Origin of the sequence: Paenibacillus terreus (assembly GCF_042138595.1) — a bacterium.
Taxonomy (GTDB): Bacteria; Bacillota; Bacilli; order Paenibacillales; family Paenibacillaceae; genus Paenibacillus; species Paenibacillus terreus.
On sequence record NZ_JBHIRX010000020.1, the window covers coordinates 57,672 to 115,342 of the forward strand.

The 57,671-nt window shown below is 49.9% G+C and carries 50 protein-coding genes and 1 pseudogene (2 of these 51 cut by a window edge); 37 read left to right on the forward strand and 14 right to left on the reverse strand.

From position 1 onward, the window contains the following. The 3 genes from ACE5KN_RS26145 to ilvD form a co-directional block, all read left to right on the forward strand. Positions 1 to 504: the 3' portion of an AraC family transcriptional regulator gene (locus ACE5KN_RS26145; protein WP_375527499.1), read on the forward strand. 468 nt of this gene lie to the left of the window's left edge; 504 of the gene's 972 nt are visible here — the last part of the coding sequence; its start codon lies beyond the left edge, outside the window; it ends in the stop codon at positions 502 to 504. 147 nt (positions 505 to 651) lie between these two features. Then, a complete protein-coding gene (locus ACE5KN_RS26150; RefSeq protein ID WP_375527500.1) occupies positions 652 to 1,317 on the forward strand; it encodes a GntR family transcriptional regulator in 666 nt (221 codons plus the stop codon). A gap of 22 nt (positions 1,318 to 1,339) precedes the next feature. Continuing rightward, positions 1,340 to 3,031 (forward strand): dihydroxy-acid dehydratase, encoded by a 1,692-nt coding sequence (gene ilvD, locus ACE5KN_RS26155; protein ID WP_375527501.1) that lies wholly within the window; start codon positions 1,340 to 1,342, stop codon positions 3,029 to 3,031. 25 nt (positions 3,032 to 3,056) lie between these two features. Here ilvD and ACE5KN_RS26160 read toward each other — a convergent pair whose 3' ends face one another. Beyond that, entirely contained in the window at positions 3,057 to 3,926 is an 870-nt protein-coding gene (locus tag ACE5KN_RS26160) for an arylamine N-acetyltransferase family protein (RefSeq protein ID WP_375527502.1), read from the reverse strand. A 261-nt stretch (positions 3,927 to 4,187) separates the two neighbouring features. On the opposite strand from ACE5KN_RS26160, the gene ACE5KN_RS26165 reads away from it, so the two are divergent. From ACE5KN_RS26165 to ACE5KN_RS26175, 3 genes are read left to right on the forward strand one after another with little or no spacing between them, the layout of a single operon-like run. Next, complete coding sequence (locus ACE5KN_RS26165) at positions 4,188 to 5,768, forward strand: spore germination protein (protein WP_375527503.1); 1,581 nt, start codon at positions 4,188 to 4,190, stop codon at positions 5,766 to 5,768. Positions 5,769 to 5,780: 12 nt separating this feature from the next. Then, positions 5,781 to 6,992, forward strand: a complete 1,212-nt coding sequence (locus ACE5KN_RS26170; RefSeq protein WP_375527504.1) for a Ger(x)C family spore germination protein — start codon at positions 5,781 to 5,783, stop codon at positions 6,990 to 6,992. 54 nt (positions 6,993 to 7,046) lie between these two features. After that, on the forward strand, positions 7,047 to 8,135 hold the full coding sequence (locus ACE5KN_RS26175; protein ID WP_375527505.1) for a GerAB/ArcD/ProY family transporter: 1,089 nt from the start codon (positions 7,047 to 7,049) through the stop codon (positions 8,133 to 8,135). Positions 8,136 to 8,212: 77 nt separating this feature from the next. Here ACE5KN_RS26175 and ACE5KN_RS26180 read toward each other — a convergent pair whose 3' ends face one another. Then, on the reverse strand, positions 8,213 to 9,613 hold the full coding sequence (locus tag ACE5KN_RS26180) for a family 43 glycosylhydrolase (protein WP_375527506.1): 1,401 nt from the start codon (positions 9,611 to 9,613) through the stop codon (positions 8,213 to 8,215). Between the two features lie 207 nt (positions 9,614 to 9,820). On the opposite strand from ACE5KN_RS26180, the gene ACE5KN_RS26185 reads away from it, so the two are divergent. From ACE5KN_RS26185 to ACE5KN_RS26215, 7 genes are all read left to right on the forward strand, one after another. Next, on the forward strand, positions 9,821 to 11,128 hold the full coding sequence (locus ACE5KN_RS26185) for an extracellular solute-binding protein (protein ID WP_375527507.1): 1,308 nt from the start codon (positions 9,821 to 9,823) through the stop codon (positions 11,126 to 11,128). 31 nt (positions 11,129 to 11,159) lie between these two features. Then, positions 11,160 to 12,932, forward strand: coding sequence for a cache domain-containing sensor histidine kinase (locus ACE5KN_RS26190; RefSeq protein ID WP_375533188.1), 1,773 nt, complete (start codon positions 11,160 to 11,162; stop codon positions 12,930 to 12,932). Between the two features lie 3 nt (positions 12,933 to 12,935). After that, a complete protein-coding gene (locus tag ACE5KN_RS26195) occupies positions 12,936 to 14,528 on the forward strand; it encodes a response regulator (RefSeq protein WP_375527509.1) in 1,593 nt (530 codons plus the stop codon). A 95-nt stretch (positions 14,529 to 14,623) separates the two neighbouring features. Beyond that, positions 14,624 to 15,907: an ABC transporter substrate-binding protein gene (locus ACE5KN_RS26200; protein ID WP_375527510.1), complete on the forward strand. Its 1,284-nt coding sequence runs from the start codon at positions 14,624 to 14,626 to the stop codon at positions 15,905 to 15,907. Between the two features lie 88 nt (positions 15,908 to 15,995). Next, complete coding sequence (locus ACE5KN_RS26205; protein ID WP_375527511.1) at positions 15,996 to 16,880, forward strand: carbohydrate ABC transporter permease; 885 nt, start codon at positions 15,996 to 15,998, stop codon at positions 16,878 to 16,880. A gap of 16 nt (positions 16,881 to 16,896) precedes the next feature. Next, positions 16,897 to 17,712: a carbohydrate ABC transporter permease gene (locus ACE5KN_RS26210; RefSeq protein ID WP_375527512.1), complete on the forward strand. Its 816-nt coding sequence runs from the start codon at positions 16,897 to 16,899 to the stop codon at positions 17,710 to 17,712. Positions 17,713 to 17,744: 32 nt separating this feature from the next. After that, positions 17,745 to 19,508, forward strand: coding sequence for a glycoside hydrolase family 2 protein (locus ACE5KN_RS26215; RefSeq protein ID WP_375527513.1), 1,764 nt, complete (start codon positions 17,745 to 17,747; stop codon positions 19,506 to 19,508). Between the two features lie 80 nt (positions 19,509 to 19,588). Here the strand turns inward: ACE5KN_RS26215 and ACE5KN_RS26220 are convergent, their stop codons facing one another. Together ACE5KN_RS26220 and ACE5KN_RS26225 are read right to left on the reverse strand one after the other, a co-directional pair. Further along, positions 19,589 to 21,004 carry an MDR family MFS transporter gene (locus ACE5KN_RS26220; protein WP_375527514.1) on the reverse strand — a complete coding sequence of 472 codons (1,416 nt, stop codon included), beginning with the start codon at positions 21,002 to 21,004 and terminating at the stop codon, positions 19,589 to 19,591. Between the two features lie 131 nt (positions 21,005 to 21,135). Then, positions 21,136 to 21,603: a MarR family transcriptional regulator gene (locus ACE5KN_RS26225; RefSeq protein WP_375527515.1), complete on the reverse strand. Its 468-nt coding sequence runs from the start codon at positions 21,601 to 21,603 to the stop codon at positions 21,136 to 21,138. Positions 21,604 to 21,739: 136 nt separating this feature from the next. Here ACE5KN_RS26225 and ACE5KN_RS26230 point away from each other — a divergent pair, with 136 nt between their 5' ends. From ACE5KN_RS26230 to ACE5KN_RS26275, 10 genes and pseudogenes are all read left to right on the forward strand, one after another. Continuing rightward, positions 21,740 to 22,852, forward strand: coding sequence for a S66 family peptidase (locus ACE5KN_RS26230; protein WP_375527516.1), 1,113 nt, complete (start codon positions 21,740 to 21,742; stop codon positions 22,850 to 22,852). A gap of 191 nt (positions 22,853 to 23,043) precedes the next feature. Continuing rightward, a complete protein-coding gene (licT, locus tag ACE5KN_RS26235) occupies positions 23,044 to 23,877 on the forward strand; it encodes a BglG family transcription antiterminator LicT (RefSeq protein ID WP_375527517.1) in 834 nt (277 codons plus the stop codon). Positions 23,878 to 24,030: 153 nt separating this feature from the next. After that, the gene (locus ACE5KN_RS26240) at positions 24,031 to 25,926 is read left to right on the forward strand and encodes a beta-glucoside-specific PTS transporter subunit IIABC (RefSeq protein WP_375527518.1); all 1,896 of its coding nucleotides are present in this window, start codon (positions 24,031 to 24,033) and stop codon (positions 25,924 to 25,926) included. A 188-nt stretch (positions 25,927 to 26,114) separates the two neighbouring features. Continuing rightward, positions 26,115 to 26,372: a hypothetical protein gene (locus ACE5KN_RS26245; protein WP_375527519.1), complete on the forward strand. Its 258-nt coding sequence runs from the start codon at positions 26,115 to 26,117 to the stop codon at positions 26,370 to 26,372. Between the two features lie 157 nt (positions 26,373 to 26,529). Then, a pseudogene (gene tnpA / locus ACE5KN_RS26250) lies at positions 26,530 to 26,767 on the forward strand (IS200/IS605 family transposase); the annotation flags it as partial. Continuing rightward, positions 26,764 to 27,933 (forward strand): RNA-guided endonuclease InsQ/TnpB family protein, encoded by a 1,170-nt coding sequence (locus ACE5KN_RS26255; protein ID WP_375528489.1) that lies wholly within the window; start codon positions 26,764 to 26,766, stop codon positions 27,931 to 27,933. The pseudogene tnpA and the gene ACE5KN_RS26255, both read left to right, overlap by 4 nt. Before the next feature lie 257 nt (positions 27,934 to 28,190). Beyond that, positions 28,191 to 28,754 carry a DUF5643 domain-containing protein gene (locus ACE5KN_RS26260; protein ID WP_375528490.1) on the forward strand — a complete coding sequence of 188 codons (564 nt, stop codon included), beginning with the start codon at positions 28,191 to 28,193 and terminating at the stop codon, positions 28,752 to 28,754. A 41-nt stretch (positions 28,755 to 28,795) separates the two neighbouring features. Next, positions 28,796 to 29,854, forward strand: coding sequence for a DUF1835 domain-containing protein (locus tag ACE5KN_RS26265; RefSeq protein ID WP_375528491.1), 1,059 nt, complete (start codon positions 28,796 to 28,798; stop codon positions 29,852 to 29,854). A 174-nt stretch (positions 29,855 to 30,028) separates the two neighbouring features. Further along, positions 30,029 to 30,361 carry a PadR family transcriptional regulator gene (locus ACE5KN_RS26270; protein WP_375528492.1) on the forward strand — a complete coding sequence of 111 codons (333 nt, stop codon included), beginning with the start codon at positions 30,029 to 30,031 and terminating at the stop codon, positions 30,359 to 30,361. After that, positions 30,358 to 31,668, forward strand: coding sequence for an FtsW/RodA/SpoVE family cell cycle protein (locus ACE5KN_RS26275; protein ID WP_375528493.1), 1,311 nt, complete (start codon positions 30,358 to 30,360; stop codon positions 31,666 to 31,668). Before ACE5KN_RS26270 ends, ACE5KN_RS26275 begins: the two co-directional genes overlap by 4 nt. Before the next feature lie 46 nt (positions 31,669 to 31,714). Here ACE5KN_RS26275 and ACE5KN_RS26280 read toward each other — a convergent pair whose 3' ends face one another. Further along, positions 31,715 to 31,900, reverse strand: coding sequence for a hypothetical protein (locus tag ACE5KN_RS26280; RefSeq protein ID WP_375528494.1), 186 nt, complete (start codon positions 31,898 to 31,900; stop codon positions 31,715 to 31,717). On the opposite strand from ACE5KN_RS26280, the gene ACE5KN_RS26285 reads away from it, so the two are divergent. The 12 genes from ACE5KN_RS26285 (at position 31,865) to hydF (ending at position 43,344) form a co-directional block, all read left to right on the forward strand. Then, the gene (locus tag ACE5KN_RS26285; protein WP_375528528.1) at positions 31,865 to 32,059 is read left to right on the forward strand and encodes a hypothetical protein; all 195 of its coding nucleotides are present in this window, start codon (positions 31,865 to 31,867) and stop codon (positions 32,057 to 32,059) included. The genes ACE5KN_RS26280 and ACE5KN_RS26285 overlap by 36 nt on opposite strands. A gap of 352 nt (positions 32,060 to 32,411) precedes the next feature. Then, complete coding sequence (locus ACE5KN_RS26290; RefSeq protein ID WP_375528495.1) at positions 32,412 to 33,299, forward strand: alpha/beta fold hydrolase; 888 nt, start codon at positions 32,412 to 32,414, stop codon at positions 33,297 to 33,299. 257 nt (positions 33,300 to 33,556) lie between these two features. Next, positions 33,557 to 34,027, forward strand: coding sequence for a MarR family winged helix-turn-helix transcriptional regulator (locus ACE5KN_RS26295; protein ID WP_375528496.1), 471 nt, complete (start codon positions 33,557 to 33,559; stop codon positions 34,025 to 34,027). A 335-nt stretch (positions 34,028 to 34,362) separates the two neighbouring features. After that, a complete protein-coding gene (locus ACE5KN_RS26300; protein ID WP_375528497.1) occupies positions 34,363 to 34,743 on the forward strand; it encodes a GntR family transcriptional regulator in 381 nt (126 codons plus the stop codon). 27 nt (positions 34,744 to 34,770) lie between these two features. Further along, a complete protein-coding gene (locus ACE5KN_RS26305) occupies positions 34,771 to 35,871 on the forward strand; it encodes a DUF1648 domain-containing protein (RefSeq protein ID WP_375528498.1) in 1,101 nt (366 codons plus the stop codon). Positions 35,872 to 36,118: 247 nt separating this feature from the next. After that, on the forward strand, positions 36,119 to 36,568 hold the full coding sequence (locus tag ACE5KN_RS26310; protein ID WP_375528499.1) for a GNAT family N-acetyltransferase: 450 nt from the start codon (positions 36,119 to 36,121) through the stop codon (positions 36,566 to 36,568). A 95-nt stretch (positions 36,569 to 36,663) separates the two neighbouring features. Next, complete coding sequence (locus ACE5KN_RS26315; protein ID WP_375528500.1) at positions 36,664 to 37,014, forward strand: Na-translocating system protein MpsC family protein; 351 nt, start codon at positions 36,664 to 36,666, stop codon at positions 37,012 to 37,014. 130 nt (positions 37,015 to 37,144) lie between these two features. After that, positions 37,145 to 39,289: a formate dehydrogenase subunit alpha gene (gene fdhF / locus ACE5KN_RS26320; protein ID WP_375528501.1), complete on the forward strand. Its 2,145-nt coding sequence runs from the start codon at positions 37,145 to 37,147 to the stop codon at positions 39,287 to 39,289. After that, on the forward strand, positions 39,286 to 39,951 hold the full coding sequence (locus ACE5KN_RS26325; RefSeq protein WP_375528502.1) for a 4Fe-4S dicluster domain-containing protein: 666 nt from the start codon (positions 39,286 to 39,288) through the stop codon (positions 39,949 to 39,951). Before fdhF ends, ACE5KN_RS26325 begins: the two co-directional genes overlap by 4 nt. A 51-nt stretch (positions 39,952 to 40,002) precedes the next feature. Then, positions 40,003 to 41,421, forward strand: coding sequence for a [FeFe] hydrogenase, group A (locus ACE5KN_RS26330; protein ID WP_375528503.1), 1,419 nt, complete (start codon positions 40,003 to 40,005; stop codon positions 41,419 to 41,421). 1 nt (position 41,422) lies between these two features. After that, positions 41,423 to 42,013 (forward strand): 4Fe-4S dicluster domain-containing protein, encoded by a 591-nt coding sequence (locus ACE5KN_RS26335; RefSeq protein ID WP_375528504.1) that lies wholly within the window; start codon positions 41,423 to 41,425, stop codon positions 42,011 to 42,013. A gap of 41 nt (positions 42,014 to 42,054) precedes the next feature. Beyond that, the gene (hydF, locus tag ACE5KN_RS26340) at positions 42,055 to 43,344 is read left to right on the forward strand and encodes a [FeFe] hydrogenase H-cluster maturation GTPase HydF (RefSeq protein WP_375528505.1); all 1,290 of its coding nucleotides are present in this window, start codon (positions 42,055 to 42,057) and stop codon (positions 43,342 to 43,344) included. A 149-nt stretch (positions 43,345 to 43,493) separates the two neighbouring features. Here the strand turns inward: hydF and ACE5KN_RS26345 are convergent, their stop codons facing one another. The 5 genes from ACE5KN_RS26345 to ACE5KN_RS26365 form a co-directional block, all read right to left on the reverse strand. Continuing rightward, the gene (locus ACE5KN_RS26345) at positions 43,494 to 47,252 is read right to left on the reverse strand and encodes a cadherin-like beta sandwich domain-containing protein (protein WP_375528506.1); all 3,759 of its coding nucleotides are present in this window, start codon (positions 47,250 to 47,252) and stop codon (positions 43,494 to 43,496) included. 183 nt (positions 47,253 to 47,435) lie between these two features. Continuing rightward, on the reverse strand, positions 47,436 to 48,851 hold the full coding sequence (gene hydG, locus ACE5KN_RS26350; protein ID WP_375528507.1) for a [FeFe] hydrogenase H-cluster radical SAM maturase HydG: 1,416 nt from the start codon (positions 48,849 to 48,851) through the stop codon (positions 47,436 to 47,438). Positions 48,852 to 48,890: 39 nt separating this feature from the next. Further along, the gene (gene hydE / locus ACE5KN_RS26355; RefSeq protein ID WP_375528508.1) at positions 48,891 to 49,940 is read right to left on the reverse strand and encodes a [FeFe] hydrogenase H-cluster radical SAM maturase HydE; all 1,050 of its coding nucleotides are present in this window, start codon (positions 49,938 to 49,940) and stop codon (positions 48,891 to 48,893) included. 102 nt (positions 49,941 to 50,042) lie between these two features. Continuing rightward, positions 50,043 to 50,849, reverse strand: coding sequence for a formate dehydrogenase accessory sulfurtransferase FdhD (fdhD, locus tag ACE5KN_RS26360; RefSeq protein ID WP_375528509.1), 807 nt, complete (start codon positions 50,847 to 50,849; stop codon positions 50,043 to 50,045). Positions 50,850 to 51,011: 162 nt separating this feature from the next. Further along, positions 51,012 to 51,719 carry a MerR family DNA-binding transcriptional regulator gene (locus ACE5KN_RS26365; RefSeq protein WP_375528529.1) on the reverse strand — a complete coding sequence of 236 codons (708 nt, stop codon included), beginning with the start codon at positions 51,717 to 51,719 and terminating at the stop codon, positions 51,012 to 51,014. A 154-nt stretch (positions 51,720 to 51,873) separates the two neighbouring features. Between ACE5KN_RS26365 and ACE5KN_RS26370 the strand changes: the two genes are divergently transcribed. After that, a complete protein-coding gene (locus ACE5KN_RS26370) occupies positions 51,874 to 52,377 on the forward strand; it encodes a DUF6022 family protein (protein ID WP_375528510.1) in 504 nt (167 codons plus the stop codon). Positions 52,378 to 52,474: 97 nt separating this feature from the next. Here ACE5KN_RS26370 and ACE5KN_RS26375 read toward each other — a convergent pair whose 3' ends face one another. From ACE5KN_RS26375 to ACE5KN_RS26385, 3 genes are all read right to left on the reverse strand, one after another. Further along, entirely contained in the window at positions 52,475 to 54,646 is a 2,172-nt protein-coding gene (locus ACE5KN_RS26375) for an anthranilate synthase component I (RefSeq protein ID WP_375528511.1), read from the reverse strand. 181 nt (positions 54,647 to 54,827) lie between these two features. After that, the gene (locus ACE5KN_RS26380; RefSeq protein ID WP_375528512.1) at positions 54,828 to 55,364 is read right to left on the reverse strand and encodes a chromate transporter; all 537 of its coding nucleotides are present in this window, start codon (positions 55,362 to 55,364) and stop codon (positions 54,828 to 54,830) included. 11 nt (positions 55,365 to 55,375) lie between these two features. Beyond that, complete coding sequence (locus tag ACE5KN_RS26385) at positions 55,376 to 56,002, reverse strand: chromate transporter (RefSeq protein WP_375528513.1); 627 nt, start codon at positions 56,000 to 56,002, stop codon at positions 55,376 to 55,378. A gap of 304 nt (positions 56,003 to 56,306) precedes the next feature. Here ACE5KN_RS26385 and ACE5KN_RS26390 point away from each other — a divergent pair, with 304 nt between their 5' ends. Continuing rightward, positions 56,307 to 57,506: an ROK family protein gene (locus tag ACE5KN_RS26390; RefSeq protein ID WP_375528514.1), complete on the forward strand. Its 1,200-nt coding sequence runs from the start codon at positions 56,307 to 56,309 to the stop codon at positions 57,504 to 57,506. Positions 57,507 to 57,512: 6 nt separating this feature from the next. Here the strand turns inward: ACE5KN_RS26390 and ACE5KN_RS26395 are convergent, their stop codons facing one another. Next, a protein-coding gene (locus tag ACE5KN_RS26395; RefSeq protein WP_375528515.1) for a PRD domain-containing protein crosses the window boundary here: on the reverse strand, positions 57,513 to 57,671 show its 3' end. It continues 669 nt past the right edge of the window; only the last 159 of its 828 coding nucleotides appear in the window; its start codon lies off the right edge, out of view; it ends in the stop codon at positions 57,513 to 57,515.

Below are 57,671 nucleotides of genomic sequence, written 5' to 3' on the forward strand. Positions count from 1 at the left end.
ATTCGGTTATTGGAGACACCTGAGGATATAAACGCTTTGGCACCCATGTACACTCGGGAAATCTTGTACAGGATTTTAAAAGGACAGCAGGGGGAAATGCTGAAGCAGATTGCGGTAGAGGGGAGCGGCGCATACCGGATCAAGGACGTTATCAAGCAAATCAAGGAGAATTATGCCCAGCCGCTGCGGATCGAGGAGCTGGCCGAGCTGGCGAATATGAGTCCTTCCTCCTTGCACAGACATTTTAAAGAAGTCACGGCGATGAGCCCTCTGCAGTATCAGAAAAGAATCAGGCTGCAGGAGGCGCGGCGCATGCTGTTAGCTGAAACAGCCGATGCGGCGGAAGCCGCTTTTCAGGTAGGCTACGACAGTCCGTCCCATTTCAGCCGCGAATACGCAAAAATGTTCGGCCTGCCGCCGATCGCCGATATGAAGCGCCTGCGCGATTCTGTGGCTGGCTATACTGGCAGGGAGATGCTTGAATCCGCGACTTCGATGATCTGATCATAGTAACATTAGGCAGCAGCCCATATTTTTATGAGGCTGCTTTTTCGTTTGAACTTAAGGCGTTACTGATCAAGGTAATCCTTGCAAATAATATATGTATGCGATATATTGCATATATAAAACTTGAAACTGAGGATGATCTTTATGCCTGTACCTAAAAATTTTGTCTCACCCTTACGGATGTCTGCGAAGGAGAGGGCCTTCTCCCAAATTCAACGCTGGATTATCGACGGCACCCTGCAGCCGGGCGAAAAGCTCCTGGATGCCGAACTGGCGGAGACGCTCGGCGTTAGTCGTACCCCGATCCGGGAGGCGTTTCAGCTGTTGGAGGTGCAGGGACTTGTCTCGACTCATCCAGGCAAAGAGACCAGAGTTACGATGGTTGAGAAGGATGATATCTTCAAGCTGTATTCGACGATGGCAGCGCTTCACGCGCTGGCGGCTGAAGTGGCGGCCAGGATTATTTTGCCCGAGCAGATTGAACAGCTGAAAGCGATCAATCTGGAGTTTGCCCAAGCGGTCCAAAGCGGCCAGGCCTACCAGGCCATGGAGGCGGATGAGCACTTTCATAACCTGATCGTGGAGCTGGCGGACAATCCGTATCTCGCTTCCTTCAGTTCTTCGCTGCAAATCCATATCCGGCGCTTTAAATACGTGTTCCTGAAGCAGCCGGTCAGCGGGACACAGGCTTCGGTCGATGAGCATGACTTGATTATTGAAGCTTTTGAGCGGAAAGACAGTGAACAGGCGCAGGTCATGATGAAGCAGAACCTGATCCGTCCGATGCAGGAGCTGCATGACTTACTTTAAAACAGAGAGGAGCATGACAAGGATGGCGGAAAGCAAAGATTTGCGCATCAACAGCAAGGTTATAAGTGAGGGGGTTAATCGGGTACCGAACAGGGCGATGCTGCGGGCCGTCGGTTTCACCGATGAGGATTTCAAGAAGCCGATGATTGGGGTAGCCAGCACATGGAGCGAGGTTACTCCGTGCAATATGCACATCAATGACTTGGCCGTGCAGGCCAAGCTCGGAGTGCGGGAGAATGGCGGTGCGCCGCTGATTTTTAATACGATTACGGTATCGGACGGCATTTCAATGGGGCACGAGGGCATGCTGTTTTCGCTGCCAAGCCGTGAAGCCATTGCGGATTCGATTGAGATTGTGGCGGGAGCGGAGCGTTTTGACGGAGTCGTTGCGATAGGCGGCTGCGACAAGAATACGCCTGCCTGTCTGATGGCTATCGGTCGGATGAACATTCCCGCCGTCTATGTATACGGAGGCACGATTCAGCCAGGGAATCTTGACGGCAAGAACGTAGACATCGTTACCGCTTTCGAGGCGGTCGGCAAGTATCATGACGGGAAAATGACGGATGAGCAGATCCACAAGATTGAATGCAGCGCCTGTCCGGGACCGGGCTCCTGCGGCGGCATGTACACGGCGAATACGATGGCCGCGGCCGCGGAAGCGATGGGGATGAGCCTGCCTGGTTCTTCCTCGACACCGGCGATTTCCTCCAACAAAGCAGCGGAATGTGCTGAAGCGGGCAAGCGGGTCATCTCATTGCTTGAGCAGGGCATCTATCCAAGAGACATCATGACGAAGAAAGCATTTGAGAATGCGATTACGGTTGTGATGGCTTTGGGGGGATCGACAAATGCGTTCCTGCATCTATTAGCGATTGCTCATTCGGTTGGTGTCGATTTAACGCTGGATGATTTCGAGCGGATTCGCCTGCTTGTCCCCCATCTGGCCGACTTGAAGCCCAGCGGTCAGCATGCCATGCAGGACTTGAACGAAATCGGAGGTGTTCCCGGCGTCATGAAGCTGCTGCTCGCTGAGGGTCTTCTGCACGGCGACTGTCTTACGGTAACCGGTAAATCCCTGGCGGAGAACCTGGCCGAGGCAGCTCCGCTGCGGGATGGGCAGGAGATCATCCGCCCGCTGAATAAGCCTTTGAAGCCGAATGGGCCATTGGTTGTGCTTAGAGGCAATCTTGCACCCGAAGGAGCTGTCGCCAAAATGTCCGGCATGAAGAAGCTGCGCTTTGTCGGACCGGCTAAGGTATATGACAGCGAGGAAGCGGCCACTGAAGCCATTTTAAAAGATGAAATTCAAAAAGGAGATGTACTGGTCATCCGTTACTGCGGTCCAAAGGGGGGACCGGGAATGCCGGAAATGCTGTCGGTTACGGCGCTGATTGTGGGGAAAGGTCTTGGAGGCGAAGTCGCGCTCATGACGGACGGCAGATTTTCGGGCGGGTCGCACGGATTCGTCGTGGGTCACGTATCGCCTGAAGCCCAGGTAGGCGGACCGATCGCCCATTTGAAAAACGGAGATATCGTCACGATCGACAGCGAGACACAGCATATTTCTTTTGATGTGACGGAAGCGGAGCTGGCTGCCAGAGCAAAGGCATGGGTGCAGCCACCGCTCAAAGTGTCTTCAGGTGTGCTTGCCAAATACGCCCGGTTAGTGTCATCGGCGTCCAAGGGCGCTGTTACAGACAGTTTTGAATAGATCTATTCAGCCGAACAGCGGCCGGTTAATCGGCTGCTGTTCGGGCTTTTTTCCACTGCTCATGCAAGCGCCATACCCGTCTCCACAGTTCATCCCGCTCCATGGGGCTGTAATTCACCAGCTTCTCATGGAATACATCTCCCAATACTTCAAGCCACATCGATTTCGTTAAAATTTCGGTTTTCTCGATACGGTCGCCTTCCCTCTTTTTCCAAATGCATCCTCTCAGTTCATTGCTCCCCTCAGCATGTCTGCTGCGAACGAGAAATAGATTGATCCATGGGGAATCGGGAGACAAGCTGTAGATTTCGTGCTTCGGTATAAACTCCTCAATCGTTTGCAGACTTTCCCGTCCGTAATCCACGCCGACAGATGACCCGGAAGGATCATGAACCATTCTCCACCCATTCGGGTCAATGGCAGAAGGTGTGACCTGATATTGAAAAGGACCCTGTGTATAAGAACCGGCGCGAACGGGGAGTGGCCCATACGGCATATCCCCGAGACCCACATCCGCAATCCAAATTTCCTCCTCCTGCCGTTCATTGCATAGCGTTACAGTTAAACCAAGATGGAAGGAATTGATTGTCGGCTTCTGACCGTGGGGCTGCACGCCTGCTCTATGCCAGGAAACCTGATAGCCAAGCGTCCGAAGAAGCTCGCCAAAAGCCCCGTTCAGATGAAAGCAGTAGCCGCTTCTATCATGAATCATGAGCTGTATGGAAGAATGAAGATCAATCGGCATCGGATGGCCGGATACGATATCGATTGTTTGCCAGGTGATCTTTTCCACATGCGCTTGATGCAACTTATACAGGTAAGAGAGAGTAAGCGGTTCTATATTTGTGACGCCAAGTCTTTTTAAATAGGCTCTGGTTTCTTCCGGTTTTAACATTTGATGCTCCCCCTTTATAACATCATGCTCTCCCAGTCCGGATGATTATCCTTCCCGCTCATGATCATATTAAATCGAAACCATATTAAAAACCATCGATTATTGCTCCATCTGTACCGGTACAGAAATAGAATTGTTGCATAAACCAGGTATTTATATCGTTCAGGGAATTACTGCCATTCAAAATCTTTAATTATATGTATAAAAGGGTCATGAAGGAAGCAACTTACTTGTTACCTAGCAAAAAGGAGCCGTGATATTGTGACAGACAAAACTGACAACAATCAGACGCGGAATTCCTATGAAAATGAAAACAGCCGCCACTCCAAAGAAATAAGTTCTTCACTTGCGCAGACCGTTTCGGTCCTGCGGCAAAAGATGGGGAAGAGCACGGACTTTATCATCCGGGAAATGAGCGTTCCTCTCTCTTCCACGCCTATTATTGCTGTCAGCTATATCGATGGTCTTATCGATCCGCAGCTGCTGGCGAAACTCATGGAAGCTTTGTCGGTTCAAGTAAGTGAAGGTTTGTCCCCCATCCATATCGAAGCATGGTTGGGCACTCAGCTTCCGGTGGGGAGTCTGACATCTCTGTATACGGAAGACGATATGATCGGCTCGATCCTGGAAGGAGCAGCCGTTATTATTGTGGACGGTTCAGTCCAGGTTTTCGCTGCAGCTATAGCCGGGGGGGCCAGGCGGGCAGTTGAAGAGCCTACTTCCCAGTCGGTGATCCGGGGGCCGAAAGAAGGCTTTACCGAGGATATTTCTACCAACATTGCACTGCTGCGCCGAAAAATAAAATCCCCCGACCTGTGTATTGAGTCGCTTCGGTTAGGCAAATACACGCAAACCAAGATAGCCGTATCTTACATCCAGGGGATTGCCGATCCGGAAATAGTACAAGAAATCATGCGGCGGTTGAATTCTATTGAGACGGACAGTATTTTGGAAAGTGGTTATATCGAGGAATTTATCCAGGATGGAGTCATAAGCTCTTTTCCGACGATTTATAGTACGGAACGGCCGGATTCCGTAGCCGGGGGACTGCTCGAAGGGGTCGTGGCTATATTTGTGGACGGAACCCCCTTTGTATTGTTGGCGCCGGTAACCTTCTTTAGATTCTTTACTTCCAGCGAAGATTACTATGAGCGATATGACTTGTCCTCATTTCTACGAATGATACGGCTTGGCTCCTTTTTAGTTACACTGCTCCTGCCGGCCTTGTATATTGCCGCTACCACTTTTCAGCAGGAAATGCTGCCTACAACGCTGCTCATCTCACTGGCTGCCCAACGGGAAAGCATTCCTCTCCCGGCGCTATTGGAAGCTTTGCTTATGGAACTGACCTTCGAGATCATACGTGAAGCAGGCATCCGCATGCCGCGGGCCATCGGACCTGCCATCTCCATTGTGGGAGCACTGGTGTTGGGCCAGGCTGCTGTTCAAGCAGGTCTGGTGTCGGCAGCCATGGTTATTGTCGTCTCCTTTACTGCTATTGCCAATTTTGTAATACCTTCCATAACCATGGCCGGCGCAGTAAGACTTCTCCGCTTTGGGCTTATGATACTTGCAGGCTCTTTTGGCATGTATGGCATTCTGATTGGTTTTGTACCCATTCTATTTCGCATTGTCTCCATTCAGTCGTTTGGAATCCCTTATTTTATGACACTTTCCCCGGTGAATAAAACGAATGTGAAGGATTTAATTATTCGTGCGCCATGGTGGAAAATGAAAACACGTCCCGAGCTGATTGGAGACAAAAACAAGCACCGGCAATCCACCACACGAAAACCCTTCGCACAGCAAGCGGCGAAGCGCGAGTATGATCCTTTGGAATGAGGAGAAATCGCTATGCCAACAGGCAAAATTGTAATGCTGCTTTTAATGGTAGTGCTTTTATCCAGCTGCTGGAACCGGACGGAATTGAACGAATTGTGGGTTACTGCCGCCACAGGGATAGATTACCGGGACGGGCAGTGGGAAGTCTCCTACCAAATCATCGTACCTTCTGCCATGGCCGGCGGTGCAGGTGATGGTTCGGGAGGCGGCTCCCAGCCGGCTTTGCATGTGTATACCGTAAAAGGTGAGACGATTCATCAGGCACTTAATCTAAGTAGCCTGGAAACTTCACGCCGTATATATGTTGCCCATAACCGGGTTCTTTTCATCGGCAAAACAGCAGCAAAGCAAGGACTGGATCAGCTCATTGATTATTACTTTCGCAACAGCGAATCAAGGGAGACAGTTCTAATGCTGTACACCGATGGCGATGCATCCGAAATGTTAAAGAAGCTGGCTCCGCCGGAAAAGCTGGCCGGGGCCGCTTACGCCGAGCTCATTAGTAAAGAGAGCAAGCAGGTTTCTATTTTTCCCGGTACGTCAGTGTATGATTTTGCGCTCAGCTTGCATTCGGATGCGAGAGGAATCGGTATGCCTGTAGCTGCTTTAAAAGGCGAAAAAAGCGAAGAAAATGAAAAAGAGTTAGAGTCTATAGACATCATCAAGAAAACTTCAGCACCACTTAATATGTCATTGTCCAAGCTGGCAGTGTTTCAGGAGGGGCGTTTTGCAGGATTGCTTAACCGCAAGGAAAGTCTCGGGTTGATGTGGCTTGCCGGCAAAGTACAAAATACAGAAATTGCTTTTCCCTGCAATGATAAGAAAACAAAGCGATCTTCTTACATGATCAATAGTTCCCATACTCAATTGGTGCCCAAATATAACGGATACCGCTACATCATGCAGGTGAGGGTTAAGGTTGACGGAAGTATAGCGGAATTTGGCTGCAAAAAAAACCTGTCTAAAACCAGTGAGATCAAAAAACTGGAAAAACAGATTGAAAAAGAAATTGAAGATACCATAGATGCAGGATGGAAGGGAACGCAGAGACTTGGTGTAGATACCGTAGGTTACGGCGATATCATTCACCGAAAATTCCCGAAAAAGTGGAGGGAATTGAAGGGGAATTGGCCTGCCGAATTTAGAAGGATGGAGATCGATGTACAAGTTGATGCCTTAATTCGTCTTCCGGGGCTGCTGCAAAATCATTTAGGAAAGAAGTAATCGAATGAGTCCCGGACATTAAATAAAGTATTTCCAGCGGAGGAGCCAAACAGGATGAGGAAAGTGACCACAGGATTGTCCCAAATTGCCATGGCGATGGCAGCATTTGAGGTTGGCAGCACAACGCTATTCCTGCAGGGGGCTACAGCAAAACAGGATGCCTGGTTGGCTATGCTGATCGGAGCGGCTTGCGGTTTTTTATTACTCCTGTTGTACCTGAAAATCTTTCATATGGATTCAAAAAGTGATCTGTTTGAGCTTTGTAAAAAATATATGGGAAAATGGCTTGGCAGTGCGGTCGGACTCGCTTTTGTTTGTTATTTTACCTATGAGTCTGCCCGAAATTTGCGCGATATTGGCGATCTGGCAACATTGACACTCTTAAACCGGACCCCTACGGCATTTGTAACTTTGTTAGCCATACTGGTTATAGCCGATTGTATTCATTTGGGACCACGAGCATGGTTTCTGCTGGTTACGGTGCTCTTTTACATGATAACGCTTGGCTATATCATACTTCTCCTGATTATTTCTTTCACAGGGCTTGTTCACCTTCAATTTATGCTGCCAATCCTGGAAAACGGGTTAAAGCCGGTGTGGGAGGCCGCACTGCCGGAAATTATTTCTTTTCCGTTTGGCCAAACCGTTCTATTTCTCGTTTTTTTCAAATTTGTTTCTGAACCCAAAAATCTCAACAAAAGCGTCATCTTAACCTACTGGCTCATTGCCATATTTCTGATTGGTGTAAACCAAATATGTATTCTTGTTCTCGGGCCTGACCTGGCGGCAACGACTACTTATCCATTATTTCAAGTCACCCAGTTGACTACGGTGGAAAAAATTGTTGAAAGAGCTGATCCGCTTTTTGCCATGATTTTATTTTTGGGAATCGGTATAAAGGCGTCAGCCTTTTATATGGGTGCAGCCATAGGAATGCGCAGAATTACTTCAATCAGCTACAAGGTTTGGCTTGTAGCGATAGGCACGGCGATATATTTGCTGACTTTTCTGTCGCCCAACTTTACAGAGTTTCTCTGGATCGGACTTCACCTGGCTCTGGACAGGATCTGGCCTGTATTTCAAATCGCATTGCCGCTTTTGCTGTTCTTTGTCCTATGGGTCCGCAAAAAGAAGAGGGCTTGAGCAAAGAAGAAAACCCTCCCGGATATCGATCTCCCGAAAGGGTATCGTCAATATCATGAGAGGGTTTGATAATGTTTTCAGTTGGCAGGGAACACATCGATCAGATCAATTTCTCCGTACCCATTGCCTTTTGTAAACCGCACTACGTTTTCTCCCGCTTGCAGATGAACGCGTTTGGTGGAGAGGCCCCAGTTTTCCCATCCTTTGTTGGTAATATAAAAGGGATCGGGCTGCGATCCATTCACGCTGATCTGCAGGGTAGACCAGGCAAGATCCGTCGTTCCATTCGCCGTGCGGGCAGATAGAATATACTCTCCTGCGGAAGGGAGATCGATCGTATATTCCACAAAGCTGTCTGCCGTATCGATATGGCCTGCCTTCATGCCACCTGAGCCGTTCGGGCTTGCCGATGCGTAAGCCGCACCGCCAAACCGTCCTTCTTCGCCTTCAATCCGAATGCGCTCAGGCTCTCCGGAGGGAACGGGGATTTTGCTGTTCGGAGCCAGCGGACTGCCCAGATTCGGCGTATTGTCAGCATTCCATGTAAATGGCTGCATGCGGATTTCCCGGTTCCAGCCTGACTGGTTATTTTTCGCGTTATGATACACGATCCAGTCCTCCGTCCCGTCCGGAGAGGTCGTAAAGGAGGCGTGGCCGGGTCCGTAGATTCCGTTCGCTGATTTGAATATTGGCTCGCTGCGTTTATGCCAGGATGAGCTTTGCAGCAGATCGGCATTGATATCCGCCGTGATCAGGCCAAGGCAGTAATCATTGGTCCAGCTGCCGCTGGCGGAATAAATCAGGTTGATCACATTTCCGCGAATCACAACCTGCGGCCCTTCATTGACATGGGGATTATGATTGGTTTCCCACGCGTACTCCGGAGCTGAAATTTCCACACGGTCCGAGACGATCGTCCACGGATTGCTCATCCGCGCAATATACAGCTTTTGGCTGACATTTTCATCGCCTTCCCAACCCGACCAAATGAAATACAGCTGCTTGCCCGCCTGCAGGACTGTGCCGTCGATCGCCCATTTATTGGTCTTGTCCGTTACCTGGCCCCGGTCTTTCCAGGTTCCCTGCAGCGGGTCTTTGGACTTGTTCTCCAGGACGTACATGCGATGATTGGCGTTGTCCCCGTCATCCTTGGCGTAGTAGATATACCAGGCATTGTTCAGGTAATGGATTTCCGGAGCCCAAATATTTTTGCCTCCCGTTTCAATGCTTACGGATTCACCTGCATCCAGCCCGGATAATGTGCGTGATTTCCAGATGGTGACGTTGTTGCCGGTCGTTTTCGTAAAGTAATAATACCCGTCCGTATGCTTGTAAGCCCATGGGTCGGCCCCGTCCTGAATCACCACGTTGTAAAAATCCTGCTGCACGGATGCCGCACCCGCATTTCCGGCCAGCCCCCAGCTTAACAGCAGCATCAGCAGCAATCCTCCGGTCCATCTTGATTTCCGTTTTCGCATGGCATTCACTCCTTACTTGGAATATGAAGCGTTTACAAAATAAAGCTATCCTAAATGGATTTTTATAAAAAGGTCATATTTTTTGAAGCTGTGGGACATTTTTTTGGATGTGACGGGCATGGCAGCGGCATCCGTTTACAGAAGAAAGAAGAGGGAGTACATTAAGAGTGCGCAACGAAAAGTAATTCCCGGAAAGGATGTAAGCGCATGCATTTCTATCGGATGGTCGTTGTAAAAATCGCAGCTTTTTTAATAGCATCTATCTGTACAGTATTGGCCGCAGGATGTGCGAACACCCCGGTTGAGAAGACCGATGGGGAACAGAAATCTACAGGTCCTGTCACCATCGAATTCTGGACACCGTTCAGCGGCGGGGACAGCTCTTATATGAATGAACTCGTCCAGCGCTACAACAAGGAAAATAAAGATGGGATTAAGGTCGTGATGAAAAATAACAAATCAGATGATTATTACATCAAGCTGTCCACAGCCATCGTCACCGAAGAGGGGCCCGATGTCGCTGTGGTGCATGCTTCCAAATTCGCGCAATACGTGCCGGCAGGATTTCTGATGCCCATCGATGCAACGGATGCCGGGACACATATCCCGTGGGATCAATTTAATCCGGATATCGTGGAGCGGACAGTGATCGGGGAACGCCATTATGCTGTACCTCTCGATACCCACTTTACCGTTTTATATTACAACAAAACATGGTTGAAAGAAGCCGGGCTGCTGCAAGACGGAAAAGTGATGATGGACCCGGGCGAAGACGGCTTCCTGCATTTTCTGACTGCTTTACGGGACCGTATTCCACAGGATGTGGCCCCGCTCGCCGTGCCCGATGTGCGGATTGATTCACTCTGGTTATGGTGGTCGCTGTATGCGCAGATTGACGGCGGCGGCGGTTTATACAGTGTGGACGGGCACAAAGCCCGGGTGAACATGGAGGCTGCCGCCAAAGCCCTTCATTTTGTAGCATCCCTGTATGAAAGCAAGCTGATTCCGCCGGATATTTCCGATGCGGGCAGCTGCTTTATCAGCGGCAAAGCGGCCGTATTATGGTCAGGAACATGGTCCATCGGCTCATTTGAGAAACTGGATGACTTGGATTTCGGCGTCATGCCCTTACCGCAAATCTATGACAGGCCCGGTACCTGGGGAGACGCCCATACCCTGGCCTTCCCATCCCATAGCGATACAGATCCGGGAAAGGTGGAGGCTGCCGTCCGTTTTGCGGAATGGCTGGCTGATCAGGGGCAGGTGTGGGCACAGGCCGGCCACATTCCGGCTGAGCGGAACGCGCTGAATTCCGCAGCTTTCAAGGCGCTTCCTTATCGTTCGGATTATGCTGATGCGGAAGAGGATGTGCGGTATTTCCCAAGCCATCCGAAGCAAGGGGAAATCAATGATGCGCTTGTTGGCGAGCTGGAGAAGATTTGGCACGGCCAACAGACTGCAGATGACATGCTGAAACGTCTTGAGCCGCTGATCGACAGCATCCTGGGTGAATGACATGAAGATGAGAATGTGGATGCGGCGGCTGATGACCAAAAGACTAGCCGCCAAGCTGATCGCCGTCAACGTCCTCTTGATCGCCCTGGCTTTGACGATTGCCTCCATCATGGGTTATAAGGATTTTTCACAATCCATGCAGCGGAATGTCGGCAAATACCAGGCGGATGTGGTGCAGGGCCTGACGGCCAACATTGATGTCTATATGAACGAGTTGAATCTGTTATCCGCGACTCCCTATCAGTCTCCTGAAATTATGGCCTATCTGGAGAAGCGAAGAGAAGGCGGGCAGGTGTTGAGCTATGAGGAGAAGCAGAAGGTCAGCGGCTTCATGCGCAAAACGATGGCGAACGGCCGTGTGGACGTGGCAGGTATCACCTTGTACAGCTATCGCGGCCCTTCGTACAGGGAAATGGAGGACAGCCCTGGCCGGTTTATTACGGATTACGATGATAAGGACATGTTCCTTCATGCGGCGCAGAGCGGGAAAGCTTATTTCAGAGGCCCGCATATCCTCCACTCTTACTCTGGAGCGACCTATGAGGTGTTTTCGGTGGTCCGGAGAATTTCCAGTCTGGAGAACGGAGAAATTCTGGGTTATTTCGTGATTGATGTGCCCCTTGCGTCCCTGACCCAGCGTATCGCGAGCCTGTCGCAGCAAGGAGGCAACCTGTTGTGGATCGTTGACCAGACAGGACAGGACGTATATTACAGCGGTTCTTCGGCCTCGGCCAGAAATGAGCGGGAAGCCAGCGGCTACCGTGGAGAAGGCACCCTGACGATTGGAAAAGGAGCGGATGCCGATCTGCTGACCTATTATACGTCGCCGGTGACGGACTGGACCGTGATTCAGGCTGTTCCGCTATCCGTACTGCTCAAAGATACGATGGTTATGAAAAACAAAACGATAGGGCTCGGCTTGTTCTGTCTCATGCTGGGAGCCGTTGTATCGGTATGGATATCATTGCGGATCACACGCCCTCTGCGCCTGCTGAGCAGCTCTATGAAAAAGGTGGAGCGGGGAGAGTTTGACGTGGCCATTCCGGTCGAGTCCGGGGATGAGGTCGGCCATCTCAGCCGCACCTTCAACGTGATGGTGTCCAGGCTGGAGACGTTAACCTATAGGCTGTATGAAACGGAAATCAGAGAGAAAAATGCCGAAATTGCCGCTCTGCAGAGCCAGATTAACCCGCATTTTCTGTACAATACGCTCGGCTCTATCAGCCTGTATGCGGAGCTGCAGGATAACCGGGAGGTCGTGCAGATGACGAATCATTTGAGTGCATTGCTGCGCTATAGCATGAATGGCGGCAACAGCGAGGTCAGGCTGCAGCAGGAGCTTGAGCATATTCAAGGATATCTGGAAATCCAGCAGATCCGCTTTGAAGACAGGCTTGCGTACCGGCTGAATGTGGAGCCTGAGCTGCCGGATACGAGGATCGTTCGCCTTACCTTGCAGCCGATCGTGGAAAATTCCATTATTCATGGATTGGAAAAAGGGCGTGGTGATGTGCATATTGAGGTGAACGGCCGCAAGCTCGGCACAAGCATCTGTATTGAAATCACCGACAACGGGCCGGGAATGACCGGAGAACAGCTTCAGCAGCAGATGAGCAGCATGGAGGAAGGCATCATTCCCGGATCACCGGGAGGACACGGTCTCGTAAATGTCCACCGCCGTCTGGTGCTCCGCTATGGAGCCGGATATGGGCTTCAGCTGGAGAGTTCATCGGGCGGGGGGATGAAGGTAAAGGTGAACCTCCCGTCAGGAGCGGCGGAAAACAAGTTACCGAGAGGGGAATAACATATGCCAACCATGGTGATTGTTGATGACGAATCCATCTTCCGCAAAGGAATTGCCCATCTGGTCAAGGGATTTGACCTGGACTGGGAAGTGGTGGGGGAGGCCCGTGACGGGCTTGAGGCCTTGGAACAGGTACAGCGGCTGCAGCCTGACCTGGTCATTACCGATATCCGCATGCCGCGGATGGACGGACTGGAGCTGCAGTCCGCTCTCGCTGAGAAAGCCCCGGATACGAAGTGTATTGTACTCAGCGGTTATAATGATTTCAAATATGTACAGACTTCCATTCGGACGGGAGTACGGGATTATCTGCTGAAGCCGATCAACAAGGATGAGCTGTATCAGACCCTGGAACGGATGCTGGATGAATGGCGGCAGAGCCGGCGTGAAACGGATAAGGACAATGCCCTGTTCAAGAAAAGCCTGCGCAGTCAGCTGCTCTGGGGACTGGTGCAGGGAAGCGTACAGCTTGGGGACTCCGAAATGCTGGAGCATGTCGGCCTGAAGCTGGATCACTCGGGGATGTACTGCATGATCGCCGAGTTGGACAAGGAATCAGTGCAGGAGGAGCGGTACCGGCGGAGTGATCCCGCATTATTTACGCTTTACCTCAGCCAGTTCATGGAGGAGATGATTCAGCAGCATTTTCCCGGCTACGTTTTTACCCGGCAACATAAAATTGCAGCTATCATTTGCGAGGAAGCATCTGAGCAGGCCAAGAGACGAATCGCTTCAGCGGCCCGCAGTATGATCAGGAAAATCCGCAAAATCTCGGATATTACGATCACCATCGGCATCGGCAGCGGCGTTTCCGATCTCGAGTCGCTTCCGACCGCCTACAAGCAGGCGGAGCTTGCCCTGCTTTACCGTCTGACGGACGGCGGCAATCGTGTGCTGATATATGGTGAAGCTGCAGCGAATAAATCGGCAGTCCAGTCCGCGAAGGATTGGGATATTCCGGAGCTGATGATTGCAGAGGGCAATGCTGCGGTGCTGCGGCGGGAGGTGCAGCGCCTGGTGGAGGAGCTGAGCCATAGCGGAAGCCCGGAGGTGCTGCGGCAGCATATCTGCAAGGTCATTCTCCAATGTTATGAAATGGCTGTGAACCGCGGCGTTGTGCAGGAATGGTTGGGTGAGCGGGATATCATCAAAGTGCTGGAAGAAGCGCTGTCCATCACTTCGCGGACGGAGATCACCGGTTATTGCGAGGAGATGGTGCTTTCCCTGTCCGCCATTCTGCGCGAGCAGGGGAGAGATCATGTCACCCATGCCGTTGACAAGGTAGTGGCGTATATCGAAGCTCATTACGCAGAGCCTATTACGCTTAGCATGATGGCTGACATGGTCTATTTGAATGCCTCTTATTTAAGCAGCTTGTTCAAAGCCCGGCTCGGCTGCTCATTTGTGGAAGTGCTGACCCGCAGGCGCATCCGCGAGGCCTGCCGGAGGCTGGCGCGTACCAGCGAGAAGATCGTTCTTATTGCCGAAAGCACCGGATTTGCGAATCTCCGCCATTTCAATCGTGTATTCAAGACGGAGACCGGGCGCACGCCCAAGCAGTACCGTGAAGAGATGCAGAAGCAAGGCATGGCCTAAATATATGTCTACAGGTTCAAAAGAAGCGTCATGGGCGACTGACCCTCCTTCGTTTAAGCTATACATGTAAACGCAACCAATAAGGAGGTCTACTGATGAGAAAGACAAAAATCATCAAACTGTCCGCGCTTCTTTTGTCTTTGCTGCTGATCTTGTCCGCCTGTGCCGCAGAGAGCAGCACCGCGCCCGAAGCCAGCAGCGGAGAAAAAACAAAAATCACCTTCTGGACGCCGTTCAGCGGCGGTGACGGCGAGTTCATGACCGCGATGATCGAGAAATTCAATGCGGAAAGCACCGATATCAAGGTCGAACAGCTGAGCAACCGTTCGGAGGATTACTACACCAAGCTGCAGACCGCACTCGCTTCCGACCAGGGGCCGGACCTGGCTGTCCTGCACTCCTCCAGAATGCCGCAGTACGTGCCTTCCGGTTATATGACCGAACTTGACGGCCTTGCGTCGGAAGCTGGCGTCAATTGGGATGATTTCAATCCGACCATTCTGGAATCCACCATTTATGATGGCAAGCATTATTCCATCCCGCTGGATACACATGCCATCGTCATGTACTACAACAAGAAATATCTTGAGCAAGCCGGTGTGCTGAAAGACGGCAAGCCGGTATACGATCCATCTCCGGAGGGCTTCACCAAATTCCTGACTGCCATTAAAGATGCTGTTCCGGCAGATGTTGCACCTCTGGCCCAGCCGAATGTGCGCATTGACTCCTACTGGATGTTCTGGGGCTTCTACAACCAGCTGACAGGCGGCGGTAAGTTCTATGATGCGAACGGCAAAGCGGAATTGAATAATCCGCAGGCGCTGCAGGCACTGGAATATGTCAACAGCCTTTATACCTCCAAGCTGATTCCGCCCAACATCAACGATGCGGTGAAAATGTTCCAGGATCAAAAAGCGGCCGTATTGATTACCGGTGTCTGGAGCACAGGCTCTTTCGAAAATATTGACGGACTTGATTTCGGGGTCGTGCCGATGCCGCAAATTTATGACCAGCCTGCGACATGGGGCGATTCGCACACGCTGGCGCTGCCAAAGCACAGCAAGGAAGATCCGGCGAAGCAGAAGGCGGCGCTTGTATTCGCCAACTGGCTCGCCCAGAACGGGGAAATGTGGGCCAAAGCGGGGCATATTCCAAGCGTAACGAAGGTGCTGGACTCCGAAGCCTTTAAAGCGATGGACTACCGCAGCGACTATGCGGAATCCGCCGATTTCGTCAAATACTGGCCGCGCCATGAAAAGCAGGGCCAGGTGAACGACAATGTCGTCAAGGAATTTGAGAAAATGATGATGGGTCAGCAGGACCCTGCCACCACCTTGCAAAAAGCGGACGAAGTCATCAACAAAACAACAGGCAACTGACGATGAAGGCCGGATCCGGAACCGACAAGGATCCGGCCTGTATCTTCTCCTCTTGATGCAAATTTACCGGAAAGGAGATTAAAGCATCATGCGTGTAAAATCGCTTGAAAGGCAAGGCTGGATGGCAGGGCTATTCATGGTGCTCCCGTATACGCTGTTTTTTTTGATATTTTCGCTGTTTCCCATTTTGTTCGGCCTGCGCATCAGCTTTTATGACTGGTCCTTGCTGGGGGATAAAACCTTTATCGGTCTGGAGAATTATGCCAATCTGTTAAGGGACGAGGAATTCCGCAGCAATCTCCTGAATACGGTCCTGTTTACAGTCATCAGTGTGCCGCTGATCAGCGGGGCGGGATTGCTGGCGGCTGTACTGGTTCATCAGGTGAGGCGGGTGCAATCGTTTCTGCGGATATCGGTATTCATGCCGTATGTGTTGTCCGTATCCGTCATTTCCAGCATCTGGGTCATTTTTCTGCAGCCTTACAGCGGTTTGCTGAATCAGGTGCTTAAAGCGCTGCGTATCATTAGCGCTGATATTTACTGGATTTCGGATCCGCAGCTTGCGTGGGTGTCTATTATTTTGGCAACTCTTTGGTGGACCGTCGGTTTTGTGTTTGTTCTTTTTCTCGCGGGACTGCAGGATATTCCATCTTCCTATTATGAAGCGAGTCAGATCGAAGGAGCCTCCCGCTGGCAGACGTTCCGGTACATTACGTTTCCGTCCCTGTCCAAGGTCACTATTCTGGTCATTGTGCTGCAGACGATTGCTTCCTTCAAAATTTTCGGTCAATCGAAGCTCATCACAGGCGGCGGGCCGGCCGGAGCGACCAAAACGGTGGTGTTCTCCATTTACGAGAACGGCTTTCAGACGTTTGAGATGGGTTACGCCTCGGCCATTGCCTTCGTGCTGATGATCGTGATTCTGGTCATTTCACTGCTGCAGACTCTGCTGCTGCGCAGATTGGACCGTTAGGAAGGGGAGAGGAATAATGACGATGGACCGGTTGTATTATGTGTTTATCCGTGTGGTTGCCCTGCTGCTGGCCGTGCTGTTTCTGGTGCCGATCGTGTGGATGCTGCTGCTGTCGTTTACGCCTGAGGGACAGAATATTTTCGGGGGAGCGCTGCATTTTACATTGGATAATTATAAAAAAGTGCTGAGCCTTGCGCCTATCTTCGGCTGGATGGGGAATAGCATTATTGTTTCTGCAGTAACGACGGTGCTGGTGCTGCTGTTCTCCTCCATGGCGGCTTATGCCTTTTCACGAATCCGTTTCCCGGGCAGCAAGCTGCTGTTCTTACTGTTTCTGTCCGGTATGATGATCCCGGCGGAAGCTACGCTTATTCCCCTTTATTTGCTCATGCGTGATTTCGGGCTGCTCGGCACGCGCACATCGCTTGTGCTGCCGGCCGTTGCGGGACCGATGGGGATTTTTATTCTGAAGCAGTTTTTTGACGGTCTGCCGAAGGATCTGGAGGAGGCTGCGCGTATGGACGGCGCCGGCTTTTTCAAAATCTGGTACAGCATCTTTCTTCCCCTGTCCAGGCCGGCCCTTGCTGCCCTTGGCATCTTCACGTTTATTGGAGCCTGGAACGATTTTGTGTGGCCGCTCATTTCCATATCCGACAAAGCGTATATGACGATTACGCTCGGACTGCCGATGTTCCAGAGCTCTTATGTGCAGCAGTACGCTCTGCCGATGACGGCAAACGCGCTTGCCGCCATTCCGGTGCTGATCGTGTTCCTTATTTTTCAAAAGCAGATTATTAAGGGCATTGCCTTTACCGGCGGCAAAGAGATGTAGCGATAAATTTCACATGAAAAGAGGAGATAGCAATGAGTAACCAGCCAAGACCGGAATATCCGCGTCCGCAATTTGAGCGAAAAGAGTGGTTAAATCTGAATGGGGAGTGGGAGTTTGCGTTTGATGACCAGCGGCGGGGAGACCGTGAGCGGTGGTATGAGCCGGAAAACGGTACAGCTTTCGATAAAAAAATTCAGGTTCCCTTCGCCTTTCAAAGCAAGCTGAGTGGGATCGGAGATCCGGGTTTTCACGACCTGGTATGGTACCGCAAGCAGCTGGAGCTGCCTGCGGAATGGAAGTCCAAACGCATCCTGCTGCATTTTGGCGCCGTGGATTACTCCGCATCGGTATGGGTGAACGGCCGCTGGGCCGTGTCCCATGAGGGGGGACATACTCCTTTTGAGGCGGACATCACGGATTTGCTTACAGACGGGGAAAATACGATTGTAGTAAGGGTAGAGGACTACAGCCAGGATGTGACGCTGCCGCGGGGCAAGCAGTATTGGAAGCAGGATTCGGCAAGCATTTTCTATACGCGCACTACGGGTATCTGGCAGACCGTTTGGCTTGAGCCGGTGGATGGAGCCCGCCTGAGCAGAGTGAAATTTACGCCTGACATCGACCGCAATGACATCCGGATTCGCATGTTTTATTCGGTAGCAGCTGCAGAGCGCAAGGTAAGGGTGCGCATGACCATTTCCTTTGCAGGCGAAGTCATATCTGAGGAGGAATTCACGGTCCGCCATACGGAAGAGGTGCGTACCGTCGGCCTGCATGACTTCAATGATCACGGGCTGGGTCGTTGGTGGACCCCGGAAAAGCCGAATTTGTACGACATCACCTTTGAGCTGTTGGACGGGGAGGAAGTGACCGACACCGTGACCTCTTATTTCGGCATGCGAAAGGTTACGGTTGAAAATGGGCAGCTTCATCTCAACAACCGGCCATATTTTCTGAGACTGGTGCTGGATCAAGGGTATTTCCCGGACGGAATTTTAACGGCGCCTTCCGATGAAGCGCTCCTGCGCGATATTGAGCTGACGCAGGAAATGGGCTTCAATGGCGTGCGCAAGCATCAGAAAACAGAGGACCCGCGCTTCCTGTACTGGTGCGACCGGAAAGGACTGCTTGTCTGGGGCGAGGCGGCTAACGCCTATAATTACTCCGAAGAGTATGTCCGCAAATTTACGAAGGAATGGCAGGAGATCATTGAACGCGACTATAACCATCCTTCCATTATCGTCTGGGTTCCGCTCAATGAAAGCTGGGGTATTCCGAACGCCCAGGTGGATGAGCGGCAGCAGCAGCACGGGCTGACGATGTATCATCTGACCAAGTCGCTCGATCCAACCCGGCCTGTCATCTACAACGACGGCTGGGAAATGATGAAGACGGATATCGTGGCGATCCATGATTACGAATGGAGAGAAGAAGTGCTGACAGAGCGTTATACTACGGCAGAGAGCGCGGTAAGCGGCCTGCCAGGCAGAAGACGCATCTTTGTGGGCGGGGCTGGTTATGAGGGACAGCCGATCATGATTACAGAGTTTGGCGGCATTGCCTATAAGAAAAGCGATTGGGACGGCTGGGGTTATTCCGGCGCCAAGGACGACGGAGATTATCTGCAACGGCTGCAGGCCGTGATCCGGCCTATGTACGTATCTCCTGTGATAGAGGGGTTCTGTTATACGCAGCTGACGGATGTGGAGCAGGAAATCAACGGATTGCTGACCTATGACCGGGTACCAAAGGTGCCGCTGGCTGAAATTCGTAAAATCGTTTGTAATGAGGAGTAACAGCAGAGCCGCCATCATTGGCTGCTTCAGACGGTAGACTAACAGGGTTTCAGAACTTGTCCCCAAGTTCTGAAACCCTGTTATGCATTCTTTTTATGTGTGAGGAATAGACCAGGAATGAAGATCAGGGCCAGGACAATTGCAGAAACCAAGAAGCCTGCATGATAACCTTTCAAGTCATTTGCAATCGTTGGTTGCAATCCTTGTACAACAGCTGCAACAACGGTTGCGATCACAGCTGAACCAAAGCTTGAACCAAGGTTTTCAATCATATTAATCCCGACGCCTGCTTCCGGAAGCTGTGTGCTGTCAAGTCCTGTATATGCGTCACTCGTGAGCGGAAGCATAATTCCTCCGAAACTGGCACCCCGGATGAACAATATGATGGAAATCCAGATCATGCTTGTCTTATCGGTGATAAAGATCAGCGGAACCGATCCGATAAGGGAAAGAACAAGACTGACCATAACGACGTATTTCGCACCGATCTTATCGATCATTTTTCCGATCATCGGCCTTGTAACGAGCATCCCGACACCTTGAGGAATTAACGCAAGCGCTGCTTCAATTGCCGTGAAATGACGGAAGTTTTGGAAGAACAACGGCAGGATTAACATCGGTCCCATGACGGCAATGTTCGCCAAGAACAAACCGATGCTTGATGCTGTGAAGCTCTTGTGCGCAAATAAATTCATCGGCAGCACGGTTTGATTCTTTCTCATTCGATTATATACAAGGTAAATTACGGCTAAAACAAGGCCGATGCCCATCCAGAGGATTGTTTCTCCATTGTTAAATGATGAATGGTCCGCTGCTTTTGTAATTCCGTATATCAATGCTGCGCTCATGAAGGACAAATCAACAATCCCAAATACATCAAGTTTACTGTCTTTGTTGAACGGTTCAAAGTCCGGGAGCTTTTTCATCATAAGTGGTGCGGCAATCAAAACGATGAACACGTTGATGAAGAAAATCCAATGCCATGATGCGGCTTGAACGATGAAACCACCGATGACGGGTCCTAGGATCGGGCCCAAGATCATCGGAGTGCTGACGATGGCCATAACTCTCCCCAGATATTCTTGACCGGCTGTTTTGACCAAGAGTGTTGACATAAGCGTGGTTATAATCCCGGCGCTGAACCCTTGAAGCAAACGGAAGAAGATGAAGCTGGAAATGTCCCAACTAATGCCGGCGAAAACAGAAATGACACCAAAGGTGATGACTGCACCAATGAAGATTTTCTTTCCGTTAAATTTGTTCATAAGCCAGCCGGACACTGGAACTGCTGTCGCAAGGGCTAACACATAACCTGTAATAGACCATTGAATGATATTCAGCGTTGTGTTGAATTCCTCTGTTAGTTTGTTAATAGCGATGTTCACCATAGTTGAGTCCAACATGGGTGCAATGGCTCCAAGTGCGATAGCCCAGGCGGCTATGAGAATTTCTTTTGGTAATCCGGGTTCCTTTACTTTGTCTTTGTCTATTGTCATGTTATTCTCCTCTCAGAAGTCATCATTTTGATTCCATGGAAACATATTTAATGTATCGCACTTTTGTTTCCTTGTCAACAAAGTGGCGACAAAAAATGCAGCTCGTTCTCCATAGAGCCCGGCTGCCTGTGTTAATTAATTTCTATACCCTGTTTCTTTATTTCTGCATCCAAATGCCTGCTATACTTCTTTATGAAGCTAAGCATACTGTCAAATTGTTCTTCGGTTACCTGCGCAAATACGGCTTTATCCCGCTCTTGAAACTCTTTGTGCAGATCCTCATGGATTTTATAAATGACTTTCCCTTGCTCTGTTAGCCTAAAATAGATTTCTTTTTTGTTATCCGGCTTCTGGTAGCTTTCGATAAGGCCTTTTTCTATAAGCTTCTTCGTTAATTTGCTTAGGGCACCTCTAGTCATATAAAGGGACTCCGCAAGTTTCGTCACGTTGGGGTCCGCGTTTTTTTCAATGGATTCGATGCAATGTACTTCAGAAGGCTTATAACCCTTAAGACTGTCTTCCATCTTATTCTTATTAAGCCAAGCCATCTTGTTAAATAAGTCTCTGAATTCCATCATGACCTGTTCCTGTTTGTTCATGGCCTGTCCTCCCACCCGTTGGAGCATTACAATATTATATTGAATTATTGTTTCTATTTCAACAAATTCCAAACGTGGTGCCAAGCCCTTAATGATATCGTGATCTATTCATTTCATCCATATGGGAGGTAAATTTATGATTAAACCGAATAAAATTTTGCCTGGTTCAAGAATCGCAGTCATATCTCCATCGAGCGGGTTACCATACTTATTTCCTGATATTTACGAGCTTGGATTGAAGAATCTGCAAGAGATTTTTGGTTTTGACATTGTGGAGATGCCGACTGCAAGAATGTCCCCGGACGACTTGTACAGGAACCCGCAATGGCGTGCGGAAGATATGAATCAATGCTTTCAGGACGACAAAATAGACGGTATCATCACTTCAATCGGCGGATATGAGTCCGTTCGCATTTTGCCCTATTTGGATACGGAGATGATCATGAAGCATCCCAAATTTATCATGGGTTTTTCCGATGCGACCACCTTTTTGGCCTATCTGAACCAACTGGGAATGGTTACAATTTACGGGCCTTCCGTGATGGCAGGCATCGCTCAGATCAGGAGCCTTCCTGCTGAATATGCACAGCATCTAAGAACGATCTTATTCTCCGGCAAATTTCCGTATTCATATACTCCTTTTCCAAGATGGACCAACGGATATAAAGACTGGAGCAATCCTGAGACACTTGGGGAGTGTCAGGAATTCTATGAAAATGAGCAAGGATGGACTTTCCTGCAGGGAGAGAATGTTGAACAAGGCCTGTTATGGGGCGGATGTATCGAAGTCTTAGAATTTATGAAAGCTACCGTATATTGGCCTGATCCGTCTTTTTGGCAGGATAAGGTCTTATTTTTCGAGACATCAGAGGAAAAGCCTACTCCTGGCCAAGTGGGGTATATGCTTCGCAATTACGGGATGCAGGGTGTATTCGGGAAAATAAAAGGCGTCATTTTTGGCAGAGCGAAGGATTACACAGCGGAAGAGAAGCTGCAACTGAATGAGATTATTGTAAGTGTCATTAAAGTTGAATTCGGAGCAGATACAGTACCCATTGTCGTTGACTTCGACTTCGGGCATACGGATCCCAAGTTTATCCTGCCACTGGGCGGGAGAATAGAGCTGCGGCCTGGCACTAATGAAATTATCCTGCTGGACTGTCCATTCACAGAATACCCAATCGCTTCGGAAGCCCAATGCCGCCCGGAAATGCCTCATACGCCAGGGTACTCGTCCGGCTATCCGTGATCGGGTCATTTTGTGCATGCACGAATTTTTTGCTTGAAAACGCTCTCCGCCTCTTATATAATGTATTTACAATTTATATTAGGGTTGTTACTGCATTGCAGGCAAAGCCTAAACCAATCCGTGCTAGATTATATTTAGTTATGGATTAGTTTAGGCTTTTTTTTAGCAAAAAATATAAAGTGGGCGAACTCATGAGGATAAAAAAAATATTTAACAATAATGTTGCATTGGTTGAAGGACCTAATCGATCTGAGATCATTGTTATTGGAAAGGGGCTAGCCTATCAGAAAACTCCAGGTGAAGATATTGATCCGTTAAAAATTGAGAAGACTTTTGTGATGGAGACCAAAGAATTATCTGAACGGCTATCTGCTTTACTTAGTGAGATTCCTCCCAAGCATCTAGAATTGACAGATCGCATTATCCGTTATGCAAAAAAAGATCTAAAGACGTCCTTTAGCAATAATATCTACCTGGCTCTGACAGATCATATTAGTTATGCCATCACTCGCCATACACAGGGATTGAGTCTTAAGAATGCGCTGCTCTGGGAGATCCAGAAATTCTATCCGAAAGAATATCACACGGCACTGCATGCTTTACACTTAATTGAAAAGGAAACTGGGGTCAAACTGCCTGTAGATGAAGCCGGTTTTATCGCAATGCATTTTGTGAATGGACAGCAGGATGGCGAGGAAATGGAACAAACCTTAATGGTAACCCAGATGGTTCAAGAAATACTTAATATAGTAACTCTCCATTATGGAATTAAGTTGGATGAAGAATCGTTAAATTATAGCCGCTTTGTGACTCACTTGAAATATTTTTCGTATCGCACGCTGCGTCATGAATCAATTCCTTCAGAGGATGACGAGCTGTACGAACAGGTTATTGCCAAGTATCCCGAAGCTTTCGCCTGCAGTGAGAAGGTAAGGGCTTATTTAAAGGATAAGTACCAAGTTGAGACAACCAATGCTGAAATGGTCTATTTTATGCTCCATATTAGGAGAGTGACCAGCAGATAAGTAGCCTATAACAATAAATAACAGGGTTGTTACCATTAGTTGGGCAAAGCCTGGATAAGTGATAAGTGTACTGGCCGTCCAGTGTGCTTCATCACCTGTTCAGGCTTTTTTATTTTATATATACAAGAATGAGGTCTAGAGGAGAGAGTGCAAATGAAATACAAAGATTTAGCCAAGGATATTGTGCAGAATATTGGGGGAGAGGAGAACGTAACGAATCTGATCCATTGTGCAACCCGATTGAGATTTAATTTGAAAGATAATCGATTGCCTGATAAGGAGAAGCTGAAAAGCTTGGAAGGTGTCCTGTCCGTCGTAGAAAGTGGTGGTCAATTCCAAGTGATTATCGGCAATGACGTTGCACATGTATATCAAGAGATTGTGAAAACCACTAAATTAGGAATGGGGAATGCTGTATCAGCGGATGCAGATCAACCTAAGGAGAAGATTCTGTCCAGAATTTTTGCGGTGATTTCCGGAAGCCTGTCTCCCCTTTTGCCTGCCATGGCCGGAGCAGGGATACTAAAAGCCTTTTTAACCCTGTTTACAACCTTTGGATGGGTATCTGCGGAAAGTGGGACCTACCTCATTCTGGCTGCAGCAGCTAATGCCGTCTTCTATTTCCTGCCTATATTTCTGGGCGTCACTGCAGCGACCAAATTTGGAGCCAATCCTTATGTAGGTGGAGTTATCGGTGCAGCATTAATGGAACCTAATTTTACGGGATTATTAGCTAACGGAGATAAGACCTCTTTTCTAGGCATCCCTGTAGTCTTGATGGATTATTCATCAACTGTCTTTCCGGTATTTGTTGCCATTTGGATTTTCTCTTACGTGGAGAAATATTTAAAGAAAATCATCCATAAAGAGCTTCAAACGTTCTTGGTTCCATTGTTGTCTTTAGTCATTATTGTGCCACTTACTGCGATGATCTTCGGTCCGTTTGGTGTATATATCGGAAATGCGATAGCGGATGCGATCAATTATCTTATGGGAGTAAGCGGGCTATTAACCGGTGCTGTTATTGGCGGGTTAATCTTCTTCCTTGTTGTATTTGGTCTTCATTGGGGCATTATTCCGATCGTGCTGGCAAATCTGTCGAATGGAACCGATCCAATCCTTGCGATGTGGGCAGCTTCTAACTTTGCAATGGCCGGGGTGGCGCTGGGAGTATTCCTGAAATCCAAAGAAAAGACTCTGAAATCAATTGCTGGCTCCTCTACATTAAGTCTGTTGTTAGCGGGCGTTTCTGAGCCGACTGTCTATGGTATCTTACTGCGCTTTAAGCGCACAATGTCATATGTTATTATTGCCGGAGCTATTGGAGGAGCGATTAACGGAGGATTCCATACGTATGCTACAGCATTTGTTTTCCAGAATATTTTCTCGATCGGTGCATTTAAACCTGTTAGTTATTATTTAATCGGCATTGCCGCTGCTATGGGCATTGGTTTGGTACTGACGATTCTTTTCGGATACCAGGATAAAAAAGCTGTTTCAGTGACTGAGGCAAGTGCTGAAGGTCCTGCTGCAGAAGTGCAAGCTGGTCCATCGAAAGCAAGTTCAAAACCTACAGGGGGTTCTCCGATCTTGAAGAAAGAGGTGCTTCTTAGCCCATTAACTGGAGAAGTGAAATCCTTGACTGAGGTTCCTGATCCTGCTTTTGCAGAAGGTGCCATGGGGAAAGGGGTTGCCATTGTTCCGAGTATTGGCCAAGCCGTATCGCCAGTGAACGGTACGATTGGTACTATCCTCAAGTCAGGTCATGCTGTAATTCTGCAATCCGAGAGTGGCGCGGAAGTACTTATTCACATTGGAATCAATACGGTGCAATTAAAAGGGCAGTATTTCAGCCCGCGGGTTAAGGCAGGGGATCAGGTCCGCAAAGGGGATCTATTGATTGAGTTTGATCTGGAGGAAATTAAGGAAGCCGGTTACAATCCGATCACTCCAATTATTATCTCAAATACTGGTGATTACTTGGATGTAATTGAAACAACAAACTCATGGGTAACAGCCCAAGATAAGTTGCTGACGCTTGTAGTTTAAGCAGAACTACACAGAAAAATAGAAAAGACAGAAATTCAGAAATTAGTAAAAATCAAAGCATCGTTACTCACGGAATCGGGTGGCGGTGCTTTTTTTATTCTATTTAAAACCTTTTGCTGCTCTCATGTATCTAAAAGATATGCAGAAATCATTACGGTTCGTTATTACAGATAAAGGAGCAGGAGAGTGTGGATTTAAAACAAGAGGTGAAGAAAGCCAGGAAGGGGAATCACGAGGCATTTATCCGGCTTGTGCTCGACATCAAACTGAAGATGTACAAGCAGTCCTTTTCCATTCTGCAAAGAGACGAGGATTGCGCCGATGCTATTCAGGAGACGATTCTGAAGGCGTATAAATCGCTTCATACGTTAAAGAAACCGGAGTATTTTAACAGCCTTCCGAGATTCATCCCCTTCCTCTATAGGGAGGGGATGAATCTCGGTTAGGCGAAGCCTAAATGCACTTGTCTATTGTATAAAACTCGTGCTTTCCTAGTCGACTATTTGTGTGGTATGATGGGAATATATGTTCTCGTTAAATCACGTTTCAATTTCGCCTCTACCGTTGGTGTGTAGATGAAATTAGTGGCAGGAAGAGAACTGTCACGATCGCGATCCTATTCATGTCCTTTTCAAGGCGCATCCCAACACGGAACTATCCAAATATATCACAAGAGTGCCAGCTCTCGTCTTATCAAGAAAGATTTCTCCAATGTAAAAAAGAAATTGTGGAAACTATAATTCTGGTCGCAAAGTTACTGTCTAATTACCGTGGGCGGCGCCCTCTGGAAGTATGGAAAACCTATATTGAGCATTCAGGGAAGGGGGTGAAAGCAGGGTGATTCGCTGTGTCAAAACCGCATTCCGAACTTCCAAAGCCGATCTGGACCGACTGTTTGCGTGCAACCGGATTTCGGCCGAAGTCTGGAATGAGTGTCTGTCCATCGCCAAGAACTATTCTCTGCAGCACGATGGAAAATGGATTGGACAAACCAAACTTCAAGCCGCTATAAAAAATCGATTCCCTCTTCACTCCCAGTCTGTACAGGCCGTTTGTCATAAATATTTGTTTGCCCGAGAGAGCGCAAGGCAAGCGAAAAGGCAAGGCCTCAAGACCAAATACCCCTACAAAAAGAAGAAGGTTTTCAACACGAAATGGGTAGACCAATCGTTCAGAATCAAGGGCAACACCATCCAATTAAGCTTAGGCATCCAGAACGGCAAGCGCCAGCAACCGATTCAGATCGTCGTGGCTGACTTGCCTGATGCCGAGATCAAAGAAATCGAACTGGTGTACGACCGAAAACTGATGGTTTCTCTTTGCTATGAGGATGGGGAAGTGGCCAAAGTCAACGAGGGCAGCGAGGTTGCAGGTGTGGATTTGGGAGAGATTCACTCGATCGCGGCAACGACCACCGCAAACCAGTCGCTCCTGATCACGGGAAGAAAAGCCAGAAGCATTCATCGGCTTCGCAACAAGAAACTGGCCGTAATCCAGAAGCGGATGAGCAAATGCCAAAAAGGGAGTCGGCAGTGGAAAAAGTACAAGAAAGCCAAAACCTACATCCTCAGCAAAAGCGAACGCCAACTCCAGGATGTCATACATAAAACAACCAAGCAATTTGTGCAGTGGTGTACGGAAAATGGCGTCAAGGAAGTCGTGATTGGCAAGGTGGAAGGCGTGCAGCGTCATACGAAAAAGAAGAAAAGCAAGACCGCTACGCAAAAGTTATCTAATTGGAGCTTCGGCAAGATCCGGAAACAACTCGAATACAAGCTTGAAGCTCATGGAACGAGCGTGAAACAGGTGGATGAAAGCTACACAAGTCAACAATGTCCTTGTTGCGGTAGAAGGAAAAAGACTTCTACAAGAAACTATACCTGCTCCTGCGGCTATGAAGAACATCGGGACATTCATGGAAGCAAAGGAATATTGTCCAAATATCTGCATGGAGAAATTCGATATTTGGGCGAAACGAAATCGATCAAGTATCTACGGATCGCTTAGATGAGTGAGAAGTAGTAGATGGTGAGTTCCCACCCACTTGCAGAAAGTGTTGCTTACTGAACCACCCTGTTAGATTTCCGCTGCTGGCAGCGAAAGCCAATAGCCAACCTATTGGTTTGCAGAAAGTAACGGTGTGGCTGGTAAGAAACCCCTACTTCTAAGTCAAGCGTAAGTAGGGGAGGTTCATTAATCGCGGTTACAGTGTCAGCGGTAAGGTCAACGGCGAAATTGTCGATATGTATGTAAGCCAAGGGAACATGAAAAATTGGGGACGGACAGATTCTCCTGCGGCAGCAGTAGTTACAATCAGTTATGCAGATTACAGTTCCAAGGATGGAACAACTTATCGCTTTCCGGACGAATTTACCCTTAACCTGGAGATCGGTTTGGTGGGAATGGATCAGGAGAGGTTTGTTTTTGATATTCCTGTCAAGAAAAATGAAAGCGAGACGAAGATCATCACCTCGGATGCGCCGCCCAAGGAATGGAGGGAATTCAAAATATCGCTGGGCAGGATTGAAATTACACCGGTTATGATCAGGCTGACGATGAATGAAGATTACAGCAAGCAGGATTTAACGAAAAGGCGGGAACGGCTTCGCTACATGCTTGAGGATCAGGACGGCAACCGGATAGAAGCAGATAGAGGAGGTTTTGGCAGAGGCATCCCCAATACCAAAATGATAGCGATGAATATGGATATGGATCCTTTTGAGCGGATGCCCACACAAATCACGATACTACCGTACCTCATTTCACATGAAACACGCGAGAAGATGATCATTCCCGAGCTGGCTATCAAGGTCCCGGTCAATGAATGACCGGGATGCATTGGAAATAATGAAGATTGGGGTGTCACATGATGAGTATGAAGGATATGCTTGCCATCAAAAAAGCTGTCGATCATCTGCGGGACGAAGATGTTCGATCGTATTTGAGGCTGATTTTAATGAATATCAAGATGCAGAAGGAACAGGGAAAATCACCCGAAGCATATGCTGCCGATTTCATTGAACTCTATGATGATTTGATGGGGCAGCAGGACAAAAGAATTCTCTGGGATCCAGTTCCGTCCTGTACCCATGTGCATATCGTCTGCGGGGATTCCTTTGCCGGGAGTATGAAGATGGCCTTGAAAGGGCTTGGCTGGTCAGAAACGCATAAATTGATTATTTTGCGCGAGAATTATGCCATTGGACCACTATACGCCTTGGACACGCCCGAGGGAAGAGAAGCGCGGAGCGAGTGGTTCCGCGATAATATAACGGATGCATATGAAGAATATACTGAATTCGAAGAAGAATACGATGAGCTGCTCCGCAAATTGGAGCAGATTCCCGGGCAGGCAAAAATAGTGATATGGACCAGCAGCAATGCTTATGAGCAGGCAGGCATGAGACACGCCCTTTATTTGCTGCGCGGTAAACGGAATGCGGTGGCAGTATATGATGCTTGTGCAATTTGTGAGAAGCTGTTCAACCGTCCGGATGCCTTTATCATCTATCGGTACTCGGGAGAAATCCCGTCTGACAAGCTTCAGGAGGCGCTCATGCGCTTAGATGAAAATCATAAGCTGGGCGATGAAGAGATGACTTGCTTGATCCAGGATTGGCAGGCTATTTGTGAGCAAGCCGGTGTGCTGCGCATTTGGCAGGACGATGCCGTGGTCGAGGTACCGGCCGATTATTATGATCGGTATCTACTGGAGAAGCTGGACAAACTTAAACCTCCGGCAGGCGACAATGGCTTTCTGAAATCTGCCCGTATCATTGGTGAAGCGATTGGTTACTGTGATCAATATGTCGATGACTCCTATTTTGAATACCGGTTACGAGAACTAATCTACGCAGGTGTTTTGGAAATCAAGGGTGTTCCGGCAGGGATGCGATATTACAGTGTCAGACGTAAACGAAAGCTATAAGTTAGAAGCAATTGTGAACAACAGACTCAGCTTCCAGGCAGTATAAATACAGGGATTGGGTAGGCTTAGGCGACTTCGCATAGGCCTACAGGAATATTTTGATACATAGATTTACGATGCATATAATTACGATGTATAATCTATTTATCGAATACAAGAACAGGTGGTGACTTGATGCGAATCAATAAGGAACTGCTCAAGGGAAGCACAGGCACATTGATCCTGAATCTGCTGAATCAGCAGGATCGATATGGCTACGAGCTGATCAAGGAGCTTGAACGAATGTCGGATGGCACGTTTAATTTAAAGGAAGGAACGCTCTATCCGATTCTGCACGGCATGGAGACCGAAAAATGGCTGGAGTCCTATTGGGAGCAGGCCGAGGGACGAAAACGCAAATATTACCGGATTACCGACAGCGGCAGGCGGCAGCTGCAGGAGAAGAGACAGGAGTGGAGGCTGTTCCGTACGGCGGTAGATCGAGTTCTTGGGGAGGAGCCAATATGAAAAAGCTGCACCCACTCTTACAGCAATATGTTGATCATGTGTCTGGTCAAGTGAAAGCAAGAGAGCTGCGTGAAGATATCAAAGAGGAAATTGCGGGTCATCTGGAAGGGCTAATGGAGCATAAACTTGCTCAAGGATTGGATGATGATGCGGCGGCACAATGGGCGATTGCCCAGATGGGGAGTACAGAATCGGTAGCAAAGGGACTAAATCAGGTACATAGGCCGCGTATTCCTTGGGGCATGCTCAGTTATTTAATACTTTTGCTGGCTGTTGCTCTTGTATCTATGTATGCAATAGATCTTAGTTATGCGGCAATATCGAGCAGTATGGCAGAAATCAGCTTTCTGGAAAAACAAGCGGTATTCATGGCGATTGGTTTGGTCGTTCTCTTCGTGTTGAGTAGACTGCAATATCGGCTGCTGCTGCATATGTGGAAAGTACTTTATGGCGGAACTATTGTCTGTTTGATCGTGGGGATATATTCTGGGTCGCGACTTAATGGAACGCATAGCTTCTTCAATTTAGGTCCTCTATCGGTTAATTTTTTGGAGGTAAGTCTTTTTACATTTATTGTGTCGGCAGCGGGGTTTCTCTACCAGCGTAACGAATCCTGGAAGGCGGTATTTTACCACCTTGTTATGTTCTCTGCAGTGCCCTTGATTCTTTATACATCAGCTCATTCATTTGCAACTGTCCTGCAGTATGTTATCTCTTATTTGTTGCTTCTAATCTTCTCGCGGTGCTCCCTGAAGTGGATGATACCTCATATGCTTTTCTCAATATGTGCACTCATCTTCTTTTCGTTCAGTGAGTATGGTCGTGAGCGGCTGGCCGCTTTTCTTTTCCCATTTAAAGATCAGGAAGGCACAGGATTTTTCTACATACAGATTGGTGAAGCTGTTCGTTCCGCTGGATGGTGGGGGCATGGCTTTGCGTCTGTAGCGGGAAAACTTCCTTACATTTATTCGAACAACGTTTTTACGTATATTATCTACAGCCTTGGATGGCTTGCCGGTGCGGCTATCCTGCTCATTGTTATCATGTTTATATATCAACTGATCAGAGTGGCATTATCCGTGCAGGACAGCTATGGAAAAATGCTGATTATTGGCTTGGGAGCTTTGTTCTCGTTTAAATTCACGTATAGTATAGGAATGTCCCTGGGGCTTCTGCCGTTGACCTCTGTGATGCTGCCGTTCATCAGCTATGGAGGAATTGGACTGCTGGTACAATTAGCAGCGTTAGGAATTATCTACAGCGTGTATCGGCGGAAGGATATGGTTCGAGTCGAAAGGAATTATTAATAATTTACTTAGAAGGGAATATAAGGGGCGAATTGCTCGCAGTGATTTATCGGGAAATGTTCTTTTTGACCGGCAAAATTACCGGCCATCCGGCCTGCTCCTGAGCTGGGAAGATCGGCATGGCGTCGAAATCGTCAACGGCCAGCTTCCGGTATCCATCATTCAGGGCATCAGCACGGTTCAGGATGGTCAAAAAATACTGGCAGAAGCCAAAGCGAACTGGGACGGCCAATCGCCGCTATTTGTCTCCATCGAGCTGCTCGCCTGGAGCTTAACACCTACGTACGTCGCGACAATCTCCGATTCGCTCGGGCCCGAATACAAGGTCGTACTGGCCGACCAGTATTTCTCGCTGATCCACGAGGCGAATAAGCTGCCGTCGAAGCCTTAAATGGTTCTTGCTGTCCTTTGGCGGCGGGCAGCGTTTCATTCCGGTGAAATATAAGCAAAGGAGAGGCCAAATTTTAAAATTATATACTTGCCTGATATTTTGGAAAAAGGAACAATCGATGGCCGATTGTTCCTTTTTTAAATAGGCCATCCTCAGTATGTTGACGTCAATCATCCAGTGCCACTCGCCGACTTCCAGTTCATTAAGTGGCAATACACCAGCGAGCCAGATCAAGACATGTATCAGAGTGGACGAGCCACTTGACAAAGACAACTTAGTTGTCTATATTTTAGACAACCGGGTTGTCTAAAATTCAAGCAACAAGGTTATCTAAAATGGAGGAGGAACAAAAATGAGCATTACGAATTCGAGCGCGTCGATTCCTGGGATCGCACATCACACGGCGCAGGTCAACGGGATCACGATTCACTACGTGTCCTCTGGGACCGCCGGGTCCCCGATTCTGCTGATTCATGGGTTCCCGGAGACCTGGTGGGCGTTCCACAAGCTCATTCCTTTGCTTGCCCTGAACCACCGGGTATTTGCCGTCGACTTGCGCGGCTTCGGTGACTCAAGCAACGCCGAGGGTGACTACGACAGCACAACATCTGCCGAAGATCTGCATCTTCTCATCCAGCAGCTCGACGTAGGTCCGGTGCACCTCACGGGACAGGACATCAGTGGAGCAACTGTCTTCCGACTGGCGGCCATGCACCCGGAAGATGTTCGCAGCTTCACCGCGATCGAGATGGGCCTTCCCGGATTCGGGCTCGAAGGCCTCGGTGATATTACTCACGGCGGCTCCTGGCATATTGGCGTCCTGGCAGCACCTGGCATCCCCGAGATGCTGCTCGCCGGACGCGAACGGGAATTCCTAAGAGATTGGGCATTCCCTGTCATGACCGCAGTTCAGGGGGCGATCACTGACACCGACATTGACGAGTTCGTTCGCACGTACTCCCGCCCCAACGGCTGGCGCGGAGCGGTCGGTCTCTACCAGTCGATGCTCACCGAAGGCGATAGCATCAAGGCACTCGCCGAAACGAACCCACTGACCATGCCGGTCCTGGCTATCGGTGCGGGTGGCGGACCGTTCACTGCGAGAACCGTGGGCCAGATCACGGTCGGGGGTATCAAATCCGTGCAGCTCGAAGGCGTCGGCCATTACGTGGCCCTGGAGGCACCGGCAGCTCTGTCGACCGTGATCCTTGATTTCCTGAAGAGCATCGACACGGATTGAGGTGCGCCGATGGCGCAAGCAACGGGCTCTGCGCCATCGCCCGCTAACCGGACGCTGAGCGGGTTTCAAGGAACATTTGTTTCGATCCTTTTGGCACAATGTTTTGTTCTTCGCATCCTCTGCAGAGATATTGGACAAAAGTGTCTTACATCCCATCAATGAAGAAAGGGTGGTTATGGCACTGAGATATAAGGCTGGAAAACGATGCTGCTTTGGATTAGAATAAATAGAAACGTGCTAACAAAGGAAGGAACATTATGTCTCGATCTGGTGCCGATCTTGCGCTGCTTCTCCTGGGCGGCTACCGCACGCTTGTAGACGCAGCGATGGTCGAGCTGGCCGCTCGCGGGTACGACGATTTCCGTCCAGTCCATGACTTCGCGATGCGCGCTATCGCCGCAGGCGCCGATAGTGCCTCGGATTTGGGACGTCGCATGTCTGTCTCGAAGCAGGCGGCATCGAAGACGATCACAGTTCTCCTCGACCGCGGTTATGTATCTCGCGAATCTGACCCGCACGATGCTCGTCGCAAACGGCTGCAGGTCACCCCTCTCGGTTTTGAAGTCTTGAGACAGGGGGAAGCAATCTTTGATGAGCTGCGCAATAAATGGGAACAGCAGATTGGCGTCTCGGAACTCGCAACGCTTGAGGCGCGGTTGAAGTCGCTTATCGGAGACGGAGCCGTTCGCATGGATGCGCCCGGCTGGGCTGCGCAGGACCTCGACTGAACACGAGTGAAACAGGGATGTGCGTCAGCGTGAATTACAAGGGAGTCTGTCCTTAATGAAGTTCCCCTCAAGAAATGTTGGGACACTACTGTCCAAATCAGCATTCTGTAATTTCGGATGAAGGACGGCCAAATTTTATATTTGCTGATATTATGAAAAAGGAACAATCGCCGCTCGATTGCTCCTTTTTTCATGCCGATACTAATAAAACGCAATCCGTTCTCCTTCGGGGGACGAGTTGCGTTTGTTTTATAAATGGATTTACATACATATAAAATATCTGTTATACTACATATATAACAGATAGATGTGAACAGGATCGGGGGTGCCAGAACATGATCATAGAGCTGGATATGCAATCAGAGCTGCCCATTTATACGCAGCTGATTAATCAGATTATAGAAGGCATTGCCAGCGGCAAGCTGCTTCCGGGAGAAGCTCTTCCTTCCGTACGGAGTATGGCGTCGGACATCGGCATCAATCTGCACACTGTGAACAAAGCTTATAACCAACTGAAGCAGGAGGATTACATTCATGTTCACCGGCAAAAGGGAGTTGTAGTCAATCCCAACGGCATGCCGGAGGTGGATGAGCATTTTACAGCAAGGCAGCTGCAGCAGTTGAGACCGGTCATTGCCGAAGCGATTCTGCGCGGGATGTCACAGGATGAACTCATCGATATGGTCGAAAGCATTTATAAGGACATTAAAGCTTAATTTAACTACTTCCAGGAGGGATGTTCGATGCAATGGATACATTTTATGATGCTGATGGTTATCTTTCTGCCCACAGTATTTCTGACGGCCTTCACGCCTTATTTTACCCGCCGGACAGAAAGCTTCGGCGTTACAATAAGCGAAGAAGCATATTACAGCAGGCCTCTTCAAGTCATGAGGAGAAATTTTGCCGCCCTGAATATAACGCTGCAGCTGATTTTGCTTGTCATATGTGTGTGGGGAACGGTCAGCCGCTCTGATTCGTATGCACAGGGAGTATGGATGGGTGTGTACACGATTGCCATGATTATTGCTCATTTCTTAACCTTGTGTTACTTCCATTTCAAAATGAAAAAATACAAGGCTGAGCATCTGTCTGATACCATGCATACATCTAAGCTGATCCTGGATACGAAATTTCGGGACCGCAAGCTGGCTCTGTCAAACAAATGGTATCTGATCCATGCGGCCATTATTTTATTTACCGCTATCTTTACAATCGTCAGTTATGACAAATTTCCTGACAAAATTGTCATGCAATATGATTTTGCGGGGAATCCGTCAACGGTAAAGGACAAGAGCATAGGGACCGTATTTATGCCGGTGATCATGCAAGCGATATTGACGATGATGTTCCTGTACATCAATACGATCATTCACCGCAGCAGGCAGCAGGTCGATACGGATAACCCGGAAGTTTCGCTGAAGAAAAACGCGGTGTTTCGGATGAGAAACTCTCTCTTTAACTTTGTCACATCGATCATGTTCATCCTGTTATTTAATTTCATACAGATGACGATGATTTATCCGGTCAATCCTGATCTGACTTTTATCGTGGTTATAGCCATGGTGTTTGTGATTCTGGCAGGTGTCACTGTGCTGTTTATCACAACTGGACAGGGAGGAAGCCGGGTTAAGTCCGGGGGAAAACCTTCGGCCGTAACACCGCGTAATGAAGATGACAACTGGAAGTTGGGGATCTTTTATTATAACCCTAATGATCCTTCCTTGTTTGTTGAAAAGAGAATGGGCTTCGGCTGGACGCTCAATCATGCCAGACCTGCCGCATGGCTGCTGCTGATTGGTCTATTTGGTTCTATTATTTTGGTCAGTTTTCTGGTGCCTTGATTTGAACGGGACATGGTGCGGGGATTGAAGCTGCCAGAAACCTTCTCGCAAGCCCATGAGCCAGGGAGTCTTTTTGCAGCAGAGAAGGAGATGGAAGCTTGCAGTTTTCCGCTTCGCTATAAAGCAGACGCAGTCGATGACCGATCGGCTGCGTTTCCTGCTTTTTCACTATGCTGTCTAGTTATATCCTTTTTCCGTGGCATATTGCGGATGCTATAATGGGCGTTAGAGAAAGGGAGTGTAGTCCATGGAGTGGAAATTGAAGACGTTTCACGAACTGACCGGACACGAGGTATACCGGATTTTACAGGCTCGCGTCAATGTATTTATGCTGGAGCAAAACTGTCTGTATCCGGAAATCGACGGCAAGGACCAGACGAGCCGCCATTTGTTTCTGGAGGCGGACGGAGAGATCGCTGCTTACTGCCGGCTCGTGCCGCGGGGAGTCTCCTATGACGATGCTTCCATTGGCAGGGTTCTTGTAAAAGAAGCATATAGAGGAAAAGGACTGGCACAGGAGCTTATGAAGAGAGCGATTGCCTTTCTTAAAGACGAATGGGGCGAGACAACGGTAAAGATTCAGGCTCAGAACTATTTGCACGGCTTTTATGGCTCCTTCGGCTTCCAGGCCGTTTCGGACGTTTATCTGGAGGATAACATTCCCCATGTGGACATGGTTTTGAGAATGGAGTCCTAATAGAATTTTATGGATTGACAATATTTCTGGAAGGGTTTAACATAAAATTGCTCGTAGGAATTCCAAAAAAAGGAATGATCCACCGGTGAGTTGTTATGCCAGAAGCAAATTTTGAATACCAGGAAAAGATTCGAAGACTTGCAGTAAAAATTGTGAAAGACTACAAGGGAAAAGGACCTGAAAGTGTGAAGGTCAAGCTGGAAAATGATTCACAAGTCACGGTCGAGATCAGAGGCATTCTTTCCAATCTGTCGGAAATTTTATTGAAGGAAGGCGCCGATGAGCTTGTCGAGGAATACTGGAAAGTGCTGAAGCCGTATTTGGAACGGGAATACATGGAGGAATTGATCGAGGCCATCGGTTGGCGGTTTACATATTCCTGGAGACTGTGCGGTCAGAAACAGCAGGGCAGAACAGTAATCATACAACTGAATAAATCGGTTTGATTAGGGAGAAAGGGCCTTAGACTCTTCGCTTTTTAATAAGCCAATACACAGTGTAGCTGCAAGTACGCTTTGTATTGGCTTTTTTAATATTTATTTTTGTGAATTAAATCACAATTTGAGGAGGATTTGCATGGGAGACAAAGTATTGACCGTATGCCCGTATTGCGGAAGCGGCTGCCAGATGTTTTTGAAAGTCGAGGATGGACAGGTCGTGGGCGCAGAGCCTGCGGACGGCAGAACGAATGAAGGCAACCTGTGTCTGAAAGGGCACTACGGGTGGGATTTCCTGAATGATCCGCAGCTGCTGACCGCCCGTCTCCGCAAGCCCATGATTCGCAAGGAGGGAGTGCTGAAGGAGGTTTCGTGGGACGAAGCCATTCAATTCACGGCGGATAAGCTTGCGGAGATTAAGGAGAAGTACGGGCCGGATGCCATTATGGGAACAGGATCGGCAAGAGGACCCGGCAATGAAGCCAATTATGTGATGCAAAAGTTTATGAGGGCGGTCATAGGCACAAACAATATCGACCATTGCGCCAGAGTGTGCCATGGCCCTTCTGTTGCCGGGTTGACCTATTCGCTGGGGGACGGGGCGATGTCCAACTCCATCCCTGAGATTGAAGACACCGATTTGCTTCTCATTGTAGGCTATAATGCTCCCGTTACCCACCCTATTGTGGCCCGAAGAATAGTAAAAGCGAAGCAGAAAGGCGCAACGATGATCGTAGCTGATCCCCGCAAGACGGAATTGGCGCGATTGGCCGATACCTGGCTGCCGCTTAAGGGCGGAACGAATATGGCGCTGATCAACGCTTTTGGGCATGTGCTGATAGAGGAGTCCTTATATGATAAGGAATATGTTTCCAGCCATGTCGAGGGTTTTGCTGAGTATAAATCCGGAGTGCAAAAGTATACGCCTGAATATGCCGAGAGCATTACGGGGGTAAGGGCGGCTGATATCCGCAAGACGATGCGTCAGTATGCCAAGTCCGGCAAGGCGATGATTTTATACGGCATGGGAGTATGCCAATTTGCCCAGGCTGTCGATGTGGTCAAGGGTTTGGCTTCCCTGGCTCTGCTGACCGGCAACCTGGGGCGGCCTGGCGTTGGAATCGGTCCCGTTCGCGGCCAAAATAATGTACAGGGCTCCTGTGACATGGGGGCACTACCGAACGTATATCCAGGCTATCAATCTGTTACGGATGAGAAGATTCGCAAGAAGTTTGAGGAGGCCTGGGGCGTGCCCTTACCGGATAAAACAGGCTACCGGTTGACCGAAGTGCCGCACCTTATTCTGAAGGAGAATAAAATCAAGGCTTATTACATTTTTGGAGAGGACCCGGTTCAAAGCGACCCGAATGCCGCGGAGCTGCGGGAGGCGCTGGATCAATTGGAGCTGGTGATCGTACAGGACATCTTCATGAACAAGACGGCGCTGCATGCTGATGTCATCTTGCCCGCCACCTCCTGGGGAGAGCATGACGGCGTATATTCCTCGGCTGACCGGGGGTTCCAGCGGATTCGTAAAGCTGTCGAGCCGCCGGAATTCGTCAAGCCGGATTGGCAGATCATCAGCGAGCTGTCTACGGCCATGGGTTATCCGATGGCCTACAGCAATTCGGAGGAAATTTGGGATGAGATGCGGAGTCTGTGTCCGACCTTTGCCGGGGCCAGCTACAGCAAAATGGAAGCCCTCGGCGGGGTACAATGGCCCTGTCCTTCTGATGACCATCCGGGAACCCCTTATTTATATAAAGGAAATCGGTTTACCACGCCAAGCGGCAAAGGGAGGCTGTATGCGTGTGAATGGAGGGCTCCGCAGGAACAGCCGGATGCCGAATATCCTCTGACGCTCTCAACTGTAAGAGAGGTGGGGCATTATTCAGTACGCACGATGACAGGCAACTGCAGAGCGCTCAGCCGGCTGTCCGATGAACCCGGGAATATTCAGATGAATCCTGAGGATGCGGCAGCTCTTGGCATCAGGAACGGCCAGTTGGTCCGCGTTTATTCACGGCGCGGCAATGTTGCGGCCAGGGCGCAGCTCAGCGACCGGGTCAAGGCGGGAGCTACCTACATGACCTATCATTTCTGGATTGGGGCCTGTAATGAGTTGACCGCAGATGATCTCGATCCTGTCTCCAAAACTCCGGAGTATAAATATTGCGCCATCCGGATCGAACCCATCGCGGATCAGATTCAGGCAGAGGAGCAGATCCGCCGGGAATATGCGGCGCTAAGAGAGCGGATGATGGCGGGGGCGGTACAGAAATGAACAAGGTGCAGCCCAATTCGCTGGTCGTCGCTGAAGCAGACAAGTGTATCGGCTGTAGGGCCTGTGAGCTGGCCTGCTTTGCGGTGCACAATCTTGACAACGGCGTAGGAACAGCTGTCGGAACGGTAACGATACCGGTTCTTCCCAGGCTGTATGTGATCCGGACAGACAGCTTTACCATGCCGGTTCAGTGCCGGCAGTGTGAGAACGCCCCTTGTGCGCATGTCTGCCCGGTTCAGGCAATCCGTCAGGAGAACGGTGTTATTCATATTGATGCGGACGCCTGCATCGGCTGCAAAGCTTGTTCGCTGGCCTGTCCGTTCGGGGCGATTACTCTTTACAGAGCATACAGCGGCGGAACGGAGCTTAAGCAGGCCCATTTGCAGGAACGCCAATTCGGCAGGCTGCAGCCTAAAGCTAAAATGATCGCTTATAAATGCGATCTGTGCATCAATACGGATATGCCTGGAGCCGCCGCTGCTGGTGCAAAATCAACCGGGAACAGAGAGGGCTCGTCTGCGCGGCTGAACGAAAGCAGTCCGTTACCGGCCTGTGTCTCGGTCTGTCCAACGGCAGCGCTCAGGCTTGTGCAACCGGAGGCGGACGGCTCCCCCTCCCGGCCTCAAACGTCTGCTGGAATTCATTTCCCTACGACAGTATAGCTTAACCTGAAACCTATCGCTGAAGCGGATAAAAGAGAGGATGATTTTGTGATGCCAAACAGCGCTTCTTTGATTAACATTGATGCGGAGCTGTGCACAGGCTGCCGGCGCTGTGCAGCGGTCTGCCCGGTGGACGCCATCCTGGGCGAACCGGGCCGGCCGCAGACGATTGATGACCACCGCTGTGTCGTCTGCGGCCAGTGTGTGCAGATATGTACGGCTTATGCCCCGGCCAGTCGCAGCGGCGATGACGATCATGTGCACAAAAGGCTGCAGAGGGGGCAACTGTCCAGCGTGCGGGAGCCGCTGTTTGCTGCCTATTCCACTGGACAAGTACTGAAGGTAAAGCGGGCGTTGGCTGATCCGAAGCTCTACAAGGTGGTGCAGTGCGCTCCTGCCATCCGTGTATCCCTGGCCGAGGAATTTGGCTTGCCCATGGGAACGCTGACACCCGGAAAGATGGCTTCCGCCCTCCGGAGATTAAATTTTGACCGGATTTATGATACGAATTTCGGCGCAGATGTAACGATCATGGAGGAGGGCTCGGAGCTGATCGGGCGGGTATTGTCCGCTGAGCGCTTGCCCATGTTCACCTCCTGCTGCCCTGCCTGGGTCAAGTATGCCGAGACGGAGGCGCCCGAGCTGCTTGAACATCTGTCAAGCTGCAAGTCGCCGATGCAAATGGTCGGGGCGCTTGTCAAAACCTACGGAGCGAAGCTGGAAGGAGTAGATCCGGCGAATATCTATAGTGTCGCGGTCATGCCCTGTACCTGCAAGGAATTTGAATGCAGCCGTGAGGAAATGGAGGTGAACGGGCACCGCGAGGTGGATGTGGTTATCACTACGAGGGAGCTTGCGCAGTTAATCAAGGATGCAGGCATTGATTTTGTGAATCTGCCCGATGAGCCGTTCGATTCGCCGCTGGGCAAGTATTCGGGTGCGGGTTCCATTTTCGGCGTGACTGGCGGTGTCATGGAAGCGGCTATCCGCACAGGTTATGAGTTGATTACGAAAGAGAAAATTCCCAGCCTGCAGCTGGATTTTATCAGAGGTGAGGAAGGGGTTCGGACGGCGGCGGTTCAAGTGGGCAAGCTTGAGCTGAAGGTGGCCGTTGTTGCCGGTCTCAAATATGTCGGGGGCATTTTGAAGCAAGTACAGGAGGGCACCTGTCCCTATCATTTTATTGAAGTGATGGCCTGCCCCGAAGGCTGTGTCAGCGGAGGAGGACAACCCAAGCTGCTGCTGGAGACGCTGCGCAAGCAGGCTTATCAGGCGAGAAAAAGCTCCGTATACCGCCACGATCACCAGCAGCAGGTGCGCAAATCCCATGAAAACCCGGCCATTATTAAGTTGTATGAGGACTTCCTGGGTGAGCCTCTGGGCCATGTTTCCCATAACCTGCTTCATACCGCGTTTCATTCCAGGAAGAGGACGGCGTCCCACTCCCATTCAAATGTGAAGGAGGATTAAAATGAACAGTTTTGTCATTGCCGATCCCGATCGATGCATTGGCTGCCATACCTGTGAAATAGCCTGTGTTACAGCCCATTCAGCCCAAGATATGCTTCTGCAGCCGGCGGCTCATTCGGATTTCTATCCCCGGCTGAGAGTTACGGAGACAAATGAGGTTACAGTCCCCGTGTTATGCCGCCATTGTGAGGACGCTCCTTGTGCCAATGTGTGTCCCAATGGCTCCATTATCAACCAAGGCAATCATATTTTCATTAACGAGGATACCTGTATCGGCTGCAAAACCTGCATGCTTGTGTGTCCCTATGGAGCCATCGCCATGGTTCCGGCTTACCGGGACGGTCAGAGACAGCTTCAGGCGGGGCTGCGTACGGACGACAGTGGAACTTGGAAGCATAAGGAGCGCCTGGTTGCGCACAAATGCGATTTATGCGAGGGCAGCGTTGACGGTCCTGAATGTGTGCGGGTTTGTCCCACTCATGCGCTTCACCTTGTCGAGGCGATCCAAGTAGAAGACAGCATTGCCGCCAAAAGACTCGCAAGCGCACAAGCATTGCAGCAGTTCGGTGGACTGGGCTATTTTTTAGGATAGACTTTTTTCTTTCTCTGAACCGTGAAGGAGGACATCATCCAATGAGTATGAACGATACGCCGCGTGGGGAAAGGCCTCATATCGCTGTGTTCGGCCGCCGCAATGCCGGGAAGTCTAGTCTTATTAACGCTTTTTGCGGACAGGGGGTATCCATCGTATCTCCGGTAAGCGGAACCACGACCGATCCGGTATATAAGGCCATGGAGCTGCTGCCGGCAGGGCCGGTCCTATTGGTGGATACCGCCGGGATTGACGACAAAGGGGAGCTTGGGCAAGAGCGTATCCGCAAAACTATGAATATCCTGCATAAGACGGATCTGGCCCTCCTGGTTATTGACGCCGAAGCGGGAGCCGGAGATTTCGAGTGTGAGCTGATGCGGACGCTGAAGGCGGCGGGAATTCCCGTCATTATTGTACTAAACAAGATCGATTTGCTTACAGAGGGGACGCGAAGTCCGGAGGAATATGGAACAGGGATTCTTGCGCGGCTGGAGGCCGAAGCATCTGACAGATGGTTTCCTGTCAGCACCTTCAGCGGTTACGGAATAGATGCATTAAAGCAGGCGGTGGCTGGAGCGTTGGCGAGCGAGGAAGTACGCTTCCGGCTTGTCGGTGATTTGCTGAGTCCGGGCGATGTGGCTGTTCTGGTGGTCCCGATTGACAAGGCGGCCCCCAAAGGCCGGCTGATTCTGCCGCAGCAGCAGATGATTCGGGACATTCTGGAATGTAATGCGGTTGCGGTTGTAACCCGGGAACAGGAGCTTGGACATACCTTGGCGTCGTTGGGCCGCAAGCCGCGTATCGTCATCACGGACTCGCAGGTGTTCATGAAGGTCCAGGCGGATACGCCAAGAGACGTGCCGCTTACTTCCTTTTCCATCCTGTTTGCCCGTTATAAAGGGGATCTGTCCCGCATGGTCAGCGGTGTACGCTCCATTGGCGGGCTGAAGGACGGGGACCGGGTACTCATTGCCGAGGCCTGCACACATCATAGGCAGTGCGATGATATCGGAACAATTAAAATCCCACGTTGGCTGCGGGAAGTCACAGGCAAGCAGCTGGTCATTGAGCATGCCCCAGGCAGTGAGCTCCCTCCGGAGCTGAACCGGTATGCGCTGATCATTCACTGCGGCGCCTGCATGCTGAACCGCAGGGCCATGCTGTACAGATTGAAGGAGGCGGAAGCCGCCGGGGTACCGGTTGTCAATTACGGTGTGTTTATCGCTTTCGTCCAAGGGGTATTTCCGAGAGCGATTGAAGTATTCCCGTCTGTTATGCGGGCCTGGATGAATAACGGATCAGATATAAGCCCGAGTGCTCCCATAAAATGATAAGCGCAGATGCTTGCTATATCTCCTCAAAAACAAACCGCCGGTGCTCTCTGCACCGGCGGTCGGAAGGATGATCAAACATCTCGGGACTGCCTAAGTCACCACGGAAGTTACTTGAAATGGGCATTCCATTATTAAATAAGTTCTTATTAAATAAGCCCTGATTTTTCAAGCAATCTTTGCACGATAACGGCCACCTCGGCTCGTGTCATGAAAGCCTGCGGTGCAAGTTCCGCCGCCGTTCTTCCCGAAACGATGCCAGCCTGGATACCGTTGGCCATGCTGTTATAGGCCCAGTCGGAAACTTTCCCGGCATCCGTAAATGAAGCCAGCGGCGTTTCTGCGCTTTTAAGTGGAACCGCCAGCCCGGTCAGTGTCATTGCTCTGTCAAGCATCACCATGGCCTGTTCCCGGGTGATGTTGTCCAGTGGATGAAAGCTGCCGTCCGCATAACCGCTGATTAAATCGTGGGCGGCTGCCGTTTCGATGGCCGCACTGTACCAAGCGGAAGCTTTCACATCCGAGAAGGAATTTCCGTCACTTTCCTGCTTTAAGCCCAATCCCCGTACAAGGATGGCGGCAAATTCGGCGCGCGTAATATCCTGATCCGGGGCGTATTGTCCGTCGCCAACTCCGTTAACGACCATCCGTGCGGCCATTTCGTTGACGGACGCTCTCGCCCAGTGGCCGGCGACATCCTGAAATTGCGCTGTGTGCCGAACGATGGCATATATACTACTGGACAGGCTGCTCACGACCGCGTAATTATTTTCGTCTCCCATTTCAAGTCTGGCAGGTACGGGATAAACCGACCCGTCGGGGTTGATCGCAACGGCTGTTGCCACCGATGCAGAATCGGTATCCCGAGGAAGCGCAATGGCCTGTTCCACATATTTGCTGAAGGCAGATACTTCCGTCCTGTTATCGCCGTAAACCGCACGGACCGTGAAGTTCAAGGCTGGCGCTGCAAGCTCGAAATTGCCCGATGCAGCCGCCTGATCAACGATTTGCTGCTGGTCTGCCGTTAATGCGGCGATCTGCACTTGAACGGTGATATCCTCCGGTTTCACCGATTGTCCGAATTGACCCAGGAAGGCGTTGATGTCGATTTGCCCGGCGGGCAGGGTATACACCGCATTTCTGGACTTAAAGCGCAACACGGCTTGTTTCTCCTGCAGCCTTTTTATGATCTGGCCGCTTAACTCGCCAATGAACACCTCCGATGTCGAATCGGAGGCAATCGTCAGCACCACGCCGCTTGGCGCTTCCGCCAGGTTCTCCGCTAATTTCGCTTGGTCAAGTGAAATCGTCGTCACCTGTCGGCCGTTGACTTGAGCCGTTGTTGACCATCCCCACTTATGAGCGCTGCCGTTGAGCAGCACATCCACAGCGGCTCCGGCGGGCTTATCCGCTACGGGACTGGCTATTGCCGAATCGCTGCTGTTGTGGCGGTCTCCGCGGCTGCCGCCATCCCTGTCATCCGTGCCGGAAGCGGGAGCCTGCGGTATCACTTCGTTGGAAGCGGCGGATGCGCCGCTTTTTCCCGCACTGTTGACGGCTTTTACCGTAAACGTGTAGGCTGTGCCATTGGACAGCCCGGTAACCGTAATGGGGCTTGCCGTGCCCGTGGCGATGAGATTCCCCGGCGAAGCGGTGACTTCATACCCGGTGACGGCACTTCCGCCATTCTCTGCGGGAGCCGTAAATGAGACGGTCGCCTGTCTGTCTCCCGCCACTGCGATTACGTCCGTTGGCGCTGCCGGAACAGTCTTGGGCATGGCGCTCACTTCATTGGAAGCCGAGCTGTCGCCTCCCGGATTGGCTGCTTTGACGACAAAATAATAAGTTGTGCCGTTCCGCAGGCCTGTTGCGGAATATTGGTAGACTGATCTAGTAACGGTAGCAATTTCGGTGTCATAAGAGCCCGAGTTCAGGCTTTGATAGATTTTATAACCGTTTGCGCCTTCCACGGCGGTCCATTTCAGGTCCACTTGCGCATCACCCGCCACCGGCTCTTGCAATACGGGGACATCAGGAGCCGATACCTGCGGCGTGGCGCTTATTTCATTGGAGAAGGCACTGTCGCCTCCCGGATTCACGGCCTGCACGGCAAAGTAGTAAGTGGTGCCATTGGCCAAACCCGTGACGTCATAATTGTAAACCGCTCCGCTGACGGAAGCGATGGGGGAATCATAGACGCCGGAAGCCGTGCCCTGATAAATGTTGTATCCCGTCGCTCCGTCAAGAGGTGTCCAGGTGAGGCTTGCATGGCCGTCACCTGCCACGACATACTCCAGCGAAGGAGGGGTCGTATCAGTCACCTGGAGCGTAAAAACAGGGTCAATCTCCCCGTCCATCTCAAAGGTGAAGACCTGATAACCGATTCCCAATGTAGCCAGATACTCCTTGTGGAAGATCACCGTATCCCCGGACAAGGTATAGCTGTCGGGTGCAAGCGCCGTACCTGCATGTGTAATGGCCACGAGGGTATGGTTGTTAGTTAAAGTGACGGCAACATCCCGGTAATGTCCGGCGTCAGTATTAACAACATACTTGTCAAACGTAGCCGAATCGGGTTCTACTGTACTGTTTTGCAGCCTGTTCACCAATAGGGTGTACGTGCTGGAGTAGTTCTCATCTTCCGCCGTCACCACTACTGTTATGGTATTGCTCCCTGTAGACAATGGAACATCCAGGCTGCTTCCGCTCGTCACGGTGGTGTAGGCCCCGCCATTTACATTAATTCGGGCGGAAGCGCCCGCGGTATCCGACAATGTCGCCTGAACTGTCAATGTGTCCGTTTCGTTCCCCACATCTTCCATAGTATAGTGGAAAACCCCTCTGGTGAAGGATTCGTTCAGGCCGCCGGGCGAAACTGCCAGCCCGCTTAACGATGCTTCGTTGTTTTTCCGGCGGACAGACAGCGTGTAAAGCTTGCTGGTGTTCCCATCCTGGGCCGTCGCCAAAATCTCAATTTGATTGTCCCCGACATTCAGATTTAGCGGATCACTGCCGACTGCCGTGTATGCGCCGCCGTTAACGCGGACTTGTACCGAGGCAAACGCATCGGCCGTTGTCGGAATGACGGTTAAGGTACTGTCCGCATACCCGACATCAGCCAAGCTGTAAGCGGTGGTGCTGGCCGCAAAGGTCGGACTTAATGTATGCCCAGGCACTGCAAGATTGCTCAGCTCAGCGGTTGTGCCGGGCGAGTCCCGCCAAATTGTGGCCGTATAGGTTTTTGTTGTGTTCGAATCGGCGGCTAACGTCCGGATGGGAATGACCGTCGCTCCGACATTTAAGGGAATGGAAGACGAGGGGGTCCCGCTTGTTGCCGCCGCTCCATTGATGGTAAGCGTGGCAGCCGGGTCATCCAGCACAGCGGTCAGCGAAATGCTGTCTACTGTATAAGGGACGTTTGCTGTATAGCTCGTTTCGGAAGGATCAAAATCCGGGCTTAACGTCGCCTGTTCTGCTTGCAAATCGCTTAAATCTGCATCATTGGTTTCCGGAAAATAAATATGTAAGGTATACGTTTTAGTGGTGGTTAAATCCGTGGAAGTCACCCTGATCAGAAGGGTGTTGTCACCCCTGTTCGTTGCGAGATACCCGCTTGACGTATAATACATCAGCGGTGTCCAGTTTCCCCCGTTCATAGAATATTCTATCGTTGCGTCCGGGTTGGCGGTCGCAACTGCGAAATAATAATTGGGCTCCGTGCTGCGCATGCGAACCGAATATTCTGTTACGGATGGAGAAAATGCGGGAGATAGCGCCCCGGCACCTTGATAAATGGTGGAAATATCGGCATTCCCGTCGCTGGTTGCAGCCTGAGCATGCCAAGGGAATACGGAAATGAAAAGCAAAAAAGCGGTAAAGCATGTGATGAAGTATCTGGCTGGCTTCAAAGGAACCTCTCCTTTAATAAAAACTGTGAATTGAAATTTTGATTTAATAGTATACCGAGAATCTATTTCTTGCTATGGGTCTTTGAAAGTTTTTATTAAACGATTTATCCACGCAAACACATAAAAAGAGAGACATCTAACCCGAATGGGAGATGTCTCTTATCATTGTGGCTCATAGACCATCTAGAAGCGCAGATCCCTTTCACCCGTGCGAATACGCTGCAGCTGGTCCTCAGTCGCCTTCCTGACGCCTTCCCGGGGGATGCGCTCCAGGTTCTCGCGAATCGTCTGTTCGCCGATGGCCCGCATCTCCTCGTCGGCATAATCCAGCAGGTATTCCTGAAAGGTCATAAGCGCATTGGGCTGGCATACGTTATGAATCTGGCCTGACTTCACCAGCTGCATAAAACGGTCGCCTGTTCGGCCTTCCCTGTAGCAGGCGGTGCAATAGCTGGGCACGTAACCGTCCTTGCACAGGCTTTTGACAATTTCCATGGGGGAGCGGTGATCTCCGACCGTGAACTGCGGTGTATCCTCCTTGAGCCGGTTGACACTATACGCGCCGACCCCGGTGGCGGAGCCGGCACTGATTTGCGAGATGCCGAGCTTGATTATGCGATCCCGAAATTCCGGATCTTCACGTGTGGACAAAATCATGCCTGTATAGGGGACAGCCATTCTCAGAACTGCGACAATTTTGGCGAAATCGGAGTCATTGACCAGATAAGGGTAACTGTCCAGATTCACGTTCTCGGCCGGGCGCAAACGGGGGACAGAGATGGTATGGGGACCGCAGCCGAAGGCTTGCTCCAGGTGCTCCGCATGCTTAAGCATGGCTATGGTTTCGTACTTATGATCATAGAGACCGTACAGAACGCCGATGCCGACATCGTCGATGCCCGCGCTCATGGCCCGGTCCATGGCGGTCGTATGCCAATCGTAATCACGTTTGGGGCCTGCGGGATGGTAATGCCGGTAGCTGGGCCGGTGATAGGTTTCCTGAAACAAGATGTAAGTTCCAATCTCGGCTTCCGCAAGCCGGCGGTAGTCCTCCCCGGTGGTTGCGGCAATATTGACATTGACCCTGCGGATGCTGCCGTTATCGAGCTTGGTGTCATAGATGGTCCGTATGCAGTCAATAACATAGTCGATCGAGCAATTGCGCGGATCTTCGCCGGCCTCCACCACCAGCCGCTTGTGTCCGAGCGATTGCAGCGCCTTAACCTCCTCGGCAATTTCGGCAGTGCTCAGACGGCTGCGTTCAAATTCCGAATTGGAATGCTTGTACCCGCAATAGACACAATTATTGACACAGTAGTTGCTGATATAGAGCGGGGCAAAGAGAACGATCCGGTTGCCGTAAATCTGCTCTTTAATGCCCCTGGAAACCTGAAACATCCGCTCCAGCGTGTCCTCATCCTCCACATGCAGGAGAACTGCCGCTTCCTGTGAGCTCAAGCCTTTACAGCTTTTGGCTTTCTCAAGAATGTCGGCTACCGTCGCTTGATCGGCTACGGCTTCTTCTCCATAGCGTAACGCCTCAAAGATCTGCTCGTCTTGAATAAAATCCGCCAGCTGGCGTTCATTCAACTTGCTCACGGTCATTCCCTTCTTTCTAATTTTTTGGAGATTCAGGGATCAAATGCAGTGACGGGAGTGTGTCAGGTGCTTAAGGCTGTCGCCCCTTCCCATGTCGACATGGAAGCCGGCGGCTTCAATCCGCCTCTCCAGACAGAACCGGCATTGTGCCGATTCATCGCCTGTACAGATTTTGTTGTTATACAGCATATATTTGGGACGGACGGACAGGGGGGAGAGGTTGGGCATGACCACATTCGCTCCCGCTTGCAGGGCCAGTTCCCTTCCCTGCGGATGCGCAGTGCCCATTGCCGTAGTAGCCGGGATCAAGGCATCCGGGACCATCAGCCGCGCCAGAGCAATCATATCCAGCGTTTGTTCTACGGTCCCGGGCGGCTCATTCTTCAACGGCGTGGCATGATGCGGCAGAAAAGGGCCGATGCCGATCATGTCGGGCTGCAGCTGCTGTAAATACAATAAGTCATCCGCCAGGTCCGCTGATGTTTGTCCAGGCAGACCAACCATGAATCCTGCCCCGATCTGATAGCCGATTCGCTGCAAGGCCCTCAAGCGGCTGCGGCGGTTCTCAAAGGTCATGGTTGGATGAAGCGCCTGATAGAGTGCGGGAGACGCTGTTTCGTGGCGCAGCAAATACCGGTCTGCACCCGCCTCGAGCAACCTGGTGTAAGGCTCATCCTCCCGTTCGCCAATGGAGAGGGTTATGGCCGCGTCCGGAAACATGCTCTTTATGGAGGATATCAGAAGCACCAGTTTTTCCGTTGTGTACCAGTCATCCTCTCCGCTTTGCAGAACGAAGGTACGATAGCCCAGCTCATAACCTTCGCGGCAGCATGCGGTAATTTCCTCAGGCAGCAGGCGATAGCGGCTTAGTTCCTTGTTAGATGAACGTAATCCGCAATACAGACAATTTTGCTTGCAGATATTCGAGAACTCGATCAGCCCCCGCAAGTAAACGCTTGTTCCGTATGCCTGTACTCTTTTTTGATGGGCAAGGGTTTGCAGCTGCTTTCGGGAATCCTCGTCAAGATGATTGAGCAGATAGACCAATTCGTGTTTGTGCAATACAGCCCCGGCTGCCAATTGCTCCAATAAATCAAACGTTGGACATCCCTCCTTCATTTGAAATGATTGTAACAAAAGTAAAATTCAAGGACAGTGACATTTTTGTTTGAAATCGGATAAAAGATATGATTATTTCCATTGGCCGGAATCTGTAATTCGTTCGGGATGCGTGTACACATTGCAGGAGCCCGGACGGATAAAACCAACTGATGTAATGCCCAGGTGCTCGGCCAGCTCAACAGCCAGCCCGGTAGGGGCGGATTTGGATAAAATGATCTCGGTGCCGATTTTGGCGGACTTCAGTAGGATCTCTGAAGATATGCGGCCGCTGAACACAATAATTTTATTCGCAGGGTCGATTCCGGTCCGCAGGCAGTAGCCGTAAATTTTGTCCAGTGCATTATGCCGTCCAATATCGCTGCGTGCAATCAGAACACCCTCGGTATTGCACAAAGCGGCACAGTGAACTCCTCCTGTTCTGTGAAACAGCTCCGCTCCGGTGAGCACTTCGTTCATCAGGCGGAAGCAATCGTCAAAGGCCAGCTGCACATGAATTCCGGATACGCTCTTGGCCGTTCTGGCATCATTGACATAAACGAAGCCATGGCGGCTGGCTCCGCAGCAGGAGGTAATATAGCGCTTGGCGAAGAGCTGGCGGTGAAGGAGGCTCCAGCGGTCGGTCGTTATATGCACGTATCCTTCATCCTCCTGAACCCATATATGCTGAATATCCTGGAATCCCCTGATGATGCCCTCCGAGGCCAAATAACCTACCGCCATATCCTCGATAAACTCCGGTGTACAGACCAGGGTAACGAATTCCTCGCCGTTGATTTTGATCGTCACGGGATGCTCTGTCACCATCGTATCGTCTTCCCGGCTGATCCGCCCCCGGCAGTAACGAATAATGCTGCCCGCTTGCTGGATGTTCTTCATAGTCACCATCCCTGTACAGCAAATTTGAATAACACAAAAATAACTTTAAATGTTAAAAAATACTAATCATCTATGTACTTACTACATCACTTTTCCGGAAGAATGTCAATTTTATATTTCACATCAAAATAGTTAACAAGTCCAGTTCATTGGCGAGAATGTTCAAGAATCGCTGTTCAAAACAAACTCGATGAGCTGGTATAAATGATATAAAGCCTTTAGCTGCTCGCGGTTTGCCCCATTAAGATACTCCAATAAGCCGGCGGCCATTTTGCACGCCTGTTCCAGGTTGTGTTCATCCAATTCTGCAATTTCCTGCTTCAAGCGTACGGTAGCTTCAGAATAGACTAATGAACGTAAAGTTCGGATCAGCAGTACTTTTCGCAGGTGAGAGCGGTTGTATAATCTGTACCCGTTGTTCGGATCGCGTTTGGATGTTATGAGCCCGACATTCTCCCAATGGCGCAAAGTTGTGGCTGGCACCTCGTAGGCTGCGGCAGCTTCACCGACGGTCATCCAGTGGCTGTCTGCCTGATCATTATTTTCAAAATTCTTTTCTGCTTCAAGCTCCCGCAGGCTCTGCATGGCTAATTGTCTGCTCTTGTAGAGCTGTATTTCACTTTCTTTTACTCTCCATAATGCTTCGTCGATGTCCTTGGACTGAATAGCCAGAAGCACCTCTGTCGTAACCTCCATACCGAAAGCGGGAGCCATGGCTTGCAGGCATGACAGGTAGGCAATGTGCTTGTCTGTATAGTGCCGATAACCGCTCGCTGTTCGCTGCGCTGAAGGGATCAGTCCCTTGGCCTCGTAATTTCTTAACGTGCTCGTGCTGATGGAAAATTTCCTGGCAAGATCCTTAGGCCTCATATTCAATCGCGTAAGTCTCCTTTGTATTGTTTAAAGTTGATTATAAAGTTTAAACGAGAATTAAGCGTTAAATCAAGGGAAATGCAGACTGAACCTTCCAATTGGCTTTCATGTTGTAGACTGAACTTGAAAGAAAATTGGAGGTGCTCATCAGATGGATAAACAGTTACCCGTTATTGAGAACGGCATGCCGATTGAGGAGATCGGTGAAGCAGGCAATCGCTACATTGCTGCCGTGTGGGAGGAGTTATATGAGGAAAGGTATGATCAGCTGGTCAAAGCCTTCCAGGAAATTGAAGATGCGGCATATGGTTTATATCTTGATCAGCTTATGCCGCCTTTGTTTGAACGATTGGAGCAAGCCGGATTTCATGCACTTGGGCCTGTTAAAGAAAATGATTTTGTAATCGGCAAATGTCTGAAATTCAGTGATTCCCTGGAGAAATGGGGAACTGAGGACAATCGTACCCGTCTTTTTTGGAATGTGATCCGCAATGAACGTCATGAAGCAATCGGCACCCTGATTACAGCCATTCCCCACTCGCATCTGAATTTTGACATCCCGAGAGCACCTCAGCTTTATACTTTTAAACAAACAGAAAGAGAACAGATCGTGGAGGGGATTGGACAAATCATGAGAGAGTCGGGTGGTGCCTAAGACAGAATTGAAACGGGAAGAAAAGGACGGTGGCTATGGAGAAAGTGTGTGCGGCAGTCCAGGTTTTTTTCGCCTGGCTGCCGCTTTCTTTTGCCTGTCAGTTCACATTTGTCAGCTGTGCTATGACATTCTCGATTAATTTCAAACCAGCGTCCCCGCGCAAGGAGGCGATGGATTCAGGGTGAAATTGTACTGCGCTGATCGGCAAGGTTTTATGCTCGATACCCATCACTACCCCGTCTTCTGAAATGGCATTGACATGCAAGCAGTCCGGGACTTCCTTCGCATATAAGGAATGGTAGCGGCCGACATGGAATTCTTGAGGCAGCTCCTCCCACAGCGGGCTTGCCCCGTCTGTCTTGATCAGAGCAGATTTACCGTGCTGCGGATAATCCAGAATATCCAGGCTTCCTCCAAAATGTTCTACAATGCCTTGCAGTCCCAGACATACACCAAAGACCGGGATCTGCTTTTCAAGACAAAGAGCTATGGTTTCATTTAAAGCAAATCGGGATGGTCGGCCGGGACCGGGGGAAAGCACGACCATATCGAAGTTCTTCTTTTTCAGCATATTGCGGGCCAGAGGAGCGCGTAAGGTCAGTACAGTCGCCCCTGTTTGCTTGATATAATTCGCAAGCGTATGGACAAAAGAATCCTCATGGTCCACAAGCAGTACATTTTTGCTCAGCCCTGCATTGGACTGAATCCGGTTAACCTTCCCCTGTTCCGGTGTATTGCATTCCCGCACAGCTTGAACAAGGGCCGCGGCTTTGGTGAGCGTTTCCTGCTCTTCGGCTTCCGGGATCGAATCATACAGCAGTGTTGCCCCAACGCGAATTTGCGCAACCCCCTCTTTGATGCGGATCGTTCGTAAAGTCAGTCCTGTATTCAAATCCCCGTTAAAAGCGAAATAACCAACAGCCCCGCCGTACCAGCTTCTGGGGCAGGCTTCATGGTCTTCAATCCAGCGGATCGCTGCTCTCTTGGGAGCGCCTGTAACGGTAACCGCCCACATATGTGTCATAAAAGCATCCAAAGCATCAAATTCGGGACGCAGCATGCCTTCAACATGATCAACGGTATGAATGAGGTGGGAGTACATTTCAATTTGCCTTCTGCCAATCACATGGACGGAACCAGGCTCGCAAATTCGTGATTTATCGTTTCGGTCGACATCGGTGCACATCGTCAGCTCGGATTCGTCTTTAGCTGAATTTAAAAGCTCTTTGATGCGGTCAGCATCCTCAATTGCGTTTTGGCCACGTTTGATCGTGCCCGAAATGGGGCAGGTCTCCACCTTGCGGCCCTCAACCCGCACGTACATCTCGGGCGAAGATCCGACCAGGAATTCATCCCCCAGATTAATAATGAACCCGTATGGACTGGGGTTGATGCTCTGCAAGCGCGAATATATTTGGGAGGGTTGGCTGGAGCACTTTTCAAAAAGCGTATGGGAGGGGACAACCTCGAATAAATCGCCGTTCTTGAATGATGGGATGGCTTCTTTTACCAAGTGAGCGTAGCTTCCCTGAATATAACCCTCCGACGGCACTTGTCCATTTAACTTTGGCTCCTGAAGGATTCCGCTTCTTTCCAGCCCTGACGTAGTATCACCGTTGAAGCTGAAATCGTAGGATAACTGAAATGCAGTGTTCATATGATGATCGACCACGATGATTTCGTCAGGAAAATAAAGTACCACATCGGATTCGTTCATGTTTCTCTTGTGCTTCAGCTCCATCGGCTCAAATTGAAACACCAAATCATATCCAAACGCGCCGTACAGTCCCAGATACATATCGTCAGGGGAATAAAAAAGGTCCCTGATCGCACGAATGACGGAAAAAATGGAGGGTTGTTTTGTTCTTTCCTCCTCACTAAAGATTTCCTCTTTCATGGTTATCTTTCCTGAAATCTGATTTCCATCATGGATGAGATGGTTAAGATCGGCGGTATGCTTCAATTTAAGGTGAATGGCTTCTAATAAAATGTTTCCTCTCCCATTTTCAGCCGTAATGCGAAATGTATTTCCGTTAGCCCTTAGCTCCAGCGGTGGAGTTATAAAACCGATGTCCCAGCGTGAATACCGGCCCGGATATTCATAGCCGCTGGAGAATAACGCTCCTTTTTTATAGTCGATTTCTTTTAAAATGGTCTGATTCGCCTTGCTTACATCCATTTGCTTTAAACTGCGTCTTACTTCAATATTTCCTTGGGTAAGGTAGACTTTTTGGTGGGGAGCAGGGTTAAACGTTGACAAAATACTCATAACAAATATACCTCCTCTACATTTAGAGGAGAACAGGGGAACACCTATGGAAGTTCTCAACTGGTCTTATTCTTTTCTCAGCTCGGCTAACCTGTTCTCATCTGATCTAACATGAAGTTTAACGGAACATCCCGGATTTTTCAATTGAAACTATACAGGATTGTCAGCGGTTAAGTACAGCTTAAAATAATACAATGCCCATAATCGCAGAGCCTGCGATGACCGTAAGGGGATGAATTTTATATTTGGTAATGGCTACAAAAGCCAGCACACCGATGAGCAGTGTAGCAAAGGTCGTCCAATGAAAGATGGCCTCCGAGCTGCCGGAAAATCCGAAATGGATGGCTGCATACACGATCAGCCCGGTGATGATCGGGCGTAGACCATAAAATGAGGATTTTACCCATTGGTAGGAATTGATTTTATAGAAAAAGGCCGCAATCAGGATGACCACAATAAGTGAGGGAAGCACAATTCCGGCGGTGGCGACAATGGCTCCCGGCAAGCCTGCCGTATTATAACCGATCAAGGTCGCGCTGTTGGTTGCAATCGGTCCGGGCGACATGCCGGCCAGCGAAACGATGCGCCGGAATTCTTCCGCGGAGAGCCAACCGTATTTTTCCACTTCAAACTGGATCATGGGCAGAATGGCATAACCGCCGCCGAAGGAAAGAAAGCCGATTTTCAAAAAGGAAAGAAATAATTGCCAGAACAGCATAGAGACCACTCCTAGATATAGTATTCGATGACAGGCTGTTTATCGTGGTACTCTTTTTCAGTTTGAACCGACAGCCCCAGCAGCTTTTTCACACGCACAATCACGACGCCGATCACAAGTCCGATCAGAATCATGAACGTCGGATTCATGCCGGTCAGGAGAAGCACAATCAGGGTACCGACGGCTACAACAACGGTGGTGCGGTCAAATAAAGCGCTTTTGCCCATTTTGTAGGCGGCTACCGCGATCAGGCCGATGATGGCGCCATGAATGCCTTTAAAGGCGGCCTGTACTTTCGGCTCATGCTGGAATAAGGAATAAAATGTGCTGAGCGCAAACACGATGATGAAGGTAGGAAGCGTTATACCCAGCGTTGCAGCGATCGCCCCCGGCACTTTGCCCATCCTGTAACCCAGAAATGCGGAAGCGTTCACGCCCACACCCCCTGGGGCGGAGCCGGCCAAAGACATCAGATCATTCATTTCCTGGCTGTCAATCCACTTCTTTTTGTCTACAAATTCCCGTTCAATCAGGGACATCATGGCATATCCGCCGCCGAAGGTGGCTGGCCCGATTTTGAAGAAGATCCAGAACAGATCCCATAAAAGTGATAGTTTTGATAGGGTGCTTGATTTCATGTTGGCTCACCTCGTTATTCTTGTCTCCATCATACCATCTTTTTACCAAAATGAAAATTAGTTATGGCTGATGAAAAAGATTACTTTCGTTTATAAGCAGGATATGAGCCTAAAACCGTTATTTTTATAGATTATTCGGATGGGTTTGGTCTGGATTGAGCGGAAAATAGTATACTTTTATTCAATTTAGTTAAAAGTGGTTATTGAAAGTGACTATAGCGTATTAGAGGTAGCATTCCAAATCGTAAAACGCTATAATATGTTCAAATCCTACTATAATAATAGGAATAAACGGAGCGATATTATGGTAAAAGCGAACCCTTCACCGGCTAATATAAAAAAAGCGGTTTTTGAACGAATTGCGCAAAAGGACGATATTTCCAAGGCAGAGCTGATGGCGGAATTCACCCTGACCAGCAGCAGTCTGACCAGGCTTCTGGAGGAGCTTGTACATGAAGGCTGGATCAGCGAATCGGGGCTGGGGCAATCTACCGGCGGCAGAAGACCGATTTTATACCAGATCAATTCAGCACACCGGTACATCTTTGGACTGGAAATATCCAGGCTGTACTCTACGCTTGGATTATTTGATTTGAAGTTGAATGCCCTCTCGTACAAACGCTGGACCATGGACGAAAGCATGACCCCGGATCGTCTCATGGACTGTGTGCAGGAGCAGGTTGAAATGATGCTGGAAGCCCACCATGTTGCCAAAGAACAGGTGCTCGGCATGGGCATTGGCGCAGTAGGTCCGCTGGACCGGAACCAGGGAGTGATCCTGAACCCGCTCTATTTTCCCGCTGAGGGCTGGTCCAATGTGCCGATCTGCCGGCTGATTGAAGAGAAGACGGGAATACCCGCGTTTCTCGATAACGGAGCGAATGCGGCTCTGGTGGGTGAGCATTGGGCGCTGCGCGGCGAGAATCTGCAGCATATGCTGTACGTGCACGTCGGCACGGGCTTGCGTTCGGCCATGATGTCCGGCGGGCAGCTTGTGTATGGTGCGGTGGACATGGAAGGCTCCATCGGGCAGATGATTATCCAGGCCGACGGCCCGCGGCTGCACAGCTCAGGCAATTACGGGGCGCTGGAGGCGTTCGCCTCCGTACAGGCACTGGAGCAGCAGGTAAGAGCACAGGTGAAGATGGGGCGCAACCAGCTTGAGAGCGCAGCCGGCGTGCAGCCGGAGGCCATTCACTTCGCCATGCTGGTGGAAGCGCTCCGGAATGGTGAAGCGTTTGTGCAGGAGCTGTTCTCCCAGTCGGCTGCTCATATGGGGATCGGCCTGGCTAACCTGATCAACATTCTGCACCCCGAAATGGTCATTCTCGGCGGGGCCCTGATCAGCGCGAGTGGCCGCTATTATGATACGGCGGTGTCTGTCGCACAGAAGAACATCTATTATTTCCCGGAGTATCAGCCTGTTTTTTCGAAAGGGATATTGCAGGAACACGCGGTGGCTGTGGGGGCGGCTGTGCTTGTGCTCAAGCAGCTGTCGATATAAGCCCTTCTATACTCCTTCCATAATTCTTTGCAGATGCAGGGCAATATAAGCCATTTCCGATTCCGGAAACTCGATATGATATTCCTGCGCCAAATATTCAGCTGCTTTTTTGGCGGCTTTAAAGCCATGCTTGTATGTTTTTTTGATCATTTTCAGCATGTCCTT

Coding starts and splice junctions, on each gene's coding strand:
- ACE5KN_RS26150 (WP_375527500.1), top strand. CDS start 652: ATGCCTGTACCTAAAAATTTTGTCTCACCCTTACGGATGTCTGCGAAG.
- ilvD (WP_375527501.1), top strand. CDS start 1,340: ATGGCGGAAAGCAAAGATTTGCGCATCAACAGCAAGGTTATAAGTGAG.
- ACE5KN_RS26160 (WP_375527502.1), bottom strand. CDS start 3,926: ATGTTAAAACCGGAAGAAACCAGAGCCTATTTAAAAAGACTTGGCGTC.
- ACE5KN_RS26170 (WP_375527504.1), top strand. CDS start 5,781: ATGCCAACAGGCAAAATTGTAATGCTGCTTTTAATGGTAGTGCTTTTA.
- ACE5KN_RS26175 (WP_375527505.1), top strand. CDS start 7,047: ATGAGGAAAGTGACCACAGGATTGTCCCAAATTGCCATGGCGATGGCA.
- ACE5KN_RS26180 (WP_375527506.1), bottom strand. CDS start 9,613: ATGCGAAAACGGAAATCAAGATGGACCGGAGGATTGCTGCTGATGCTG.
- ACE5KN_RS26185 (WP_375527507.1), top strand. CDS start 9,821: ATGCATTTCTATCGGATGGTCGTTGTAAAAATCGCAGCTTTTTTAATA.
- ACE5KN_RS26190 (WP_375533188.1), top strand. CDS start 11,160: ATGACCAAAAGACTAGCCGCCAAGCTGATCGCCGTCAACGTCCTCTTG.
- ACE5KN_RS26195 (WP_375527509.1), top strand. CDS start 12,936: ATGCCAACCATGGTGATTGTTGATGACGAATCCATCTTCCGCAAAGGA.
- ACE5KN_RS26200 (WP_375527510.1), top strand. CDS start 14,624: ATGAGAAAGACAAAAATCATCAAACTGTCCGCGCTTCTTTTGTCTTTG.
- ACE5KN_RS26205 (WP_375527511.1), top strand. CDS start 15,996: ATGCGTGTAAAATCGCTTGAAAGGCAAGGCTGGATGGCAGGGCTATTC.
- ACE5KN_RS26210 (WP_375527512.1), top strand. CDS start 16,897: ATGACGATGGACCGGTTGTATTATGTGTTTATCCGTGTGGTTGCCCTG.
- ACE5KN_RS26215 (WP_375527513.1), top strand. CDS start 17,745: ATGAGTAACCAGCCAAGACCGGAATATCCGCGTCCGCAATTTGAGCGA.
- ACE5KN_RS26220 (WP_375527514.1), bottom strand. CDS start 21,004: ATGACAATAGACAAAGACAAAGTAAAGGAACCCGGATTACCAAAAGAA.
- ACE5KN_RS26225 (WP_375527515.1), bottom strand. CDS start 21,603: ATGAACAAACAGGAACAGGTCATGATGGAATTCAGAGACTTATTTAAC.
- ACE5KN_RS26230 (WP_375527516.1), top strand. CDS start 21,740: ATGATTAAACCGAATAAAATTTTGCCTGGTTCAAGAATCGCAGTCATA.
- licT (WP_375527517.1), top strand. CDS start 23,044: ATGAGGATAAAAAAAATATTTAACAATAATGTTGCATTGGTTGAAGGA.
- ACE5KN_RS26240 (WP_375527518.1), top strand. CDS start 24,031: ATGAAATACAAAGATTTAGCCAAGGATATTGTGCAGAATATTGGGGGA.
- ACE5KN_RS26260 (WP_375528490.1), top strand. CDS start 28,191: ATGAAAAATTGGGGACGGACAGATTCTCCTGCGGCAGCAGTAGTTACA.
- ACE5KN_RS26265 (WP_375528491.1), top strand. CDS start 28,796: ATGAGTATGAAGGATATGCTTGCCATCAAAAAAGCTGTCGATCATCTG.
- ACE5KN_RS26270 (WP_375528492.1), top strand. CDS start 30,029: ATGCGAATCAATAAGGAACTGCTCAAGGGAAGCACAGGCACATTGATC.
- ACE5KN_RS26275 (WP_375528493.1), top strand. CDS start 30,358: ATGAAAAAGCTGCACCCACTCTTACAGCAATATGTTGATCATGTGTCT.
- ACE5KN_RS26290 (WP_375528495.1), top strand. CDS start 32,412: ATGAGCATTACGAATTCGAGCGCGTCGATTCCTGGGATCGCACATCAC.
- ACE5KN_RS26295 (WP_375528496.1), top strand. CDS start 33,557: ATGTCTCGATCTGGTGCCGATCTTGCGCTGCTTCTCCTGGGCGGCTAC.
- ACE5KN_RS26300 (WP_375528497.1), top strand. CDS start 34,363: ATGATCATAGAGCTGGATATGCAATCAGAGCTGCCCATTTATACGCAG.
- ACE5KN_RS26305 (WP_375528498.1), top strand. CDS start 34,771: ATGCAATGGATACATTTTATGATGCTGATGGTTATCTTTCTGCCCACA.
- ACE5KN_RS26310 (WP_375528499.1), top strand. CDS start 36,119: ATGGAGTGGAAATTGAAGACGTTTCACGAACTGACCGGACACGAGGTA.
- ACE5KN_RS26315 (WP_375528500.1), top strand. CDS start 36,664: ATGCCAGAAGCAAATTTTGAATACCAGGAAAAGATTCGAAGACTTGCA.
- fdhF (WP_375528501.1), top strand. CDS start 37,145: ATGGGAGACAAAGTATTGACCGTATGCCCGTATTGCGGAAGCGGCTGC.
- ACE5KN_RS26325 (WP_375528502.1), top strand. CDS start 39,286: ATGAACAAGGTGCAGCCCAATTCGCTGGTCGTCGCTGAAGCAGACAAG.
- ACE5KN_RS26330 (WP_375528503.1), top strand. CDS start 40,003: ATGCCAAACAGCGCTTCTTTGATTAACATTGATGCGGAGCTGTGCACA.
- ACE5KN_RS26335 (WP_375528504.1), top strand. CDS start 41,423: ATGAACAGTTTTGTCATTGCCGATCCCGATCGATGCATTGGCTGCCAT.
- hydF (WP_375528505.1), top strand. CDS start 42,055: ATGAGTATGAACGATACGCCGCGTGGGGAAAGGCCTCATATCGCTGTG.
- fdhD (WP_375528509.1), bottom strand. CDS start 50,849: ATGAAGAACATCCAGCAAGCGGGCAGCATTATTCGTTACTGCCGGGGG.
- ACE5KN_RS26365 (WP_375528529.1), bottom strand. CDS start 51,719: ATGAGGCCTAAGGATCTTGCCAGGAAATTTTCCATCAGCACGAGCACG.
- ACE5KN_RS26370 (WP_375528510.1), top strand. CDS start 51,874: ATGGATAAACAGTTACCCGTTATTGAGAACGGCATGCCGATTGAGGAG.
- ACE5KN_RS26375 (WP_375528511.1), bottom strand. CDS start 54,646: ATGAGTATTTTGTCAACGTTTAACCCTGCTCCCCACCAAAAAGTCTAC.
- ACE5KN_RS26380 (WP_375528512.1), bottom strand. CDS start 55,364: ATGCTGTTCTGGCAATTATTTCTTTCCTTTTTGAAAATCGGCTTTCTT.
- ACE5KN_RS26385 (WP_375528513.1), bottom strand. CDS start 56,002: ATGAAATCAAGCACCCTATCAAAACTATCACTTTTATGGGATCTGTTC.
- ACE5KN_RS26390 (WP_375528514.1), top strand. CDS start 56,307: ATGGTAAAAGCGAACCCTTCACCGGCTAATATAAAAAAAGCGGTTTTT.